We start from the raw sequence: 41,272 nt of genomic DNA on the forward strand, positions 1-41,272 counted from the left end.
GATTTTAAATCACCCTAACCTTCCTTCAGTCTTGTCTTATGGTACTTTGGCTGCTTAAAAACTGTCCGGACTATTGTCATATGCAGTAGCTGCCTTTGCTTTCTGTCCAGCAATCAGGTTTAATTCAGCCAGCTCATCTTTTTCTGACTGATTAGTTAGCAAATCTGTGCCAAAATTCAGTTGGTTGACCAGAGCAAAAATATTATCTTTTCGCTCTTGCTCTGTTGTATTATTCAGCAGCAGTTGACCAATTTTCAAGTGAGTCGCTTTTTTCTCTGACTCTGGAATCAAAGAATAAGCAGCTTGCTGCACTCGGTCGTGCAAAAATTTGTATTCAACTTTGATATCCCGTACAGATGCCAACTCTTCCTGGGCAAATACTAAAGGAATTTTGTAACTTTCAGACAGCGGCAGAATCAAGCCAGCTTGCATTGCCTCCCACAAATGACCAGCCGTCACTAAGTTTGATTCTTCATTGACAATTGATAAAACTTCTAAGTTAAATTGGTTGCCGATACAAGCTGCTAATTTTAATGCTTTCTGCGTTGTTTCTGGGAGTTTGCGAATATTTCTGGCAACCAGTTCAACGATATTGAAATCTGCGATACCAATTGCTTGGATTTGTTGAATATCCCACTCCCAGCGGTCTGTATCTACTTGATAAACCAGCAGATTTTCCGAGTACAGGGTTTTGAGTAGCTGGGTTAAGAAAAACGGATTCCCTTGGGTTTTATTAAAAAGTAATTCAGAAAAAAGTTTGATTTGCTCTGAGTTTACGCTGCCATCAAGAGTGTCGGCGATTAATTGGTTGACGCTATCCAAAGCCAGCGCCTGAATGGTGATATTATTCACCACCGTTTCATTTTCTTGAATTTTTTCTATGGTCTGAATTAAAGGATGAACGGGATTGACTTCGTTATCTCGATAAGCTCCAATCGTTAACAAATATTTGTTATCTGGGTCAGTGACTAAGAGTTGTATTAACTTTAGAGATGCCGAATCTGCCCACTGTAAATCGTCTAGGAATATGACTAGCGGGTGTTCTGGTTGACAAAAAACTCGAATAAATTGTTGAAATACCCGATTAAATCTGTTTTGCGATTCCGAAGATCCCAGTTGAGGAACTTCCGGCTGTTTACCGATAATTAGTTCGACTTCCGGGATAACATCAATAATAACTTGACCGTTATTATCTAGCGCTTTTAATAAGTTTTCTTTCCAAACCGCAATCAGTTCGGAACTTTCGGTTAATAGCTGACGAACTAATTCCTGAAATGCTTGGATTAAAGCTGCATAGGGAATATTGCGCTTAAATTGGTCAAATTTACCCGCAATAAAATATCCCCTAGCTGCTAGAATTGGTTTATGAACTTCATTGACGATTGAAGTTTTACCAATCCCGGAATAACCGGAAACTAACATCATCTCGGTAGCACCGAGGCTGACTCGTCCAAAGGCATCTAGAAGAATTTGGACTTCGGTTTCTCTACCATAAAGCTTCTGGGGAATGAGTAATTGGTTGCCGCGATCCCGTTGACCGATTGGAAAATTTTCAATCTTTCCAGTTGTCTGCAATTGCTGCAAACAAGTTTCCAGGTCAAATTTTAATCCCGCCGCACTTTGATATCGGTATTCCGCATTTTTTGCTAACAGTTTCATGACAATATCTGAAACCGCTTGAGGAATTTCTGCTACCTCTTTAGGTGGGACTGGTTGTTTGGCAATATGACAGTAAACCAACTCCATCGGATCGGTGGTAGTAAATGGCAACTGGTTGGTCAGCATTTCATAGAAAGTCACTCCCAAAGAGTAGAAGTCGGTGCGGTAGTCAATTGCTCGATTCATCCTTCCCGTTTGTTCGGGTGACATATAAGCGAGAGTCCCTTCTAGCAAGTTGGGATTGCTAATTGTTTGGCTCTTTAATTCCAACCGCGAAGCAATACTAAAGTCAATCAGTTTAATTTGTTTTGTTGATTGATTAATAACGATATTTGTGGGTTTAATATCTTTATGAATAATTGGGACTCTATGGATCTGAATTAAAGATTCTGCCAGAGCAACAGCTATAGTCAGAGACTCGGTTAATGACAGTTTATTGGCTGCGAGTAAGTGGCAAAGGGATTGACCGCCAAAATCTTCTAAGATCAGAGCAAAATTATTCTGGTACTTTTCTAAACTGTAGCCTTTGGCAATTCCTGGAACGTCTAAAATTTGAATAATTGTAAATTCTTGCCTTAACCGGGCAATCTGCTCAATAGTCGGATACTCGTCTTGGATTATTTTAATGATAACTGACTCTCGATCCTGATTTCTGTTTCCCCGATAAACAACTGTTCTGGTTCCTTCGTAAATTTTTTCTCTAATTTCGTATCCAGGTAAACTAATCATTTTTTTCACCTTCTCCTTTTCATCAACTATTCTAAATCACCGCCAGATTCATGGATAATCTGGGGGACAGCCTGTTTTGGCATTGCTTTGAGGGGGTTCGCTCATGTGGCTCTCCTGGGTGAGATGTAATAATGGTAACAGTGTAGATGAGTATTTGATTTATGAATGGGGGCTGAGGACTGGAACTTAGATACTCTGCTTGGTAAGGATTTCCTATTCTCCCATCCCCTGCGTAGCGCAATTTGAATCGACATTAACTTATTATCGGCTCTCTCGTACTTATGGTGATAACGCAAGCTAATAATTTAGCACAATCGAGGGTTTCAACGTTCAGTCTCAGATACTTAGTATCATCTGCTACTTTTAACATCAAGCATCGCGGAGAGCCGAGGAAAAAATTATGTCATTAGATGTTTCCATCGACACTGATGTCATGAATGCTGCACTGGGGCAAGCGTAACAAGTCGCTTTAACTGACACATCAAGATGCGGCTGATCTAAAATGTGGCGCGCCACATTTCTGGGGCAACTGTTCAATTAATGCCATGATATAAATGTGTGGCAATGCTCATACTGACGATCGCCACCAATCAACAACCAATTTGGGCTAGAACTATCAGAAGGTTGCCAGCCTCTGCGATCTCAAATCGGTTCTATAAAACCGACACATAATGACGATAATTTTAACCAACGACGACGGCATCGATGCTCCGGGCATTCAAGCACTTTTGCAGGCTGTAGAAGGCAAAACAATTATGGTGGCTCCGCAGGGGCAATTGTCGGGCTGCGGGCATCAAGTGACTGCTCACAGTCCGATTCATGTCGATCGCCGATCAGAATTTGAATATGCTGTAGGGGGAACACCGGCCGATTGCGTGCGTATTGCTCTTCATCACGTTTGTGCGAAGCCGGATTTGGTGCTTTCGGGTATTAACGCGGGCGGCAATTTGGGGGTTGACGTGTATATTTCGGGTACGGTGGCGGCTGTGCGGGAAGCAGCCATGCACGGTATTCCGGGCATCGCAATTTCCCACCGGATTAAAAGGCCGCTCGAAATAGACTGGGATGTCGCTACTCGTTGGACATCGCGGGTGTTAGCGGATTTGCTGAACCGGGAACTAAAGTCTGGGTGTTTCTGGAATGTGAATTTGCCGCATTTAGCGCCGGGAAGTGCGGAACCGGAAATTGTGTTTTGCCAGCCTTCGACGCAGCCACTGCCAGTGGTTTACCGGGTGGAGGGAGAATACTTTTATTATGCGGGAGAGTATGGATCGCGCGATCGGGCGGCAGGGACTGATGTTGACGTGTGTTTTGAGGGTAATATTGCAGTTACTGAGATATCGCTGTGATAGATTTGATGGGATTTGATGGGATTGGGCGATCGAACTATATTTTTTTCAAGAAAACATAAATAGACGGTCTTAAATTCGATCGGCGACAGAATGTTTCACATTCATGGCTAAAAACAGATTTCATTATACTTTGGGTTTAGCACTGCATATTCCCTAGATATAATAAACCTGTTTTCGGATAATCCCAAAATAGGATATTTAAATTTGTTAAAAATCGATAGTAATGACAATTGAACAAAATTAATCACAATCCCGAGAGTGGCAGCTATCTCTACTTGCGGCCCTCGGTGCTACCATAATTTTTTTTGTCATCCTTCGGCTTAGCAACACCATCAGGTTGTTTCTTTGGCTTTTTGACTTCTTTGTTGCTTTTTCTTTCTTTTGACATGATCTTTCCTCAAGTTTGACTCAGCATAACATAGATTGACATATTTGCCTAACTGCCAGTAGAGGGGGTGATTCTCTAAAGATCTTACTCGCTGTTAGTTTTGTACCATCTGCAGTATATTATCTGCTAGATTTTGAACGAATCCCCTCTACCGTTAGGCATATCGATAAATTCCTCATAAGTACAATGTGTGAAATTACTTTTCACTCCGATAGACTCAAGGAAATATTGAAAAGCACGATCGTATAACTGCTGCGAGACAACCGAGAAAAATTCTCGCTGATTAAGCTGTTGTTTTACATCTAATTTTCATGAAAAATGACAGTAGATCAAAATATGGAGATATGACCATGCCAGCCTTCGCGACACCTGAAGCAAACACAACTAACAAATTTGCAGTCTCCGTTTAAAAAAGCTGTTAGTCACAGTGGACAAAAAGAATATTATTTTACTATTGATTAAAAATTCGGACAGTGTTGGATGGCTTACCTACTGAGAATAACGGTTTCACCGATCTCAGTACGATCGCAACGCTTGCCGAAGCACTCTAGAGGTTAAGTAAATCAAGGGTTTCAGGCTAGGACCTCAAGACGGTCGGGACTCTGGAAAAGCACAAAGTATATGTATAAATATAAAGTTAATTGTTCAGCTTTCTTGAAAGTGCGAGCGCGTCCGCTCCTTTTGAGATAAAATACTTATAAAGAGTGTTTATTTCTAGATAAATTTCCGCTATTAGGAATGTGACCCGTATGGAAGTAACCGAGCTGCTCAAAGAGTACGAAAATGGTAACAGAGACTTTGCTGACGCAAACCTCAGCGGAGCAAACCTCAGCGGAGCTATGTTGGTTGGCGTAAACCTTTCGAGGGCTAACCTGTCTGGAGCTAACCTGAGTCGGGCCCATCTGACAAAAGCAGAACTCAACGGCGCAAACCTTTACAGGGCAAATCTGAGTTTTGCCAAAATGGGCCAAGCCAGGCTAGCCGACGCAGAGCTTACAAAAGCCAATCTCAGCGGAGCTTTCCTCGTCAAAGCAAAACTGCCCAGGGCAAAGTTGAGTGGCGCCCAACTCATCGGTAGCAACCTGCGGAGCGCCATCCTCTGGAACGCCAATTTGTGTACAGCCGACCTGCAATTCATAAACCTGCGGGGCGCCAACCTCACGGGAGCCAACCTCAACTGGGCAAACTGCGGAGGGGCAAAACTCAGCGGTGCAAAGCTTTTTGGCGCTCAACTAACAGGCATCTATCTTAGGAAAGCTTACATCAATGGCATCGACATGAGCAGGACGGATCTCAATGGTGTCAACCTGAGCGAAGCCAAACTAAACGGGGTAAACCTGGAAGGCTCGAACTTATTAGCTGCCAATCTCAGCGGGGCTCAGTTGCGGGGCGTCAAGTTGATGGGAGCAGATTTAACCAGGGCAAATCTGGTGGGAGTTTCTTTGGTGCAGGCAAACCTCGATTGGGCTAGGTTGTGCTATGCAGACTTGAGCGAAGCCGACTTGAGCGGGGCAACATTCACGGGAACCAACTTTGAGGGTACTCAGTTAGCCGGCTCAACAATGCCCCCATCTTTGAGCAATGATGTCTACTTAACTACAGCACGTGGTGTCGCAGCTTAGGCAACGCTAAAAATTAATCTCGCATCCGAGTGGGCGACTCTCGCATTGGTTTAACTTTTGATGCAGACATCATTACTTTTGTGAGAGTGCTGCACCGACAAGAAATTTACTGATATTTGCGAGAGTTTGTAGCTTCACAATTGAGTTCACCCGATTAATTTTGCGACTCGCAAAGCAGAGGTAATGGCTCCTTCGTGCAAACCATCCCCCAAATAAGCTCCCGCATGATAAGTGTTGTTTTCGCCATTAGTCTCGATAACTTCATCTCGATATCGAAAAGACTCGACAGTGTACAGCGGCGTGTGATGTTTCTGAATGTGAATAATGTGGTTTTGGGCGATCGACTCTTCGAGTTGAAAAGCTAAACTGTACTCTCGTGGGGATGAGATGCCGCAAAGCTGATTCAAGCTCGCATTATATCCCCATCCCTTGTCCGTCTCGAAAAAATCAAATTCTGATAACTTGCGGATACCGTAGCGATCGTACATCGATGTATCCGAATGCAGTACAGTGGTTGCATAATTGGCTTTCCACGCCGAAAATCGCTTCGTTTCCGCCTCCGTCGGATCAGACAACAGCCTCATAACTTGATCTGGTGGCATCGCAAAAACCACCTTATCAAATTCCTGGATTTCCCCATCAGAAAACACGATTTTTACAGCATCCGCACTTCTAAAAATATTGGCAATCTCCACATTTAACAGTATATCGCCCTTAAATCGCTCCAAAATCTTTTCAATGTAAGAATACACCCCCCCTTTAATCCTCACCCAGTTGACCGAGGCATATTCGCGCAAAACAGGCATCGCTAATTCTGCCGGGAAATTGTCGAGCAATTCAAACGGTATCGAGTAGCTGTACATCGTCAGCAACTTCAGCCAATAATTGCGGACGCACGAGCTTTTCAAAGACTCCGAAAGCGGCACATCGTAGAAATCATGCTGTTTAGCAAACCGCATTTTTAAAATAAATGCAGCCGAACGAGCGTAGAGACTATCCAGGCGCAAATACTCGATCAGGCGTTGGATTCCGCTGAAATTCTTTCGGATAGATACCGCCGACAAAAAGTGGGTGCCATCTTTAAAAAACAGCGCGGAACCAATCTGCACGGGTTCTAATTCCACGTCTAGCTCCTGCATAAAAGCCACGAAATTGTAAAACACAGTGGGAAATTCTAGCACCCCATTTTCTAATATTTCATTGCACTCCGATTGATTGGGTACAACATTTTTGTTCAGCGTCCGAATGTGTCCGCCTAAAATCGGCTGACTTTCCAAAACAGTGACGTGATGCCCCTGTTTGTCGAGCCAGTAGGCTGCTGCCATACCACTGGCTCCGCCCCCAACAATTGCAATTCTCATAGTTCACTCCTAGATTGATAGAAGGAAGTTCGGCAACGGATTATGTAACGGATGTCACGGATGTCACGAATAAGGAAGTTCGGCAACGGATTATGTAACGGATGTAACGGATGTCGGGAAGATGGAATATGGAAGAAGGAAAAAGGAAGAAGGAAGAAGGAATAAATTTTAGTTCGCAGGTAGAACCTGGAAAGGCATTTCACTGTTGCTCTGCCTCGTCATTTTTAAGAGGAGGCAGAGCCTCCAGAAATTCATTCCTTGGCAGAGCCAAGGAACGAGATAATGAGAGCAGAAATGATAATTTTTTAAGAGCAGGCAGAGCAAGAGTGAAATTCATTCCTTGGCAAAGCCAAGAAACGAGAGAAAGAGGAAAATAATCAATTGCTAATTTTCCTTAGCCTAAAATCGGATCGCCGGATAAACGTTGATAAAGCAGCGCCCCCGTCCAAAATGTCGGCGCAAAGCCTGGATAGCCCGAGGAGGCGTTGCAGAAATAGAAATTGTTGAGGGATGTTTCATGATTTAGTCGATCGACCCCCATGTTGCGCGGCGTCAGGCTGGAACCGTAGGAATTACCGTTAGGACACCAACAGAAGCGCTCGTTAGTCGTCGGACTTCCGGTAACATGAAAGACCATGTGTTTGCGGAAATTCGGAACATAGTGTTTTTCAACAACATCTAAAATCGAGTCCAGAATCTCTTGCTTCTTCTGCCTGTAAGCTTTGCGATCTGTCTCCCAAAGCTGTTTAAAATAGCTGTAATTAGCAACAGTCAGAAATTCGACAATTTGACAATCTTCTGGACAATCCCGCCGCGCTTCCGTCAGTAAAGTTGGCGTTGTAATTGCAAAGCTCGGACGAGAAAAGTCATTTTGCTCATACATTTGAGCAAAAGCTTCATTTAGATCCAAGTGTTCCGAATGAAATGTATTCCACTTACCAAATCCATAGTCTCGGAGATCGATATCTTTGACAACGCAGTACACCATGTAGTTAGATGCAGAATACTCATAGTTGAGTTTCCGCCGCACTTTTTTAGAGAACAGTTCCTCTCCAATCATCTTGGCCGCTCTTTTCGGGTCGAGGTTGCAAATCACCGTGTCGCCCGTGAATTCATGGGTTTGATGCGTGGTCAAATCCATCGCTTCAACTCCCGTTACTGTTCTGTTTGTCACCCTAAAATTCGTGACTTCATGGTTTAGTAGAACTTTGCCCCCGTTGGATTCAATGACTTTAACTAAAGAATTGATGACATCTTCAAAATGCTGCGTCGGGTAAAATGCACCTTCTTGATAGCCTCTAAACAAGGCAATCCAAGCATAGAAAGAAAGCTGATTTGGAGGCAGCAAAAAGTCCGGCCATTGCAGGGCTAATAGGGTTTGGGCGGCTTGCGGGAGTTGGAACTTGTCGAAAACGTCCTGAAGTGTACTGTTGAGGTGTTGGACAGCACAGAATACGTCACCGAAATTTTTGAGCAATTCAATTGGCTTGACGGGAGGAGCGAGTTTTCTGAGTCCCTCGCCGGTTTTCTCGACTTCGTTGACGAATTGGCGAATTCTCTCGCCCGCTTCGGGAAACAGCGCCGACAATCGCCGGATCAGTTCCTCTGGTTCGGAGGGAATATCGAGCGCATACCCAGGCATCCTCATGTGGTCGTAGCCATTCGGATCGTACCGTTCAAAGGTGACATCTTGATCGAGACCGAGTTTTTTGAGAACTCGATTGACTGTATGTCCTTCGCCGCAGTCCCAAACGTAGTGGAATTGGGCATTAAAGGTGTATTTGTTGGCCATCGTAAAGGTGTGACCAAAGCCTCCGGGATGCTCGTGAGCTTCGAGGATGTGTACGGTTTTGCCGGAGTTTGCCATCAACGCTCCGAAAACCAGTGCTGATAAACCACTGCCGACGATGAGGTAATCTGTTTTCATGGTAAATTTCCTCGATCGATTGAATGGGGCGATCGTTGTCTATTTAAACTAACTATCAATTCTGAGAAAATTCTGAAGTCCAGCAACAATTTTTTGAGGCGCGCTGGTTTAAGGATTGTCTTAAAGTCTGAGTGCGGTTGCTGTTAAGCTTAATCAAGCTGTTGCGGATAGAACTTATAGCTGCGGAGGCGGACTGGAAAGCCCGCCCCATAAGGGAAGAAATCGGGTTTATACCTTTGTTCTTAGTCTTAAGGTATAGAGTAGCCTACCTAATTAGGAGTATGTTAATTAGAGTGCGATCGCTTATTTGTGAGGCACAATCACATCAAAAAAAGCATCCTCCAAATCATAACCAAACATCTGCGACATCGCCATCAACTTTGATTTACTGGGGATTCCCTGCTGATTAAACCAATCAGTCAACACAAAAATTTTGTTCATCAAAAACATTTCCAATGCTTCAGGATTGTACTGAATACCTTGGGTGCGGTGGAACTGGTGCGGCACCAACATCGCGGCATAGCGGGCCAATTCTCCCGCTTTCCAATCCAGCAAAAATGGCAGCCAAGGGTAACAAGCATCCAAGCGAATAAACCACAGCCGCACTTCTGGAATTTCCGAAATTTCTCGCGGATCTAACTCTTCGCGCGGATACTCAATTTCAAATTGTAGCTGTTGTTCGTTTTGGGCGATCGCTCCTTCGGCCAGCCACTTTTCAACCACAGTCCGCACCGGAGACAAATCTAAACTGTTTATGCGATCGGCATCTATCGCTATCATAATACTCATAAAATTTCAACCTTATAGAATTAAGTTTTATCTATAATACCACTAATCACCAATCACCCATTATATCAAATCTCTTAAATCCCCTACACCAGAACTCTTGCAGACCTTCGCAAGATTTTTTGAAAAGCCTCTGCGTTAATCCCAGTTAATCTACGCTTTCCCTCTTGCATCAAAGATTTATGCAATCTTTTCTACTACTCGTTGCCCACCCATCACCCATTTTTGCCAAACTTGCTATCTTGCAAAGAATTACCAATCCCCTGGATAATTCCCCTGCCTATCAAACCAATTCCCCGCCCTATAACCTGAGTCAAAACGTAAACAACGCCAGCACCCAACAACGAAATAACGGCGCGAACTCTAGGTGCGATCGCATCTCTGGTTTCCAGCAGCAACGTCAAGGCTAACTGCCACCTAGAAAGCTGTGCTAACTCCTGATTTCTCGGAGCATAAATAGAAATTCTCTTAATTCCAGAATCGCCCCAAACAAACAGCCAAAACCTGCTTTCAAAAATAGCTTTCGGTTCCACAAAATATCTATTCCAGCTATATCTCCATGACAAATCATTCCGAAATCTCTCAATTTCTCGCGTCGAAATCAACTTGCTATCGTAAAAATTTTGCTTGATTTCTTCAATATTTGCCAAATTATTTAGTAAAGGCTGCACCACTCCGCTAGCAACTTGAATTGCCAAATTTTCTAACAAAGCTTCAGCTCGCTGCATGGCTTCCGGGCTGCCAGCAACACAAGAAATATTGTCAACTGTTAGAGGAATTTCAAATAGCAAATGTGCAAAAAAATCAATTGTCATCGGTATTTTATCAAGGATTTCTGCTGCAACTACATCAGCATCTGCCAGCAGCATCGGCACAACTTCTACCCCACTGCCTGCCAAGAGATAAGCAGCGCTTCCCCCTTGACTTTCTCCTAGTTTCAAGCTGGTTTGACTGCCATCAAAAACCCGATTTTCTCCCGTTTGCAGTGTATAGTATCTCCCAAAAAAATCTATGATTGTCGCCTGCCACAAATCCCGTAAAATAGCAGGCATTTTTTGCGACAATTGAGTTTGGTGCACTTGCGAAAAGCGCAATTCCTCCAGCAAATCCTTTAACTTCCGCAGGATGGAGGTCATCAATTCACGCTTTTTGGGCGATCGCAAAATATCGATTTCCAAAGGCAAGCCAGTCAAATTCACCAAATCAAACTGCAATTTAGCTGCCACCGAGTCAAACAAGCTACCTTGCCAATTAGTTGCAACCACCAAAGATTCAGCCGAAACTTGGGAATTCGCTAATTGCGATTGAGAATTATTTAACAAATTCTCGCCTCTAATTTCTTCTTTCTCCCCTCTGCCTTCTCCCCTCTCCCCTGTGCCTTCTGCCTTCTGCCTTCTGCCTTCTGCCTTCTCCCCTTTTCCTTCAAATAATAACTGACTGACAATCCAACGAGCTGCCAGCAATTCTCTGCGGCGTCCGCTGAGTACAACCCCATCTAAAATAGAAGGCAAATCTGTCGGCTCGGCCGCTTTTATCTCTTGCAAATCAGCTTGGACAACTGCCAAACTTGCATCTATTTCCCGTAGTCCAGAAAGACAAAAATAAGCCAGTATTTTTTTGTGTACTGGCGTATCAACTGTCGAATTATCTACATTTTTATCTGCAATTGCTGCGGAGTTTTCTACTGTTTGAACCACCGCTGCATTTAGTTCTATTTCCGGGTTAGTGCCCGCATCCGTCGCCCAATAAGTGCAACCAGATGCCACAGCGCGAATAGCTTCAATAGTCCGGGAAATATCTCTACCTTTAGGAGAATAGCCATTCACGTCGGCAGCCTGTATTTGCGCCAACAGGTCTGGTGTCAGCCGCCCGCCTAGCACCAACAGTGGCAGGTTGGGGTACAAATTTTTAAGTTCGCGACAAAATGCCAGCGCCTCTATTTGACCCGATCGCAAATTTAGGGTCTCAACAGCCAAAATTACCAAATCTGCGGGCTTCTTGGCTGCTCCAGAGCTGAGCGAGCGAGCTTCTAGAACCCGCAAAGCCTCGGTTTCCGTTGAAACCTCTGCGATAACTTGCAAGTCTGGATACTGCTCGCAAGCGACTCGCAGCCCCAGCCGGAAAATGGGGTCGCCATCGATCGTCAGCAGTTGGAAATTACTCACTTGATTTTAGATTGGAGATTTTAGAGCTCGATCGCGCGAAAACCCAATTACTCGGGGATCAAATTAGCATCAGGAGGCCCAGCCGATTCCGGAATCGAGGGCGGCGCGGGTTCTGGAGCCGGAGCCGGAGGAGGAGGTTCCGGAGCCGGAGCCGGGGCCTCTTCTCTCGCGGGCGGATAGTAAGGTTCCGGCTCCGGAGCAGGCGGATTGTAAGGTTCTGGCTCCCTCGCGGGCGGATAGTAAGGTTCCGGCTCCGGAGCAGGCGGATTGTAAGGCTCGGGAGCCGGGGCCTCTTCTCTCGCAGGCGGATAGTAAGGCTCTGGTTCTGGCGCGTACTCCTCCTGTCGAGGAGCTGGCGCGTACTCCTCCTGTCGAGGAGCTGGCGCGTACTCCTCCTGTCGAGGAGCTGGCGCATACTCCTCTGCTGGAGCCGGCGCGTACTCGCGAACGGGTTCCGGCGGCGGCGCACTGTTGGCTCTAAGTTCAGCACTCCAGCGCCCGATCGCACCTGCCGCTTCTGAATACAGCGCCCTACCGTAACCGATTTGGGAAGCGGTATCGATCGCCGCTCCTAGACTGCCTTGAGATGCCAATGCCGCAGCTCGATCGAGAATCGGTCTATCTTGAGCAACTTGCAGTTCGCTCACCCACTGATAGACATTATCCTGAGCTTTCGCGTACAAAGTCCTACCGCTCTTAATTTGCGAAGCTTTTTCAATAGCAGCACTAAGTTTTCCTTGCTTCGCCAGGGCGATCGCTTCATCCAAAAAAGGCTGATCTTGAATAACTTCTATGCGTTTCGTCCACTGAGCCAAGAGAGTTTGCGCTTCTATCCTGCGGGGACGGTTTTGAGCGATCAGGAGTAGCTGAGCCATGCCGCCCTTAAGTCCTTCAACCGTTTGCGGTTCTGCCAACTGCTTCGCCAGAGTCAGAAAAGATTGGTCTTCGATCCGCTGAATGTCCCGGCGCCAAGCAGCCACCAAAGTTTGAGCGTGAATCCGCCGCGGTTGCTTAATTCCGATGGTTTGCGCTTGCTCGATCGCGAGTCCAAACGTTCCTATCTGACCGAAACTAGCGATCGTACTCGCCACTTGCAGTCGCAGCAAATCTTGAAACTGCACCTGCAAATTTTCAATTTGAACTTGAGCTTGCTTGTACAGAGGGCGACCCGGAGCAATTTGGCTAGCAGCGCCCTGCCCTTCGAGCAAGCTAAAAATGTGTTGTGGCAGCGGAGTTGATATCGACTGGTTCCACGTCACTGCCTGAGCCCTACCCAACTGCATCAAATCTTGAGCTTCCGCAAACAGTAGCGAATCCTGTGGCACAACTGAAGCAGCCTCGATCGCCCCCGGCAGGTCTTTCGCCCCCAACCGCTTAGTAGCCATTGCCAGCAAAGTCCGGCTCCATCCCTCAATTTCCTTTTCAGCTTTAGCGCGGGCAAAAAGCTGCGAGTCTATTTTGCGAGCCAGGACTATCGCCTCAGCGAACTTTTGCGGAGTCTCGTCCTTCGCCAAATCTCTAGCCTCTTGCAAGCGCTGCCAGCCGTTTCTTTCCAAAGAAATCTGCTGGATCAGCTCGTTGTAACGCTTTTGACTCCAGAAAATATTTTCCAGCTTGAACAAAGCTTGAGCATAATCCCAAGCCTTCCTTAAATCCTCACTTTTCAAAGCTGCTAGGGCTGTATCGTAGAGTTTTTGGCCCTCCTGCCAATTTTTTTCCCAAGCCGTAACAGCCTCTTCTACCTCGGGGTAAGACGGACTGGTTTTCGGAATTTTCGCCACAATCTCTAGGGCGCCTTTCAAATCGCCCCTCTCAATTTTTGCCCTGGCAAATCCCAGAATGGCTTTCGACCATTCCCCTATCAAATGTTGACCCTGCGAGTATAGCGGATGTTCTTTCGGCCAAGCCTGCACCAGTGCCATTGCCGATTCTAGCTGTTCTAGCTTGCCCGACTTAGCAGCTTGTTGAGCGCAGTAAAGTCGCTCTCCGTCGGCCGCCAAGGGCGACAGTTGCTGGCAATTGGGCGGTGGCGGCATCGTCAGCAACCAGAGAAATGCAGCGGCACCGGTTACTCCAAATCCCACCAGGAGACTCAGCCAGATAAGCTGCCACTGCCAAAAAGTTCTTTTTCCATCGGTCGGCTGGGCCGTTACGAAGGAACTCGCATCGCCTGTCGCCTCTGCACTGAACTGTGCCGTCGGTTTAGGGGATGGGTTGTATTGCGGTGGTGTGTGGAATTGGTCAGATTGTCGTCTCGCCATTACTTCAGCCTGTCCTGTAATGCGCACTCTTCACGTGACACTCCCACATCAAATCATAGATTGTGATGTGGGCTTCTGACTCCTGTTAAGGAGATCGAGAACTTCCTTCAAGGTACTGGCAATCTTTCCCTCTACGGCGTTTTATAGTGAGGTTCGTGTCCAGCCCCACTGGTTGCTTCCGAGTTTTTTAGGCTCTCGAGGCACGTAAATCATACCAGTTATCACACAGTTATTGACAGATCCCGGGGCCGTTTAGCAGAAAAAGCAGTATAAAGCCCCGTCAGTCGATCAATTTTAGATTTTAGATTTTAGATTTTAGATTTTAGATTTGACTCCACAGATGAATTAGGGGAGGGATTAAACTAAGGTCTAATATTAAATCCGGGTCAGAAATTACCTTATCAGACTCAGCGGTTGAAACCGCAACTAAACTAACTTTCGTCTCATCCAAGCCGATTAAAAATAAAGGGGTACTACAGCCGGATTTAGTCTACACTTTTACGTGTAGCGGGTAGAAATGATTTTTTGGGTTTAGTCGTAAATTTTATTCCAGATCGCCAAACTTGTCGATCAAGTTTCATTTTTCTGTTTTCATTTTTTTTCTACTGTTGTGCCTAATTCCGGCAGGCGATGGCAAAAAAACAGATCCAACCCAGCAAAATACTTAAATCATTTTATACGACCGACAGGTCGATCACAAATATCCGTTTTGCTTCCAACAGCCGCTGCTTTATCGGTTACGAAGCCTTTGGCGTATCGCTGACACTCGATGCTTGCGTGGCGGACTCTGCCGATCGGTATCCGTAGAAATCTATCCGGTAGTCTACAATTTTGACACCAGTTTGCTCTTGGATTAGCTCGATCAAGTCGAGCGGCAATTCCACATGAACGTCTAGAATCTGAGCCGTATCAAGACAATTGACGTGAGAGTGAGAGTCGCTGACATTGCCGTACAAGCGTCCCTCTGAGCGTTCTATGCACTCAATAATCCCTTCTCTCGACAAAGCTTCTAGATTTTGATAAACCGAAGTATGACCGATCGAATGCGCTTGTTTGTTGAGGCGATCGTAAATTTCGCGAGCCGAGAGGTGTTCTTTTGCCTCCCACAAAAGTTCTAGAATAAATCGACGCTGGCGGCTCAAGCGCATTCCCATCGCCTGACAGCGGTTTAAAGCATCTTCTAATGAACGAATTGGTTTCACAGCTACCGCCTTATAAAGCCTGCTCGATTTTTAATTCTGGTACAACATTGCACGCCTACATATCCACTAATTCTAACGCAGGCTTGCCCAACAGTAGAAGGTAGAGGGCAAAAATCTCGACTAAGTGAATTTTTTCGAGTTGCTGCTCAACTCTATCTTCTACTGCCACACATCCTAGTTCGAGGATTTGATGGCGTTAACCAGTAACTTGGCGATTTCCGAGAGTTGCTTTTTGTTGAAAGTTTTGAGCAAAAGCTTGACTACCGCCTTCGGTTCGGCGGGAAGTGCTACTTGCTTCGACGCTGCGGCTGGGGCGGCTGGGGCGGCTGGGGCGGCTGGGGCGCTTGCCTCTGCTGGTTTTGGGCTTGCTGCCAAAAGTAGCAAATTTTTACTCGGAACGATCGTCTTGACTTTCCCCACTTGTACTAAATCGCCAGCTTCCTTGAGTTCTTTGATAATCAGGGGAGCTAAGACTTTATAAGAGTTTTTGGGATTAACGATCGCTGCTCTAGCTGTTTTTACTAAATTTTGCCAAGTCTCAATTTTACCTCCCAACTTATAGAGGCGAACGCACACAGCCGTCAACTCAGAGCGACTAGCAGCCGATTCTTTCTGCTTGAACACCTGCAACATTTCTTTGAGTAAAGTCATCACTTCAACAGCAAAATTCGCCGGTACCCCGCCCGCTGTTGGAGCGGCGGGCGTACCAGACCCAGCAGCAGCCTGCACTTTACCCGACGCCAATTTATTGAGGTGAGTTTCCAGTTGAGCAAAAACAGGCATCACCTGCTGCACGAGTTTTTCTCCCTCTTCATTCCTCAAGCCGAAAGGCCCCTCCAGTCGCCCCAGCAAGTCCTTAAGCGTATCAACTCCCTTTAAAAATAGGGATTCTGCCGTTTGGTCAACCTGCTTGACGGGCCCGTCCTTGAGCACCTTAAAACAATCTTCCAAGCGGTGAGCGGTTGTTTTAATACTATCTAAGCCCAGCATAGCCGCCCCTCCTTTCACGGAATGGGCGGCTCGAAACATCTCTTGGACGCTTTCGGGGTCTTTCATCGTGGACTTTAAATCCACTAAACCATTTTCTAGAGTATCGAGGTGCTCCTTAGCCTCCTCTATAAACAAACGCATAATTCGGTCTTGCTGATCTGACACGACAGTCCTCCTAACAATCTCAGCACCCTCCAGAAAGCACCCTCTTCGCGGGAGAAAACGCGACTCCTGGCTAAAGTCGGAAGCTCCCATGCAAAACATTCTAGCCTGCCTCAGCTAGCAGACTCAAAATACTGGTGTCAGGGCAATCTTAGATTTAAAACTGGTGCGGTGGAGATTGAGCCTAGAGTTCTGAGGGAGTATCTGGAGCGACTTCAATACCCATTCCTTGTTTCATCATCTGCTGAGCCGTAATCAAGTCGCTTAACTCCTTGACTTCGACGCCGATGTCTTGGCAAGCCTTTTTCAGTTCCCGCTCGAAGGTGTTGAGGTCGCCTCCGTAGCCGCAAAGCTTCGCGGCTGTGGCGATTCCTTGTTGGGCGTTAGCTTTGGCGCAGTCGATCAATTCAATGCCTTTGAGGGGTTGGGAGGATGCCATAATTTCAAGCCACAATTTATCTTTTCTCCCACTGTAGCTAGAAGGTTGAGGTCGATCGATCTATCGAAAGGCATGAAAAATCCTGCCTGTGCTGAGTCTTGCCAATTCAATAGGTATTTGTATGGGATTTCCGGGCTAGATAGCAGTAGTTGGGATTTTCTAACCCCCATATTCCCCGCAGAAACCACGTTTTTGCCTAAGTTCTCATGTTTGTTGACAAAACGAAGTCATAACGAGTATGATTTAAATAGTAAAAAAGAGAGTCACCATGAGGATAGAAGAAATTCCCCTCAACCAGATTCGCCGCCCCCTGCCGCGAGTCAATGACCAAACCAAAGTCGCCGCCCTCATGGAATCCATCCGCGAGGTAGGTTTAAACGAACCCATCGATGTGCTAGAAGTAGATGGTCAGTATTACGGATTTTCCGGCTGCCACCGCTACGAAGCTTGCCAGCGTCTCGGTTTAGAAACTATCCGCTGTAAAATACGCCGAGCTCCCCGTGCGGTGTTGCAGATGCACCTAGCCTGAGCCTCTCAACAGAAATTCATGACAGCCAAATATTCCCTCTCCCAAACCTTTCTAAGAAGTTCGATCGACAATCACTAATAACAAGCTAAAAACCTATGACTACCAACAATCACAAACAACACCTTTACCCCACCCGTATCGATATGTCAGCCGCCACCCGCTCTCAAGTAGTCGGGCTGCTCAACGCCACACTAGCAACGACTCTGGACTTAAAAACTCAAGTCAAGCAAGCTCACTGGAACGTTAAAGGCATGGACTTCTACCAGTTGCACTTGCTGTTTGACGAAATGGCAACAGAACTCGAAGAATACATCGATTTGGTTGCCGAACGGGTCACAGCTTTGGGCGGTTTGGCTGTAGGAACAGCCCGCACAGCCGCAGCAGATTCGATTTTGCCAGAATTTCCTTTCGACATTTTAGACGGCAAAGAATACGTGACGGCTTTGGCCGATCGCTACGCACCCTACGCCCAACACCTGCGAGTTGCCATCGACAAAACAGACGAACTCGGCGACGCCGACACAGCGGATCTCTACACTGAAATTTCGCGGACAATTGACAAGCGTTTGTGGTTCCTAGAAGCGCATTTGCAAGGTTCTGCGACAACTGCAACAGCCACCGCCCGCGAAAAAGTAGCCGTCAAATAGCAAGCTTTCAATAATTGAACTTGCATCGGCATAAATTGCGAAACTCTTGTGGGGCGGGCCCAACAGCCCGCCCCAAAAATGTATTTCCTTAAGGCTCGTGACAGTTTACGATCGAGAATATGTCCATTTATTAATTTGGATGAGTTTTTCGTGACTGCCAATATTCCAGATTATGCTCCTCAACTGCAACGCCTGATGGAACAGGCGGGGCTTTCGAGCGATCGAGAACTCAGCCAAAAAGCAGGAGTTTCCGAGATCCAGCTAAGTCGCCTGCGTCGCGGTTTAGCTTTGCAAACCCGAGCCGACATACTGCTCAAAATTAGTCAAGCTTTGCAAATTTCCTTACCCGAACTACTGGCAACCTTGGCGCCAAACTATGTAGAGTTAGAACAGGCACCACCGACAGCCCTAGAACAAGAATATCAGCGCCTGCAAGCTTCGATCGAACAGCAGCGAGAATCTTTGATGCAGGAATTCCAGCTATCTAGCGTGCAAATTTTAGAATCTTGGATGTTGCAGTGGCCGACTGCTGCGAGCAAAGCTCAGGAAAATCACAACTTGCGGGCTCAGAAACTACTGCCCTTGCTGCGGCCAGTCGAGCAGTTATTAGAGCATTGGGGAGTGGAGTCGATCGCCCCAGTCGGAGCCCAGATTCCCTACAACCCCCAACAGCACCAGCTCATGGAAGGAACAGCCGAGCCCGGAGAACCCGTCAAAGTCCGCTACACAGGCTACAGACAAGGCGACAAACTGCTCTACCGCGCCAAAGTTAGCCGAGTTTGATTAATACCAGAAGGCATTCAGCAGAACAAAGATTGTCCCTCTCTCAAAATTCACTCGCGGCGAAGCGCTGCGACTGCGATCGGCGTTACGATCCGCGACGAGCATCATCTTTTGCACTCATAACTATTCTCCCGCTCTCAGGCTCTGGCGCTTTCCCCCCCTGTTATTTGGATCGGAGTCCATCTCGCAGCTATACTAGCCTAGTCTGGCTAGAAATTCTGACATTCCCACCGCAAAATATGAGTCCTGTAGTTAAAATTATTCAGCCCTCTGGCATTTTAGACGGCACCAAGGCAAGTCAATTCCGCCAAGAGATTAGCGACCTAGTGGAAGCGGGAGCCGATGTGGTATTGATAGACTTCACTGATGTGACATTTATGGATAGTTCTGGTTTAGGCGCTTTAGTTTTGGCGCTCAAAACAGTCCGGGCCGCTGGGAGTCAATTAGTTGTCTGTTCTATCAACGAGCAAATCCGCATCTTATTTGAACTCACCAGCATGGATCGAGTTTTCGAGATATTTCAGACCCGCGATGCTTTTAATAGCAAAATTCTCTCAACTAACTAAATCTTTGGGCTGCTGCCTTCTTGCTATTTGGTCACAGATGCAGTGCAAGAAGTCAGCTAGCCAAAGTTTACCTTGAGTAAAGACCAATCATCATCAAAAACTGCTTTAGCGTTCAACTTTTGAATGTAGTTCAAAACCAGCTCTAACTGGTCGGCACTTGCACCGTTGTAAGCTGCTAACAAATCTACGAAAGGGTCAAGCCCCCAGATATTGCCGTCAGGTTGGTGGATCTCGTATACCCCGTCGCTAAAGATGTAGAGAGTGCTCAAATCCTCGACATCGCAGCAATTATCGACATAGGGGGCGTCGGGAAACATTCCGACCGGCATTCCGGGGGTTTTTAATCGCTGGATTTTAGCGGTGCTCGCAGGCGACTGGGAAATCAACACGGCCGGTGGATGGCCGGCGCTGGCATAAACTAGCTGGCGAGAAATGCGGTTGTAAACGCCATACCAGATGGTGAAATACTTGTCATTTTGGTAGCTCATCTGGAAGGTGGTGTTGAGGGCGCGCAAAACGTCGCTGGGTTTGTAGTAGTCTATGTTGGGGAGCGTGCGCGATCGCAGCAAATTCAGCACTGCCACAGAAGGCAGGGCCGCCCGCAAACCGTGACCGGCTACGTCGAGTAAGTAAATCGCCAAATAATCGGCATCTAGCCAGTTGTAGTCGAAACAATCTCCCCCCAACTGCCGGGAGGGAATGAATTTTGCTTCGATGCTGAAAGGTTCCGTCATCGGATCTGGCAGCAGCGACTGCACGTACTCGGCAGCCTCGGCTAACTCTGCTTCCAGACTTTGCTTGGCTATTTTCAAATCTCGGCTGAGTTGGTGCAGCCTCAATCCCGCGCGTACTCTCGCCTGTAATTCGTTGAGTTCGATCGGCTTCGAGATAAAATCGTCGGCACCTGCGTCGAGGCCTTTGACTCGATCGGCGATCGAACCCAAAGAAGTCAACAAAAAGAATTGTGTAGTTGACAGATCCGGATCTGCCTTGACTCGACGGCAGACATCGATGCCGGTCAAGCGCGGCATGATCCAATCGCAAATTATCAGGGCCGGACGCAATTTTTGCGCCTGGGCTACACCGTCTTCGCCATTGCTTGCTACTGTTACTTCGTAACCCTGTTTTTTCAGGGTTCTTCTCAGCAGTTCTTGAACAGCCGTATCATCGTCAATAACCAGAATTTGAAACATGGGCACTTAGGTACTACAAGTTTTTCAAGGTCTGGGGGTCATTTAAAATATATCCTGTCAGCGCCCTTGTCTGAGATTGAGTATAGTTTATTGGCATCGCTTTCGAGGTAATTGCTTTTGACAGCGGGTCGTTGAGTTCAATTTACGTTAAAATTTGATAGAAATTTGGCGCGATCGAACTTCACTCAGTTTATACTCAGAATATAAATTTTTATAGACTTTTATTTGCAACAGGCGCTCGTTGACATGAAAATGCTATTTATGGTATAGTGCCTAACCGATTAGTGGATTAGACATTGATCCAGGGCCCACCAAAGCTAGTATCCTCAAACTACCATTCAATTTTGCCGCCGTTATACTTGGTCTCGTTGTATTTTATCTGGTTGTATTGTGTCTCGTTGTATTTTGCCCACCGGGCGATGAAGAACTTCTGTGGTGAGCGTGATTGAATTAAAAGGTTCCGAAAAGTTGCCGATGCTAAAAAAAGCGGATCTTCAAGTCAATACAGGTCTGAATGGATTAAGCTGGGTTTTGTCGTGGTTTGCACAATTGTACGACTCGCGAATTCCTACAAGTGTGTGGATACGGTGTCAGTTGGCTTTGGCTGAGGGCTTTACGAATGCTGTGCGTCACGCCCACAAGGGCAAACCAGCGGATTTGCCTGTTGACATTCAGGTGGCTGTGTTCGCTGACTCTTTAGAGATTAAAATTTGGGATTGGGGCGATCCGTTTGATTTAGAGAAAAAAATCAAAGATATTTCAGAAAAAGTCGATATTAACTCTCCGGGCGGGCGGGGCCTAAAATTGATTAAAGACATCGCAGACAGTATTAGTTATGTGAGAACGGCTGATGGACGGAACTGTTTGTCGATCGTCAAAAATTATACTCCTGTCTCAAGGCCGAACAATGAAGATGATATTTTGGAAGTGGTAGAGGAAATTTCTGATTAATGCGTTCATCGGGTTTTAAAGGCGCGACAGAGGATTAAGCCACAGCAGAATTGTCCGTTTTAATTCATTTAATTCTCGATACACTTCTTGTTTGACCCACTGCCCGATCGCATCGAAGGGCGTAAAAATTTGACCCACAGGCCAGCTAACATCTTGACCCAAGGGCGTTTGATGGTTGCCAGTCAGAGTCTGAACTGTAATCATGTCGGGAAATCGTGCTTTTAGCAGTTTGGTCAAAAGCAGAGTTTGGTCGATGTTGTCGCCGTTAAATTTGACTAAAAGATTGCGCCGAATTTGATAGCTATCTTGGACGAGGCGATTAGTCTCTTGCGGGGACGGGGTAAACTCAACGTTAAAGACGGGGGAAATTTGCTCGACGATCGGGATTGCTTCTGATGCCGCATAATTGTTGAAAGAAATCAGAATATTGCCTGCCCTTTCTACGTCAAACACAGAACCGATCAGGAGGTGGAGTTTGCATCCCATGCTGTGTCCCATGCCGTAGATGGGGAGATAGGAAGATTTGAGCAATTTAGTGGCGCGCAGGCGATCGAGGGCATTTTCAAATTTGTTGAGAACATCGCGGGCGATCGCAATATGATCTAAAGTATTGACAAACGGCGTTGCTACTACAACATATCCTTGATTCCCCAAAGCTTCTAACAGCCAGCGATAGGTGAGTTGCGGTGCTGTCGCCACAAATGCACCGCCGAGAAAATGTACGATCGCGATCGGTCTTGAGGGAATTAATACCCAATTGCCAGAAATTTCTTGCCAGTCCATCATAAATTCAATCTAATTCCCAATAAAAAGGCGATCGTTCTCTGAAGGTAAAAGGCAGAATGTTTTATAAAATTTTCCTTTTATTTTCTGCCTCAAAAAGGGGTTTGCTACCCATTTTTTAATGGCCAAAACTTTCCTTTTTACTTATATATTATTTATTCTAACTGTTGTGGGGTCAAATAGTACGGCTGGCGATCGCTGCTATTTTCGCCCTGTATAGGGTTGAAGCTGGCGGCCGAATAAATCAAGGCTGACATCCACGACTTTCAAAAATTTTTATATTGTCCCCCACCGCACGACCGCAAGCCACTGTAGCCGGTAGTGCGGGTAATTGACCCGACAGAATATTAACAGTCAAATACGGCTCAAAACGCCAATATCAGGTATTAACCCGCCCCTGGGCGATCGGCGTCGATTCGGCTTTATTGGCAGCACCTAATTTCTTGACTAAACCCGCATATAGCAGTTATCAATAAAGTGAGGTATTCCCTATGCCCACGGAAGCCTATGCCCGCTTATCAAGCGTGCACCTCATGTTACTGAGAAAGGCTATACAACTATAACATCCTTTAGGACAGCCCCCCAATTTCAGACGATCGCTGGGGGTTTAATGGTGGCGAGTGATTGATACCTTCTGCGGTTTGATGACTCAACTTTTCGTGAGTCTTCATCCATTTCCACTTGTGCACAGTAGCTTGAGGATTGAGCACTGTGGTAGCCACCCCGTAAACAATAGTCGGCAAAACCTCCCGATTTAACCAACTTTGTCCCAGCTTTCTCATGTAGTGCAGTGCCAAAACTTCTCGAAATTTGTTAAGCCTTTGCAAAAGCGGCAAATTCTTAAAACATAACTGTTCGTACTCCTGGAGTGATAACTCTTTTTCTCCCCGCAAGCGCCGCAATTGGTTTTCCTTGACACAATCAGAAGCTATGCGCTTTTTCAGCCAGTGCTTATCTGTGAGAGAGTTCCCTCTAATTCGATAATTTCCCAAAGGTTCTGTCGCCGCCAGCAAGCCATACTTTTGAGCAAGTTTGGTAAATAATTCTGTATCTTCTCCTACCTCCCAATCTTCTGGAAACCCGCCTTCTTGGAGTAGAATAGAGCGATCGACTACAACAGAAGACGGAAAAACCCAAGGACTTTCGCCTGTCTCCTTAATCGCCTGCATTTCTGCTTTAGTTGTAGGATAGGTGGGAATATAACTCAACTTCTTACCGTGCTTGTCTAAATACCGCAAAGCGTGAGCCACAGCTTTGACTTCGGGATTGTCTGCAAGCATCTTCAAACAAACTTCTAACTTATTGGGTTCCCAGGTATCGTCGCTGTCGATAAACGCTACATACTCGCCTGTGGCGCGATATATCATTAAATTTCTCGACTTAGAAACCCCGTAATTTTGGGAATTCCTGAAGTATTGAATTCTCGAATTTTGCTCTACCAGCTTAGCCGCAACTTGGTCAGTAGCGTCAGTAGAGCAGTCATCAACAATTAAAATTTCTAGATTTTTGTGAGTACCATTAAGTACGGAGGCAACTGTCTCAGCCAGAGTGTCGGCAGCATTGAATGCAGGAATGATGACACTGACTTTTTTGCTATTCATAACTTGCATTAAGGTGTGGTTTGGTAGTTGTTCGCCGAAGTATAGTATCGAAGCCGACACTCTGACTCATTTACGTGCAAGTACCTGTAGTCAGGAAACTTGCCTACATACTGCCAATATAACAGGTTTACCAACGTGAGTGTTATCTACCATAAGGAGGGGACAGCCCTTAGCAGCCCGAGTGCAGACTCTTATTTGGCGGGCAATTTGTCTGACACAAAGGCGACGGCTGCGATGGATTGAGGGTTTTGTCCGGGGACTGGAGTTGTCCTAAATTCGATGGATCTTTTTGCTTTAATACGGCTTACCCAGAAAAACCCTGGCTCACCCAAAATTATTGGTTTGAGAACTATAGAGCTACTAAAAAACCTGGTTTCTGACTCAGAGCGATTCCGGTTAATCGCTGAGCATAAAATTGTTTGTCATGCTCCAGGGGCGGGCGAGGGAGGAATTTGATTCCTCACTACCAACCTAATTATAATTATTTAATCGAACTTGAGAGCAAAATTGGGTAAATCCTGTTTTATTGATTAACTAACCAGTCGAACAACTGCCCAAAAACGGCTATGCTAAGTCTGCTATGTGTTGGCTTGCCATAGCAATCACCTATACTGATTTTTTTGCTGTTGCTTAATAGGCTAGCAAAAAAAATAAATTTAAAATTCCGAAGCTTTGTGAATACTGTTTATATGATTTGCATCTTTAGTTTTTTCTACCGTAAATCAGCAACGCCGTTTTTCTGCGTTCATCAGCTTTTTTGAAATTAGGATTTTCTCAAAAAAGATGCTTTTTCCAACTTGTTTACTTATTAAGTTACCATAAGCTGTTCCTCCTTTCTCTCTTCCTCTTGTACCGTGAGAGGCTCCCAGGGTCAAATTGTGTTCCCGTCTGCCATAACAGGTAATTTATCTGCAGTTGAACTCAGTACCGCTCGGTCTTAGGGAAGACGATCATAAAATTATACTGTAAAAAATCTTCGCCTCACCGGTAAAAAATGTTGCCAAATTTCTTGAGCAAAGTGCAAATTTATACTTGTTGCCTAACAGTCTGGGTGTTGGGTGGCTGCCAGCAGCTACAGGCAACCTTGCAGCAGCAGCGCAGCAAACAGGGGATGGCAGTTTCTGCTCACCCTCTGGCGAGCGCTGCGGGGCTGGCCGTGCTGCAACAGGGAGGCAATGCAGTGGATGCGGCGGCTGCTACGGCTTTGGCGATTTCGGTGGTGGAGCCTTTTTCGGCGGGTATCGGCGGCGGGGGTTTTTTGCTGCTGCGGCGGGCGGAAACGGGGACTGTGCAAGCGCTGGATTTCCGGGAACGAGCTCCGAAACGGGCGACGCGGGATATGTACCTCGACAAGCAAGGCAAGGTGCGCCAAAGGGCAAGTCTGGACGGGCATTTGGCGGCGGGTATTCCGGGCACTGTTGCTGGACTTTATACGGTGCACCGCGAGTATGGTAAGTTGCCTTGGCCCCAGGTGGTGGCGCCGGCGATCGCCCTGGCAGAAAAAGGCTTTTCGGTAAGTTCGCGTTTTACCACGGCTACCGGGCGACGAGAGGACGTGCTCAAAAAAAACCAGGCGGCGCGGGAGGTTTTTACTCGTGGTGGCATTTTATACCAGCCGGGTGAGCTTTTGGTGCAGCGGGATTTGGCGCGGACTTTGCGGCAGATTGGTGAAAATCCGCAGAGTTTTTATACCGGGGACATTGCGCGGGCGATCGCTGCCGATATGGCTAAAAACGGCGGCATTATCACTCTCGAAGATTTGAAAAACTATACGCCGATTTGGCGGAATCCGGTTTGCGGCAACTTTCGCGCTTACGAAATTTGCGCGATGTCGTCTCCTTCTTCCGGCGGCGTTCATTTGTTGCAAATCTTGAATATTCTGGGAGATTCGGATCTCAAGAGGTTGGGGAGGCAAAGTCCAGATACTTTGCACTTGCTGGCGGAGAGCATGAGGATTGCCTATGCTGACCGGGCTGAGTATTTGGGCGACCCGGATTTTGTGAGTGTACCGGTCAAAGCTCTGACTAACAGCAATTATGCCAAATTGAGACGATCGCAAATCCAAATGTCAAAAGCCCGACCTTCGGGAGAGGTAAAAGCTGTTGACCCTGAAACTTTGAGCCACTTTGTGTGGGAGTCTCCCGAAACTACCCACCTCACGGTAGTTGACAAAGAGCGCAATGTAGTAAGCTTGACATTTACGGTGAATGGCGGCTTAGGGGCTGGAGTCGTGGCGGCGGGTACGGGAATTTTGCTCAACAACGAGATGGATGATTTTGCAGCCGCGCCGGGAGTGCCGAATTTGTTTGGTTTGGTGGGCGGGGAGGCAAATTCGATCGCCCCGAGGAAAACTCCTTTATCGAGCATGACGCCGGTCATCGTGACAGAAAATGGCAAATTTCGCCTCGCTGCGGGGGCTCCCGGAGGCAGCACAATTATTACCACCGTGTTGCAAATTGTACTGAACGTATTGGTTTACGACATGAATGTCGGCGATGCTGTGTCTGCACCTCGGATACACCACCAGTGGCAGCCCGATCGCCTGAGGGTGGAACGGGGAGGTTTTGAGGCTGCGACGCTTTCGGAGTTGCGGTGGCGGGGACACCAGATTGTCGAAGGTGATGGCTGGGGCAATGCCAATGCGATCGTCCTGACTGCAGACGGTTGGTTGGAAGGGGCTGCCGATCGGCGCGGCGAAGGAGAAGCAAGGGGGTTTTAGTTATCAGGTAGTCGATTAGAGATTTTAGATTTTAGACCTTCGGCGAGCCGTCGAGTCGCACTCAGTCGAAAAATTTTAGATTTACTCCAGAGATGAATCTGGGATGTTGAACTAGGGTCAAAAATTTTGATCTCTCTACGACAGGAATTGGGGGCTTATATAGTTTTTTTTTACGAGGTCATCTTTCATGAGTCATCAGTCATTAGCTATTAGTCATTAGTGATTAGTCATTAGTGATTAGTCATTTTGGACATGACCAAAGGTATCAAAACCAGGTTTATTTTGTCTCCAGTGCGTAATTACTGAAATTATTAGTCTGTGTACGTGTATTTTTGCATCCGTATTTTTGCGCTGATGTTTATTGGCTGACTAATTGCCAAGAATTACTAAAAAAGTAAACCACAAAAAGCGTATATACACTTATGTGTAAAGTTATTGTAAAGGCACTAGACATTGATACTCATATAATGTAAAAATTAAGTTGTGCATAGGATCAGGTTTGTATCTGCCAGGAAAAATTTATGATAATTACTCACAAAATTGCTGCCTTAACAGCTACATTAACTACTGCTCTGAGTTTGTTGGCAGGGCCAGCAATGCCATTTTCGGTAGGATCAACTAATAACACTGAGACTTTAAAAAATAATTTATTGGGGACTAATACAGCCGGTTTGAGTAATTTCTCTGTTTCAATTACAGGTAATTCGGCTGCTTTTGGTACTTTCACTAATGACCCCTTCGGTTTGACATCAGGTGTTGTTCTGAGCACTGGTAAAGTCGCAGATATACGGGGTAAGAATCGGAAAGATAACTTCACGACCACAAAGATCAGCGATTTAAGCACAGACTTTGGACCTGAAGGTGAAGAGGGGGATTTGACTCAGCTAAACCTCAGCTTTTTTGCTAATAGCACGGTCGAAAAGTTAGTCTTTCAATATGTATTTGCTTCTGAGGAGTTTCCTGAGTTCGGCAATTCTGCATTTAATGACGATTTTGAACTGCTACTGAACGGCACTAATTTGGCAAAATTGAGCGACGGAAAAACAGTTACTATTAATAATCTTGTTCCCGATCCATATAATCGCTCTACATATCACTCAGACTATATTGACAACCCTAGTTTGACAGGTATTGCTGCTAACATCGTTAAGCTCGACGGTTTTACTAAAATTTTAGGTTTTGAGGGTTTGCTCAAGCAAAATCAGACGAATGTTCTCAGCATTCGCATTAAAGATGTGGGCGATGGCAAGTTAGATTCTGCTGTATTTATTAAAGGCGGTTCTGTGGAGGCGGTTCAAGCTGAGCCGGTTCCCGAACCGATGACTGTGGGGGGTTTGATGGCGGGAGGCGCTATGCTGGCTGCTGGACGAAAGTTACGCAATCGCCGTGGCGGAAGTAATTAATAACGGAAGGAAGTTCGGCAACGGATTATGTAACGGATAAAAGGAAGAAGGAAGAAGGGAAGAAGGAAGAAGAAAGTTCGGCAACGGATTATGTAACGGATAAAAGGAAGAAGGAAGAAGGAAGAAGGGAAGAAGGGAGAAGGAAGAAGGAAAAAACAGAACAGGAACCATTTTGGCGGTTGCTGTAATATGAATCTCGATTAGCCGTGTTGGAGACAGAAACGCGGTTTGATGAACGAAAAGACCTTGTTGCAGTTCTTGAACCGGGTAAAAAAACTCGGTTTGTGCGATCGCGATCGCGTAATATCATGTCAAGTAATTTAACCATTATGGGTACGCAGCGAGGAATGCAAGTCCTCATACAATTCTGACGACGAACGCCCTCACTACGAACCAATTTTATTGCGGTTGTTCTAGCTGACAGAATATAAGTTTTTATCCCAAATTCGCAAAGGGCGGATTTTTTTGTATTTGGAATTGCAGCAAATATTGCAGGTAAAACCCGCGTCTACAATCACTCACTAAAAACTAAATAATTTAGCTATGAACAGTACCGTCGGGTAAGATTGTACCTGTTAATGTAGTCCGGGTAAGTTTGACCATAACTCGATCGCCGTAACCGATTTTCGCTCCTGTTAAGTCAGCACCGCTCAAGTCAGCACCGCTCAAATCGGCTCCGATTAAGTTGCTTTCTCTCAAGTTGGCATTGATCAAACAAGCTCCTAACAAATTGGCCCTGAACAAGTTTGCTTGATGCAAATTCGCGCCTGTGAGATTGACGTTGTGTAGAAAAGCATCACTTAAGTCGGCTTCACTCAGGTTTGCATTGCTCAAGTTTCTTCCTGAAAAATCCTTTTCTTTTAAGGAAGCTCCTTTGAAGTTGGAACCGCTTAAATCGGGAGCTTGCGGCCCAGCTTGGCGGTAAGACTGAGAAGGCGGCGGCTGCGATTGGTAGCGGGACGCCTCTGAATACGGCCCTGCAGGGTTTCCCCCATAGCTTCCCGGATAATTTCCAGGATATTTTCCTGAAGAGGGTTCAGAAGAGTAGCGGGGTTCTTTAGGGTTGGCCGGTGGTGGCTGGGTGTTTTGGTGCTGGGTGTTTGGATACTGAGTATTTCTGTACTGAGTGTTTTGGTACTGAGTATTGGGTTGCTGAGTGTTTTGGTACTGAGTATTGGGTTGCTGATTGTTTTGGTACTGAGTGTTTTGGTACTGAGTATTGGGTTGCTGGGTAGTTTGTTGCTGGGTAGTTTGTTGCTGGGTATTTTGTTGCTGAGTGTTTCTGTACTGAGTATTTTGTTGCTGGGTAGTTTGTTGCTGGGTATTTTGTTGCTGAGTGTTTTTGTACTGAGTATTTTGTTGCTGGGTATTTTGTTGCTGAGTGTTTCTGTACTGAGCGTTTTGTTGCTGGGTAGTTTGTTGCTGAGTGTTTCTGTACTGAGCGTTTTGTTGCTGGGTGTTTTGGTGCTGGGTGTATTTGTGCTGGGTGTTTTGGTACTGGGTGTGTTTGTGCTGAGTATGTTTTTGCTGAACGTTCTGATTCTGACCTCTTGGTTGAATCGATCGCAATTTTTCGCGAGCTTGATTAATTTCCTTAATCTTTTCTTCAGCTTTCTGTAGTAGTCTGGGATTGTCTTTGGGGATGCGATCGGGGTGCCAAATGAACGCTAAATCCTTGTAGGCTTGGCTAATTTCTTCTCTGGAAGCTCCCGGCAACAGTCCCAGCACTTTATAGTATTGGTCGAGGTCGTTCATTGTACCACCTTTCGCTTTAAGAAATTAGGAATTAAAAATTAAGATCGGAGCAAAAGCCGTTCTCAAAGCTTGCGTGTCCGATCGTACATTAGATGAACAATAACTCAGCTAAGCCGCTGCTGGCAAAAATTCTCGAATTCGCTGCAAGTATGTTGCGGCATCCTCCAGCATCGGAAAGTGAGCCGTATTCGGAATTATAACAAATTCTACTTTTTTGCTGAGAGAGGCTGCTTGCTCTCCCATGACGGCGGGGATAATTTGGTCGAATTCTCCGGCCACAAGCAGTGTGGGAACACTCAGCCGCGCAAATTCTTGGGGCATTTCCTCGGCGGCTCTTTTGCTGACGGCCGTCACCATTGTACCTATAGCAGCTTGCTCGTCTGCCATTAAAAAATCCTTGAGAAACGCCAGACTGACCTCTGTGGGCAGGGAACGGCGCAAAAACCGGGCCATAAATAGCCGATCGGCAAACGGGATGGATGCCAGCCAAGAGGGTCTAAATTTTACCACATAGCCACCGAATTTGTGAAAAGTTGTAAAAGATTTTTCGTCGTATTCAAAAATCCCGCTGCAAGTGAGAATTGCTTTTTCTACTTTTTCGGGGTAAAGGTTGAGAAATAAAGTAGCAATTGATGCACCTGTGGAGTGAGCATTGAGAAAGACGCGGCTTAAATTCAAAGCTTCTAATAATTCAGCTAAGTCCCGGGCGTAGGTTTCGAGTTCGTAGCTGGACTCAGGAGGCTCTTTTGGCAAGGGCGATCGACCAAAACCTCTCATATCGTAGAGCAAACAATCAAAATCATCAGCAATAGCCCGTGCCGTGCTTTCCCAGTAGCGCGCTGAGCCCGCCCAGCCGTGCAGAAATACCATCACTGGTTTCCCGCTAGGTTGGGCCGTGTTATCTGCCGTTATCCACTCGTAATAATGTTCTACACCGCGAATTGAAATGAAAGACATGATATTGATTTGGGATTCTTAGATTTTAGATTTTAGATTTTAACTCATAATTGTTCAGTAAATACCCAAATTCCCGACTTCTTTAAAAAGTCAGGAATCTCAAGACTACATCCATCAAAAAAATCTGCGTTAATCTGCGTCAATCCGCCCACATCTGAGGTCAAAAATTACCAACATAGCAACCAATCATAAATCTTAAGCTGCAGAAGCAGCCAGCCAAAATAAACCATCTACCAAAAGAGTGCTTAACACCGCGCCACTAAACGCGCGCCAGTGCAGTTCTCGATCGCGCAAACTCAGCAAACCGACTGTTAGCAACACAGCGATTAAAACGAGAGCCCAACCTATGCCCCAAGGAGTTTCGATTTGACCGATCGCACTTTGAAAAATCGGCATTGCTAATTCCGGTTCCGCGTGCATCACTTGCCGCCAGTAGGGCATCAACCCAGTTAAATAAAAATATAAATCAGTAATCGCAGTGCCCAAGAGCGAACCTAAATAAAAATAGCCGCCCACTTTTCCCCAAGATTTGCCCAAGCACCAAATAGCAAAAGGCAAGCCAATTGATTCTATAGGTAGATGTAAAATAGGTTCCCATCTAAACCAGCCCCAATAGATAGAACCTGCCAGCCAACATCCGGCAAATCCTAATAATAAATCTCCCCAAAGTTGTGTTTTGGGGCGAAAAATTAGAATTAAACTCAGAACGAACCAGGGGATAGTTGACAGCAAACTGATGGTTGGATATAAACGCACTAACGGTGCTTGCACGAATACTGGAATTGAGACTAAAAATGCTGAGGCACTAAATATCAACCACTGTTTGATGGTGTTTGTTGTGCCTGAAGTGACAGAATTGTCGAGGCGGGCAATGGTGGCAATAGGTGCGATCGCGGATGATACTAAATTAAGATTAAACAACTGATTGGACTCCGTATTGTTTCAATAGGTGGACTAAAAATTTTGCTGCGGTTGTGGGTGCGACAGTCTCAATGCCGGCGGCGGTTTGGCTGACGTGCCAGCCTTTTGCCGTTTGGGGATCTCGCCATAAATCCAAATGTTCGATCGCGGGATCTGCATAAAAGCTTTCTCCACCGCCACCGAGAATTGCCGAACTCCAATGCGTAAAGCGATCGTGGCTGATGCGGTGGATGGGAAAATTGCCCCCCAGGGGTACTCCCCAACCGTCTAAGGCAAAAAATGCCCCGACTTTGCCGCCGAGTTGCTGCCACAGAAGAGCCGCCCCGATCGCCCCGGCTACTCCTGCCGAAAAGCTGACAAATACTAGACTTTCTCCTCCTAACTCTTCGCCGCACAAAAAGTTAAATATGTCAAGAGCTGAAAAAGGCGGATATTTATGAGCGGGAAAAATCTTGACACGATCGACTATTTGCTGGTTTTGGCGATCGGCTGCCAGTCCCCAAAGCCCCGAAAGTCCCGCCAGGAAACAGTCGGTTAGCTTTTGTTCGTGGACTCCGGGGCAAATTACCAGTCTCATAGTTCGTCAAGAAAGTTAATATAGTTCGCAACATAACTTTATCATATAGCTACTATATCATATACTACCCCAGGGGATAGGGTGTTAAACTTATAATAGAGTCAAGTTTGAAGAGTATCCCCCCAAGTTAAAAGCTGGGAACGCTCCAAACCGCATTAATCTGAGGCAAGGTAAGGGAGTCTTAAGAAAACATGAAACTTATCCCCCCCCGCCCCATCTCCTGTCAAGCTTAGCAAAGGCTGATTCTAGTTTTAAGCTGTTCTGTATTTAGGTTTAACTTTTCCGGCGGCGTCGAAGCTGACCCCACAAAAGCTTAAACAAACAGGATTGTGAAAATTAGAGGCCTGCCAGCTTAGCTGCCCTACGAATTTCGGGTCAGGGTCAAAAAACCGACTTAGGACTGATGCTCATCAATCCGGTTTCTAGGATAAATAAGAGGTTTGACCGGGAAGTATGGGCCAAGAAACCGGGAATCAGCCCCGCGCACGTCAGTCGTGCGATCGCAAACAATGAAAAATCTCCGATTCACCCTTCATCCTGCCCGGATCTCTTAGAATAAATAAAATTGAGGAATACAAAGTGGTTGCTTCTCCAGAAAAAATCGAGTACAAAACATCTGCAGCACCCGCAAGTAACGATCGGGTTGCTGTATTGCTAATGGGTTACGGCGAAGTCGAAAGCTACGACGATTTTGCCAACTACAACGAACAAGCTTTAAATTTGCTTACGGCAAAGTTTGCGCCAGTACCGCTTTGGATTTATCCGCCGCTGGCGAAGATTTTAGCAATCTTTGACTTGCACGAGTGGAGTCACCAACACGGTCAATTTGTTTCGCCGCACAATGCTATTTTTGAACAGCAGCGCGCCGGGATTGAAAAGAATTTACAGGAGAAATGGGGCGATCGAGTAAAAGTTTTCAAAGCTTTTAACTTTTGCGCGCCGTTTTTGCCGGAACAAGTAATTCCGCAAATTAAAGCAGAAGGATTTGACAAAATTCTGATTTATCCGCTGTTGGTTGTTGATTCTGTTTTCACCAGCGGCATTGCAGTCGAACAGGTGAATAAAGCTTTAGCACAAACCTTTGATGGTAAGGAACATTGGGTAAAAGGACAGCGCTACATTCCTTCTTTTTACGATGAACCTGCTTACATCGATTTGATGGCGCGTTTGGTTGAAGAGGAAATTAAGAACGATTTAGCTGTAGCGCATTTGCCTTCTCAGATTGGGATTGTGCTGATGAATCACGGTTGTCCGCACAAAGCGAAGGGCTTTACTTCGGGAATTGTGGAAAGTCAAGCTTTGTACGATCGCGTGCGGGAACGTTTGATGTATCGCTATCCTTTGATTTCGGTAGGTTGGCTGAATCACGACACGCCGCTGATTGAGTGGACGCAGCCGGATGCGACGTTGGCTGCGAAAAATTTGATTGATTTGGGTGCAACTGCGATCGTCTTTATGCCGATCGGATTTGCGACAGAAAATCACGAAACTTTGTTAGATGTAGACCACATTATTGAGTCTTTGCAGAAACAGCGTCAAGGAGTTACTTACCGCAAATTACCTTGCGTGAATGACCATCCAGAGTTTCTGAAAATGGCGGCCGAGTGGGCAAATCCGCAGATTGAAGCGTTGTTGAGTGAGACTGCGGTTGCTGTTAATCCGAGTTTGGCTTCCACACACCGCGAACACAGCCATTCTCACGGCGATCACGGTCATTCTCATGGCGATCACGGACACAATCACGGTGGACATTCTCACGGTGGGCATTCTCATGGTGGGCATTCTCATGGTGATCACGGGCATTCTCATGGCGGGCACGGGCATAGTCACTAATAAAACTTGGGCCTGAGAGCTCAGAAACCGGGTTTTTTGCGAAGATACTGCATGGAAATGGCAGATTTAGTGAAAGACCCGCTTTCTTTTGTTGGGGTGCGTAGGTCGAAATTTGGGTGAAAAGGGCGATCGACCTTTGTGTTTTTGGAGAAGGGGCGATCGAACTTCTGACTCTCTGGTTTATCGCACTTCTTCCGGTTCCTGGAAAATATAATTAACTGGTTTACTTTGGGAAGTGGGTACAGAGTGGCACAATATCCGTCACTAATGTTAAACCCCTAACCCCTAGTTAAACAACGAGAGAACCTTCAGTTATTCCTCACCCTCAAGAAATTGTCGAGCCACCCGTCCCCAATCAACACGAGCATCCTGTGCCTTATTGCGCCGGGGCCCATCAGGTTGCTCATCCTCATACCGCGCCCAAGCCATCAATAACAATTTCAAACCTTCGAGACAATTTGTTAGACGAGAGCGAAGTGTTTCAGGATCTACGCCTTCTACCTCTTCTTCTAAAACTTCGACAAGGTTTTTGTAGGCAGAATGGTTAGCGTTCAAAAATATCATAATTGCACCTCCTCCCCTTTCCACAGAAAAAAAAGCAGCAGTTTCTATATCTGCTTTTCTAAAAGTGTACTTCAAACCATCAGAAACGGTTTTTGCAGCTAACTCTTCAGCTTCAGATGGCAGAACACCTCTATCTATTAATTTGCTTTCAATAATTTCCTTTCGCTCCTCTAAAGGAAGTGACTCATCCTTGTCGCTCTGCCCTTGGTGTCCCTCTTTCTTCCGTTCTTCTGTCACCTCAGTTGCCACTTTCTCGGCCAAAGGGCCTTGATGCCGCTTTTGTCCACTGCGTGAATCAGGCATTTGTGCCTTAATCTGATTTCGCATAGTTGCTATATTTTTATGGAGCTTATAAGCAAGGTTTATTAATGGGCCTCTGGGGTCTCCTTCTTGGATTAGTTCTTCTTTGAGTTCAATAATTGTTTTTCCATCTCTTAGCATGGATTCGATATCTAGATTCGCCAGTTCTGAAAAGTTACGGGCAGATTGCTTATTGTTAGTGACCCCAAACAAGTCGTCAAGTGTTGGGGGAAATTCTATCTCGACCCCCCACCATCGCTCTGTAGCTCTTTTCTGTGCCCAAGACTCGTCTAGTTCCAATTCACGCCCTGCTCGAACGACTGAAACGCCCATATTCCTACCAGCGTGCTTTCCATGCGGGAGATTACCAGGAGTCTTTCCTGGCCGGGCTTCCTCCTTAGCATAAGAAAAACGAATTTTTACTTCGTGATCGTGGTCACGAAACTCAATGGTAACAGTTGTCTCATAGCTGTTTTCTTCTGGCCACGGATGAAACATTGGCGTTTTGTCAAAAGGATCTGGGCAAGAAGTCTTTGCCATGAGATAACCCGGATCGTTCGGCTGTGCAAATTTTTCTACCATGATTTTGGTAGGTTCATTAATATCAAAAGTTGCCATACGAATGACTACTTCTTGAGTATCTAAAAATTTTCGATACATTCGTCCAATCACGAACTCGGAATTTTCGATAATTGTCTTACCAGTCTTCCACATACAGCGATCGATATCTGACCAGACAACTAATGTTCCCGTCTCTCCAAAACCTGTTGTGACTTTTTCCCAAATCTCAGGGATAGGGCGCTTCTGAGGTTCGGGAACTTCAGTAAGCTGCTTGTTTTTGATTTCCTTCAAATCTAGGTATGTGTAAATTGCATTTTCTACACCACTCTGCCAAGTCCAAACCTCCACCCGTTTACACTGGGAAATTGAAGAGCATGGCAACCCCATACCAAAGCGCCCCATTCCTGTATGTTTGTCTTCTGCTAGATAGGTTCCGTTGCCGAACTGTAAAGCCATTCGCAAAACAGTGGAATCCATGCCGCTTCCATTATCTAAAACAGCGATTTGATGAATGCGAGAACGACGGCGCTGTTCTAGCTGAGTTTCTTTCTCAGCACAGAGAACTTCTACCCCAGTAGCTTTCGCTTGAATAGAATTATCTATCAGTTCTGCTAGTGCATAGGCAGCGTTTTTATAACCGTTGTCACGCATGGCCTGAACAACTAAATGTACCGGAACAATATCATGTTGTTTCGTCATTTTAATCTCCAAATGTCTTCCCAATTGTTAAAAGCATCGGCAACACTGCCAAAGCCAGGTAAGTCTGTGTCTACTACAGTAACAATCTCAGCTTGCTCATTGCCACCTGCTTTAAGTCCGCGAATAGCACGTCCAACCATCTGGCTGTATAAAACAAGCGACTTGGTGGGACGAGCAATCACGGCGGCACTGGTTCGCGGGGCATCAAATCCTGTTGTAAGAACGCCATAATTACAGATAATCTTAGTTTCTGGACTGTCCTCTTTAAACCTCGCAATGATTCGCTCTCTTTCTGAAGCAGGAGTTTTGGCAGTTACAGCGGATGCTTGCCAATTTCTAGCTTTCAGCACAGCGGCTAGAAGTTTTGAGTGTTCTACAGATATGGCAAACACCAAAATACGCTTGTGGGTCTTTGCCATATCTTCAATTTCCAAAATAATGCGGAGATTGCGCTGTTCGTTTTGAGCTAGGCGAGTCAGGATATTTTTTGGTAACTCTAACTCTTCTTCAATACGCTTCAAGTCGTTATTAGATAAATTCAATCCACTCTGGTGTAGCAAAGGTCGGTATTCTACTCGTGCCAAGTATTGCTCTGACACTAGGTAGTCTATTGGATTCTCGTAGCCAGGAACCTCCAAAGTAACCTTGCGCTGTGCAAAGAATTCAGCTAACTCTTCGTCAGCACTAATGTCTGCCCAAGTGCGGCCTGGTGTAGCTGTTAACCCAAGCAGTGCTGTGTGTTCGTATGGTAAAACGAGAGAATCGAGGACTAGCTTGTAAGTTTCTGCAATTGCTTGATGGGCTTCATCAATAATGACAAGAGAAGACCGATAACCTAATTTGTTAATGAATTGGATGCTACGTTTAGCACGACTGTAAAGCTTGGAAAGACCTGCAACTACTATGCCATCCCGCACCAGATCAAGATCGAGTTCGTGGTTTCCCCAGAAACGATAGACGGATAAATCTCGATCGCCTAAATATCTCCAGGCGCGTTGGAACTCGGCGGCGGCTTGTTCGCAAAGTTCTTCACTGTATGCCAACCATACGACTAAAGTAGGCTCTTGCGATCGCAGGCGATCGGCGATAATGTGCATTGCCGTGCGTGTCTTTCCCGATCCGGTGGGCATATGAAGCAGAACACGCCGAGGTTCTTTTTGGAGGAACTGTTTGACTTTGCCTGCTGCACTACGCTGATGAGCAAACAAAGCGTATTGAGGTGCAGCCAGATCCGATGAGGGTGTTTCTTCAGATTCCTCAGTTGAGGGCACAACCAATTCAAAAAAGTCGAAAAGGGCACGTTCGCGATCTGAGCCGCGACGTATTTTGACTTCTTTCAGCGCTTGAAAGACATCTTCATTGTCTGAAGCTGACAAAATTGTAGCGAGAATTTCCGCTTGTTTGGGTCGTAATAATTCAAATAGGATAGTGCGAGTGTCTTTTGATAAAAGCAGGCTTTCACGAGAGTAAATACTCACCAAGACTTCACGCAGATTAGTGGGAGTTGCTAGGCGAATATCTAAAAGCTTCACTAAACTGAAAGCTGAACTGCCAAATAGAGTCTCTAGCGTTTCTTCACTTGCTCGTGACAGTATCTCATCAAAATTCAAAGGATGCACCCCTCGTATATATAATAATCGTCATAGCTAACAAGCTAAGCAGGGCAGCTCATTATCTTCGCTGCCAAGTAAGCTCTCTAGCTAACTTTATTGATTTGCGATCGCCCCAACCAACTTATCAATCTCCGCCTCAGTGGTAAAATAGTGAACACAAGCCCGCACACAATCAGGATTAAGAATAGTCCTTACCATAATTGCCTGTTTTTCCAACAAATCGACAAGCTTTTTGTGCGGCATCCCATTAGTTAATCGAAACGAAACCAAACCAGCTTCCGGCGCAGATGTCCGCAAACATTCCACATCGGGAAGTTCCGACAAACGCTCCCAGAGATACTTACTCAAACGGCAAATTTCTGCATACCTTTCCTCGATCGTACCCCATTCATGTTGCAGGGCGATCGCACTCCGCAAACCCGCATACAAAGGATAAGCTGAAGTCGCAATTTCATAGCGCTGCGATCCCGACTTCCACCCAAGGACTTTAGCATTAGCATCCGTCACAATTCCCCGCCAACCGATAAACACCGGATGCAAATCTGCCAAAGCTTCAGCACTCACATAAAGCCCGCCCAAACCTTCCGGGCCGCACCACCATTTATGACCCGTAAAAGCATAAAAATCAACCCCCGATTCAATCAAATTCAAAGGCAAAACCCCCACAGATTGAGCCGCATCAACTAACACTTTGACTCCTGTTTGGTGACATACTTTCACAATCTCAGCCAGAGGCAAAACTTGGCCAGTATTCCACAAAATGTGACTGATAACCAACAAGCGAGTATTTGGCCGCAAACTATCAGCAATCACCGCCACCGGATCGCCTTCATTCAAAGTTGCCGCCAACGGACAAACCGAAACCTCAATGTTGAAACGGCGCTGAAGTTCCATTACACTAGCTACAATGCCGGGGTGTTCGCAATCAGAAAGCAGCAAATGGTCGCCTGCTTTCCAGTCAATGCCCCACAGCGCAATATTGCAGCCGACGGTGACATCTTCAGTCAGGGCGATGGTTTCAGGAGGTACCGTCAACTCAGATGCGATCGCACGTCGGGTCAGCATCGCCTCCTGAACCACCCAAGCCCCCACCTCCCCCGAAAACGGCCCCCCAAGCTGCACCCGTTTGTAAGCCTCATAAATCGCCTCTAAAGCAGGCTCAGGCAGCGGCCCTTGTCCGCCGTAGTTAAAATAAGCTTTATTGGCCAAAGCTGGGAATTGTTGCCGGTGATTGTCCTTTGTCATTTTTTTTGGGGAATTATTGATAGCGTTAATATTGAATAACTAATGCTGTGAATTTTATACCTTTTGCCTGATACTCTATGCCTTGCGAATACTAAATGTTAATAACTGACAAACTGCTACTTTCCTATCAGCGATGCCATCTCCGAGCATTTTTAGACACCTGCGGAGACTGGAAACAACTAGATCCCCCCAGCGACTTTTTGCTGAAACTGATGCGTGACAGCGCGGCATACCAGCAGCAAGCTTTGGAAAACGAGACTTACCAACAACCATATTATCCTAGAGGGGATTGGGAAGCTGGCGCGGCCGCTACATTGAGTTTAATGCAGCAAGGGGTCGATCGCATTTACCGAGGAGTTCTGATCCAGGGCGAATTCGGCAAAACCAACGCCACAACAACTTCTCTGGTAGGAATTTACAGTCAATATTTCCCCGAATTTGGCGAACTCCCCGAAACTCCCGTTGATCTTTCATCCTCCAATCTTCACTCTTCCAACATTACCCTGATCGGCCGTCCCCATTTATTAATCAAACAGCCGGGACAATCAAAATTTGGCAATTGGAGTTATATTACTGCCGATATTTGGCTTAGCAAGCGACCAAAACAAGAGTATCAAATTATCGCAGCTTTTCACGCCCAAGTTTTAGCTTCCGTACAGGAAACAATGCCCGCCACTGCGTGGCTGATGCTGCGAAAAAAAGGGCTGTGGTCGGTGAATCTCGACCAGCGAACTCCTCAGATGTTCGAGATTTTAGACAACTGCATTCAGATGATAGAAAATCGGGATAAACCAGAGGTGTTCATTTCCCGGCAAAAGTGCAATCTTTGCGGTTGGTATACTATCTGTCACGCCGAAGCCGAATCTATTAAACATCTTTCGTTATTGCCGGGAGTTACTGCCAGCCGCTATGCTAGACTAAAAACTCTCGAAATTACTGATGTAGAAGCTCTCGCTAATGCGAGTTCCGAACTGCTTGCTGAGTATCCAGAATTCCCCGACAGAGTTGCCTTTGATGTGGTGCAGCAAGCTAAATCGCATTTGCTAAATCAACCGCTGTTGCGGGAAGAAGGAAGTTCGGCAACGGATTTTGTAACGGATGTAACGGATGTCAGGAAGAAGGAAGAAGGAAGAGGGAAGAAGGAAGAAGGAAGGCACGACACGGATTTTGACACGGATACACCGATTAACGAGCGAGAAGAACGTAGAAGTGAGAATTCAGAAGGAGTTAACTCATCTGAAATAGTCCCAGATATTGTCTACAATATCTTGAATGACATCGCAGTTGAGGAAGTAAAAATTATAGAAAATAAACCTGCGACATCTTCTATACCTGCGCCAATTCTCCGCAAGAAACCAATTCCGTATTCCCAATCTGTCTTTTTGCCGATCGCCCCAATCGAACTCTACTTTGACATTGAAGCGGAACCCGAGTTAAACTTAGATTACCTCCACGGAGTCTTAGTTGTTGACCGATGCAACAATACGGAAAAGTTTCACGGTTTTTTAGCAGAATCAGCAGCAGAGGAAGGTGTCATATGGCAGCAATTTTTAGAATTAATGTGGACTTATCCCATTGCTCCGATTTTCCATTTTTGCGACTACGAAGTCAAGACTTTTAAGCGGCTGGCTAAACTTTACAATACTCCAGCTTATTTGTGGAAACCCGTGCTGAAACGGTTTGTAGATATTCACAAACAAGTGACGCAAAAAGCGATTATGCCGGTGGAAAGTTACGCACTCAAACCAATTGCCCGCTGGCTGGGTTTTGACTGGCGAGATGCTAAGGCTAATGGTGCTCAGTGCGTCTGCTGGTACGACGATTGGCTCAAAACTGGCGATCGATCGCTCTTGGAGGCGATCGTCCGGTACAATGAGGACGACTGTCGGGCTACATACATAGTTAAAGATTGGTTGACCAATTTTTTGCTGAATCATGAGCCGTGATTTTTAGATGTAAGGATTCAGGTAAAAAATAGTTCCGCAGAGAGCCGAAAAATATGGTAATGTAGTCAGATGAGCGAAAAGCC

Annotated in this window: 32 protein-coding genes; 13 read left to right on the forward strand and 19 right to left on the reverse strand. The window is 46.1% G+C overall.

Features of this window, described 5'->3' with window-relative positions:
• Positions 1-54: 54 nt before the first annotated feature.
• Entirely contained in the window at positions 55-2,388 is a 2,334-nt protein-coding gene (locus tag QUA77_RS19840; protein ID WP_333451998.1) for a serine/threonine-protein kinase PknK, read from the reverse strand.
• A 671-nt stretch (positions 2,389-3,059) separates the two neighbouring features.
• Here QUA77_RS19840 and surE point away from each other — a divergent pair.
• Both surE and QUA77_RS19850 read left to right on the forward strand, forming a co-directional pair.
• Positions 3,060-3,737, forward strand: coding sequence for a 5'/3'-nucleotidase SurE (gene surE / locus QUA77_RS19845; RefSeq protein ID WP_333082329.1), 678 nt, complete (start codon positions 3,060-3,062; stop codon positions 3,735-3,737).
• A 1,140-nt stretch (positions 3,738-4,877) separates the two neighbouring features.
• The gene (locus QUA77_RS19850) at positions 4,878-5,750 is read left to right on the forward strand and encodes a pentapeptide repeat-containing protein (protein WP_333041507.1); all 873 of its coding nucleotides are present in this window, start codon (positions 4,878-4,880) and stop codon (positions 5,748-5,750) included.
• 146 nt (positions 5,751-5,896) lie between these two features.
• Here the strand turns inward: QUA77_RS19850 and QUA77_RS19855 are convergent, their stop codons facing one another.
• Positions 5,897-7,111: an FAD-dependent oxidoreductase gene (locus tag QUA77_RS19855; protein WP_333452001.1), complete on the reverse strand. Its 1,215-nt coding sequence runs from the start codon at positions 7,109-7,111 to the stop codon at positions 5,897-5,899.
• A gap of 128 nt (positions 7,112-7,239) precedes the next feature.
• Here QUA77_RS19855 and QUA77_RS19860 point away from each other — a divergent pair, with 128 nt between their 5' ends.
• Entirely contained in the window at positions 7,240-7,488 is a 249-nt protein-coding gene (locus QUA77_RS19860) for a hypothetical protein (RefSeq protein ID WP_333452003.1), read from the forward strand.
• Positions 7,489-7,505: 17 nt separating this feature from the next.
• On the opposite strand, the gene QUA77_RS19865 is transcribed toward QUA77_RS19860, so the two are convergent.
• From QUA77_RS19865 to QUA77_RS19895, 7 genes are all read right to left on the reverse strand, one after another.
• A complete protein-coding gene (locus QUA77_RS19865; protein WP_333452005.1) occupies positions 7,506-9,038 on the reverse strand; it encodes an NAD(P)/FAD-dependent oxidoreductase in 1,533 nt (510 codons plus the stop codon).
• A gap of 303 nt (positions 9,039-9,341) precedes the next feature.
• Positions 9,342-9,827: a CRR6 family NdhI maturation factor gene (locus QUA77_RS19870; protein WP_333041511.1), complete on the reverse strand. Its 486-nt coding sequence runs from the start codon at positions 9,825-9,827 to the stop codon at positions 9,342-9,344.
• Between the two features lie 212 nt (positions 9,828-10,039).
• Positions 10,040-11,989 carry a DUF3685 domain-containing protein gene (locus tag QUA77_RS19875; protein ID WP_333452007.1) on the reverse strand — a complete coding sequence of 650 codons (1,950 nt, stop codon included), beginning with the start codon at positions 11,987-11,989 and terminating at the stop codon, positions 10,040-10,042.
• Between the two features lie 47 nt (positions 11,990-12,036).
• Complete coding sequence (locus tag QUA77_RS19880) at positions 12,037-14,250, reverse strand: DUF3824 domain-containing protein (protein ID WP_333060563.1); 2,214 nt, start codon at positions 14,248-14,250, stop codon at positions 12,037-12,039.
• A 737-nt stretch (positions 14,251-14,987) separates the two neighbouring features.
• Complete coding sequence (locus tag QUA77_RS19885; RefSeq protein WP_333060564.1) at positions 14,988-15,452, reverse strand: Fur family transcriptional regulator; 465 nt, start codon at positions 15,450-15,452, stop codon at positions 14,988-14,990.
• A 174-nt stretch (positions 15,453-15,626) separates the two neighbouring features.
• Positions 15,627-16,706 carry an Hpt domain-containing protein gene (locus QUA77_RS19890; protein WP_333452008.1) on the reverse strand — a complete coding sequence of 360 codons (1,080 nt, stop codon included), beginning with the start codon at positions 16,704-16,706 and terminating at the stop codon, positions 15,627-15,629.
• 82 nt (positions 16,707-16,788) lie between these two features.
• Positions 16,789-17,043, reverse strand: coding sequence for a hypothetical protein (locus tag QUA77_RS19895; RefSeq protein ID WP_190656149.1), 255 nt, complete (start codon positions 17,041-17,043; stop codon positions 16,789-16,791).
• A 268-nt stretch (positions 17,044-17,311) separates the two neighbouring features.
• On the opposite strand from QUA77_RS19895, the gene QUA77_RS19900 reads away from it, so the two are divergent.
• The 4 genes from QUA77_RS19900 to QUA77_RS19915 all read left to right on the forward strand — a co-directional run bounded on the left by QUA77_RS19900 (position 17,312) and on the right by QUA77_RS19915 (position 19,568).
• Entirely contained in the window at positions 17,312-17,572 is a 261-nt protein-coding gene (locus QUA77_RS19900; protein ID WP_333041516.1) for a sulfiredoxin, read from the forward strand.
• Between the two features lie 95 nt (positions 17,573-17,667).
• The gene (gene dps / locus QUA77_RS19905) at positions 17,668-18,219 is read left to right on the forward strand and encodes a DNA starvation/stationary phase protection protein Dps (protein WP_333041517.1); all 552 of its coding nucleotides are present in this window, start codon (positions 17,668-17,670) and stop codon (positions 18,217-18,219) included.
• 78 nt (positions 18,220-18,297) lie between these two features.
• Entirely contained in the window at positions 18,298-19,002 is a 705-nt protein-coding gene (locus tag QUA77_RS19910) for a helix-turn-helix domain-containing protein (protein WP_333041518.1), read from the forward strand.
• A gap of 239 nt (positions 19,003-19,241) precedes the next feature.
• Positions 19,242-19,568, forward strand: a complete 327-nt coding sequence (locus tag QUA77_RS19915; protein WP_041623653.1) for an STAS domain-containing protein — start codon at positions 19,242-19,244, stop codon at positions 19,566-19,568.
• A gap of 56 nt (positions 19,569-19,624) precedes the next feature.
• On the opposite strand, the gene QUA77_RS19920 is transcribed toward QUA77_RS19915, so the two are convergent.
• Entirely contained in the window at positions 19,625-20,761 is a 1,137-nt protein-coding gene (locus QUA77_RS19920) for a PP2C family protein-serine/threonine phosphatase (protein ID WP_006632014.1), read from the reverse strand.
• A gap of 432 nt (positions 20,762-21,193) precedes the next feature.
• On the opposite strand from QUA77_RS19920, the gene QUA77_RS19925 reads away from it, so the two are divergent.
• Positions 21,194-21,712 carry an ATP-binding protein gene (locus tag QUA77_RS19925; protein ID WP_333041519.1) on the forward strand — a complete coding sequence of 173 codons (519 nt, stop codon included), beginning with the start codon at positions 21,194-21,196 and terminating at the stop codon, positions 21,710-21,712.
• 15 nt (positions 21,713-21,727) lie between these two features.
• Here QUA77_RS19925 and QUA77_RS19930 read toward each other — a convergent pair whose 3' ends face one another.
• Together QUA77_RS19930 and QUA77_RS19935 are read right to left on the reverse strand one after the other, a co-directional pair.
• Positions 21,728-22,495 (reverse strand): DUF1350 family protein, encoded by a 768-nt coding sequence (locus tag QUA77_RS19930; RefSeq protein ID WP_333452030.1) that lies wholly within the window; start codon positions 22,493-22,495, stop codon positions 21,728-21,730.
• 569 nt (positions 22,496-23,064) lie between these two features.
• Complete coding sequence (locus QUA77_RS19935) at positions 23,065-24,096, reverse strand: glycosyltransferase family 2 protein (RefSeq protein WP_333041521.1); 1,032 nt, start codon at positions 24,094-24,096, stop codon at positions 23,065-23,067.
• A 994-nt stretch (positions 24,097-25,090) separates the two neighbouring features.
• Here QUA77_RS19935 and ggt point away from each other — a divergent pair.
• The 3 genes from ggt to QUA77_RS19950 all read left to right on the forward strand — a co-directional run bounded on the left by ggt (position 25,091) and on the right by QUA77_RS19950 (position 28,589).
• Positions 25,091-26,815, forward strand: a complete 1,725-nt coding sequence (ggt, locus tag QUA77_RS19940; protein WP_333041523.1) for a gamma-glutamyltransferase — start codon at positions 25,091-25,093, stop codon at positions 26,813-26,815.
• A 521-nt stretch (positions 26,816-27,336) separates the two neighbouring features.
• Entirely contained in the window at positions 27,337-28,218 is an 882-nt protein-coding gene (locus QUA77_RS19945; protein WP_333452011.1) for a choice-of-anchor L family PEP-CTERM protein, read from the forward strand.
• 206 nt (positions 28,219-28,424) lie between these two features.
• Entirely contained in the window at positions 28,425-28,589 is a 165-nt protein-coding gene (locus tag QUA77_RS19950) for a hypothetical protein (protein ID WP_333452013.1), read from the forward strand.
• 166 nt (positions 28,590-28,755) lie between these two features.
• Here QUA77_RS19950 and QUA77_RS19955 read toward each other — a convergent pair whose 3' ends face one another.
• The 4 genes from QUA77_RS19955 to QUA77_RS19970 all read right to left on the reverse strand — a co-directional run bounded on the left by QUA77_RS19955 (position 28,756) and on the right by QUA77_RS19970 (position 32,428).
• Positions 28,756-29,973, reverse strand: a complete 1,218-nt coding sequence (locus QUA77_RS19955; RefSeq protein ID WP_333452015.1) for a pentapeptide repeat-containing protein — start codon at positions 29,971-29,973, stop codon at positions 28,756-28,758.
• Positions 29,974-30,081: 108 nt separating this feature from the next.
• Positions 30,082-30,930, reverse strand: a complete 849-nt coding sequence (locus QUA77_RS19960) for an alpha/beta hydrolase (protein ID WP_333137970.1) — start codon at positions 30,928-30,930, stop codon at positions 30,082-30,084.
• Between the two features lie 195 nt (positions 30,931-31,125).
• Complete coding sequence (locus QUA77_RS19965) at positions 31,126-31,851, reverse strand: DUF3120 domain-containing protein (RefSeq protein WP_333452017.1); 726 nt, start codon at positions 31,849-31,851, stop codon at positions 31,126-31,128.
• A complete protein-coding gene (locus tag QUA77_RS19970) occupies positions 31,844-32,428 on the reverse strand; it encodes a hypothetical protein (protein ID WP_333452019.1) in 585 nt (194 codons plus the stop codon). Before QUA77_RS19970 ends, QUA77_RS19965 begins: the two co-directional genes overlap by 8 nt.
• Positions 32,429-33,007: 579 nt before the next feature.
• On the opposite strand from QUA77_RS19970, the gene QUA77_RS19975 reads away from it, so the two are divergent.
• Positions 33,008-34,261, forward strand: a complete 1,254-nt coding sequence (locus QUA77_RS19975) for a ferrochelatase (RefSeq protein ID WP_333452021.1) — start codon at positions 33,008-33,010, stop codon at positions 34,259-34,261.
• A 312-nt stretch (positions 34,262-34,573) separates the two neighbouring features.
• Here QUA77_RS19975 and QUA77_RS19980 read toward each other — a convergent pair whose 3' ends face one another.
• The 3 genes from QUA77_RS19980 to QUA77_RS19990 form a co-directional block, all read right to left on the reverse strand.
• Positions 34,574-36,385: an ATP-binding protein gene (locus QUA77_RS19980; RefSeq protein WP_333452022.1), complete on the reverse strand. Its 1,812-nt coding sequence runs from the start codon at positions 36,383-36,385 to the stop codon at positions 34,574-34,576.
• Positions 36,382-37,995: a DEAD/DEAH box helicase family protein gene (locus QUA77_RS19985; RefSeq protein WP_333452025.1), complete on the reverse strand. Its 1,614-nt coding sequence runs from the start codon at positions 37,993-37,995 to the stop codon at positions 36,382-36,384. The genes QUA77_RS19980 and QUA77_RS19985 overlap by 4 nt, the downstream gene beginning before the upstream one ends.
• Before the next feature lie 96 nt (positions 37,996-38,091).
• The gene (locus QUA77_RS19990) at positions 38,092-39,243 is read right to left on the reverse strand and encodes an aminotransferase class V-fold PLP-dependent enzyme (RefSeq protein WP_333452027.1); all 1,152 of its coding nucleotides are present in this window, start codon (positions 39,241-39,243) and stop codon (positions 38,092-38,094) included.
• Positions 39,244-39,338: 95 nt separating this feature from the next.
• On the opposite strand from QUA77_RS19990, the gene QUA77_RS19995 reads away from it, so the two are divergent.
• Positions 39,339-41,189: a TM0106 family RecB-like putative nuclease gene (locus QUA77_RS19995; protein WP_333452028.1), complete on the forward strand. Its 1,851-nt coding sequence runs from the start codon at positions 39,339-39,341 to the stop codon at positions 41,187-41,189.
• Positions 41,190-41,272: the final 83 nt, after the last annotated feature.

Origin of the sequence: Microcoleus sp. K5-D4 (genome assembly GCF_036704575.1) — a bacterium.
GTDB lineage: Bacteria > Cyanobacteriota > Cyanobacteriia > Cyanobacteriales > Microcoleaceae > Microcoleus.

Bases quoted from the DNA above. Each gene is read 5' to 3' on its own strand.
- QUA77_RS19840 (WP_333451998.1), bottom strand. From the start codon at position 2,388: ATGATTAGTTTACCTGGATACGAAATTAGAGAAAAAATTTACGAAGGA.
- surE (WP_333082329.1), top strand. From the start codon at position 3,060: ATGACGATAATTTTAACCAACGACGACGGCATCGATGCTCCGGGCATT.
- QUA77_RS19850 (WP_333041507.1), top strand. From the start codon at position 4,878: ATGGAAGTAACCGAGCTGCTCAAAGAGTACGAAAATGGTAACAGAGAC.
- QUA77_RS19855 (WP_333452001.1), bottom strand. From the start codon at position 7,111: ATGAGAATTGCAATTGTTGGGGGCGGAGCCAGTGGTATGGCAGCAGCC.
- QUA77_RS19860 (WP_333452003.1), top strand. From the start codon at position 7,240: ATGGAAGAAGGAAAAAGGAAGAAGGAAGAAGGAATAAATTTTAGTTCG.
- QUA77_RS19865 (WP_333452005.1), bottom strand. From the start codon at position 9,038: ATGAAAACAGATTACCTCATCGTCGGCAGTGGTTTATCAGCACTGGTT.
- QUA77_RS19870 (WP_333041511.1), bottom strand. From the start codon at position 9,827: ATGAGTATTATGATAGCGATAGATGCCGATCGCATAAACAGTTTAGAT.
- QUA77_RS19880 (WP_333060563.1), bottom strand. From the start codon at position 14,250: ATGGCGAGACGACAATCTGACCAATTCCACACACCACCGCAATACAAC.
- QUA77_RS19890 (WP_333452008.1), bottom strand. From the start codon at position 16,706: ATGTTTTGCATGGGAGCTTCCGACTTTAGCCAGGAGTCGCGTTTTCTC.
- QUA77_RS19895 (WP_190656149.1), bottom strand. From the start codon at position 17,043: ATGGCATCCTCCCAACCCCTCAAAGGCATTGAATTGATCGACTGCGCC.
- QUA77_RS19900 (WP_333041516.1), top strand. From the start codon at position 17,312: ATGAGGATAGAAGAAATTCCCCTCAACCAGATTCGCCGCCCCCTGCCG.
- dps (WP_333041517.1), top strand. From the start codon at position 17,668: ATGACTACCAACAATCACAAACAACACCTTTACCCCACCCGTATCGAT.
- QUA77_RS19910 (WP_333041518.1), top strand. From the start codon at position 18,298: ATGTATTTCCTTAAGGCTCGTGACAGTTTACGATCGAGAATATGTCCA.
- QUA77_RS19915 (WP_041623653.1), top strand. From the start codon at position 19,242: ATGAGTCCTGTAGTTAAAATTATTCAGCCCTCTGGCATTTTAGACGGC.
- QUA77_RS19920 (WP_006632014.1), bottom strand. From the start codon at position 20,761: ATGTTTCAAATTCTGGTTATTGACGATGATACGGCTGTTCAAGAACTG.
- QUA77_RS19930 (WP_333452030.1), bottom strand. From the start codon at position 22,495: ATGGACTGGCAAGAAATTTCTGGCAATTGGGTATTAATTCCCTCAAGA.
- QUA77_RS19935 (WP_333041521.1), bottom strand. From the start codon at position 24,096: ATGAATAGCAAAAAAGTCAGTGTCATCATTCCTGCATTCAATGCTGCC.
- ggt (WP_333041523.1), top strand. From the start codon at position 25,091: ATGTTGCCAAATTTCTTGAGCAAAGTGCAAATTTATACTTGTTGCCTA.
- QUA77_RS19945 (WP_333452011.1), top strand. From the start codon at position 27,337: ATGATAATTACTCACAAAATTGCTGCCTTAACAGCTACATTAACTACT.
- QUA77_RS19955 (WP_333452015.1), bottom strand. From the start codon at position 29,973: ATGAACGACCTCGACCAATACTATAAAGTGCTGGGACTGTTGCCGGGA.
- QUA77_RS19960 (WP_333137970.1), bottom strand. From the start codon at position 30,930: ATGTCTTTCATTTCAATTCGCGGTGTAGAACATTATTACGAGTGGATA.
- QUA77_RS19970 (WP_333452019.1), bottom strand. From the start codon at position 32,428: ATGAGACTGGTAATTTGCCCCGGAGTCCACGAACAAAAGCTAACCGAC.
- QUA77_RS19980 (WP_333452022.1), bottom strand. From the start codon at position 36,385: ATGACGAAACAACATGATATTGTTCCGGTACATTTAGTTGTTCAGGCC.
- QUA77_RS19990 (WP_333452027.1), bottom strand. From the start codon at position 39,243: ATGACAAAGGACAATCACCGGCAACAATTCCCAGCTTTGGCCAATAAA.
- QUA77_RS19995 (WP_333452028.1), top strand. From the start codon at position 39,339: ATGTTAATAACTGACAAACTGCTACTTTCCTATCAGCGATGCCATCTC.